This is a genomic window from Mycoplasma sp. 1781 (genome assembly GCF_053851675.1).
In genome coordinates this window covers 1-49,587 of the sequence record NZ_JBSQBC010000006.1, presented here as the reverse complement: position 1 = coordinate 49,587, position 49,587 = coordinate 1, and the positions used below count along the sequence as shown (strand labels likewise).

At 28.0% G+C, this 49,587-nt stretch carries 54 protein-coding genes and 2 tRNA genes; 22 read left to right on the top strand and 34 right to left on the bottom strand.

Annotated features, from left to right (window positions below; translation table 4 throughout):
* The 4 genes from ACWXVP_RS01700 to ACWXVP_RS01685 form a co-directional block, all read left to right on the top strand.
* Positions 1-314: hypothetical protein (locus ACWXVP_RS01700; RefSeq protein ID WP_456012783.1), on the top strand; the 314-nt coding region annotated here is incomplete at its 5' end.
* 447 nt (positions 315-761) lie between these two features.
* Positions 762-836: transfer RNA gene (locus ACWXVP_RS01695), tRNA-Cys, on the top strand.
* Between the two features lie 6 nt (positions 837-842).
* A tRNA-Arg gene (locus ACWXVP_RS01690) sits at positions 843-919 on the top strand.
* A gap of 120 nt (positions 920-1,039) precedes the next feature.
* Complete coding sequence (locus ACWXVP_RS01685; protein ID WP_455994123.1) at positions 1,040-1,837, top strand: dimethylarginine dimethylaminohydrolase family protein; 798 nt, start codon at positions 1,040-1,042, stop codon at positions 1,835-1,837.
* A 248-nt stretch (positions 1,838-2,085) separates the two neighbouring features.
* Here ACWXVP_RS01685 and rsmA read toward each other — a convergent pair whose 3' ends face one another.
* The 4 genes from rsmA to rpmB all read right to left on the bottom strand — a co-directional run bounded on the left by rsmA (position 2,086) and on the right by rpmB (position 4,600).
* A complete protein-coding gene (gene rsmA / locus ACWXVP_RS01680) occupies positions 2,086-2,856 on the bottom strand; it encodes a 16S rRNA (adenine(1518)-N(6)/adenine(1519)-N(6))-dimethyltransferase RsmA (protein ID WP_456012781.1) in 771 nt (256 codons plus the stop codon).
* A 3-nt stretch (positions 2,857-2,859) separates the two neighbouring features.
* Positions 2,860-3,624: a TatD family hydrolase gene (locus tag ACWXVP_RS01675; RefSeq protein WP_444704976.1), complete on the bottom strand. Its 765-nt coding sequence runs from the start codon at positions 3,622-3,624 to the stop codon at positions 2,860-2,862.
* Positions 3,625-3,630: 6 nt separating this feature from the next.
* Positions 3,631-4,329 carry a 5'-methylthioadenosine/S-adenosylhomocysteine nucleosidase family protein gene (locus tag ACWXVP_RS01670; protein ID WP_456012779.1) on the bottom strand — a complete coding sequence of 233 codons (699 nt, stop codon included), beginning with the start codon at positions 4,327-4,329 and terminating at the stop codon, positions 3,631-3,633.
* Between the two features lie 73 nt (positions 4,330-4,402).
* Positions 4,403-4,600, bottom strand: a complete 198-nt coding sequence (gene rpmB, locus ACWXVP_RS01665; protein WP_438340590.1) for a 50S ribosomal protein L28 — start codon at positions 4,598-4,600, stop codon at positions 4,403-4,405.
* Between the two features lie 253 nt (positions 4,601-4,853).
* Here rpmB and ACWXVP_RS01660 point away from each other — a divergent pair, with 253 nt between their 5' ends.
* Positions 4,854-5,627 (top strand): MAGa3780 family membrane protein, encoded by a 774-nt coding sequence (locus ACWXVP_RS01660; RefSeq protein WP_438340589.1) that lies wholly within the window; start codon positions 4,854-4,856, stop codon positions 5,625-5,627.
* Between the two features lie 68 nt (positions 5,628-5,695).
* On the opposite strand, the gene ACWXVP_RS01655 is transcribed toward ACWXVP_RS01660, so the two are convergent.
* Genes ACWXVP_RS01655 through dnaA form a run of 3 tightly spaced genes read right to left on the bottom strand, consistent with a single transcriptional unit; the run spans position 5,696 to position 8,394 of the window.
* Positions 5,696-5,914 carry an RNA-binding S4 domain-containing protein gene (locus ACWXVP_RS01655; RefSeq protein ID WP_438340588.1) on the bottom strand — a complete coding sequence of 73 codons (219 nt, stop codon included), beginning with the start codon at positions 5,912-5,914 and terminating at the stop codon, positions 5,696-5,698.
* Positions 5,914-7,011 carry a DNA polymerase III subunit beta gene (gene dnaN / locus ACWXVP_RS01650; protein ID WP_438340587.1) on the bottom strand — a complete coding sequence of 366 codons (1,098 nt, stop codon included), beginning with the start codon at positions 7,009-7,011 and terminating at the stop codon, positions 5,914-5,916. Before dnaN ends, ACWXVP_RS01655 begins: the two co-directional genes overlap by 1 nt.
* Positions 7,012-7,032: 21 nt before the next feature.
* A complete protein-coding gene (gene dnaA, locus ACWXVP_RS01645) occupies positions 7,033-8,394 on the bottom strand; it encodes a chromosomal replication initiator protein DnaA (RefSeq protein ID WP_438340586.1) in 1,362 nt (453 codons plus the stop codon).
* 328 nt (positions 8,395-8,722) lie between these two features.
* Between dnaA and rpmH the strand changes: the two genes are divergently transcribed.
* Genes rpmH through yidC form a run of 3 tightly spaced genes read left to right on the top strand, consistent with a single transcriptional unit; the run spans position 8,723 to position 11,268 of the window.
* Complete coding sequence (gene rpmH / locus ACWXVP_RS01640) at positions 8,723-8,869, top strand: 50S ribosomal protein L34 (protein WP_002881399.1); 147 nt, start codon at positions 8,723-8,725, stop codon at positions 8,867-8,869.
* 43 nt (positions 8,870-8,912) lie between these two features.
* Positions 8,913-9,245, top strand: coding sequence for a ribonuclease P protein component (rnpA, locus tag ACWXVP_RS01635; protein WP_438340585.1), 333 nt, complete (start codon positions 8,913-8,915; stop codon positions 9,243-9,245).
* Positions 9,229-11,268 carry a membrane protein insertase YidC gene (yidC, locus tag ACWXVP_RS01630; protein ID WP_456012777.1) on the top strand — a complete coding sequence of 680 codons (2,040 nt, stop codon included), beginning with the start codon at positions 9,229-9,231 and terminating at the stop codon, positions 11,266-11,268. Before rnpA ends, yidC begins: the two co-directional genes overlap by 17 nt.
* 53 nt (positions 11,269-11,321) lie before the next feature.
* Here yidC and ACWXVP_RS01625 read toward each other — a convergent pair whose 3' ends face one another.
* Entirely contained in the window at positions 11,322-11,732 is a 411-nt protein-coding gene (locus ACWXVP_RS01625) for a hypothetical protein (RefSeq protein ID WP_456012775.1), read from the bottom strand.
* Positions 11,733-11,845: 113 nt separating this feature from the next.
* Between ACWXVP_RS01625 and ACWXVP_RS01620 the strand changes: the two genes are divergently transcribed.
* Together ACWXVP_RS01620 and ACWXVP_RS01615 are read left to right on the top strand one after the other, a co-directional pair.
* Entirely contained in the window at positions 11,846-12,850 is a 1,005-nt protein-coding gene (locus tag ACWXVP_RS01620; protein WP_438340582.1) for a nicotinate phosphoribosyltransferase, read from the top strand.
* Positions 12,850-13,485 carry a hypothetical protein gene (locus ACWXVP_RS01615; protein ID WP_456012773.1) on the top strand — a complete coding sequence of 212 codons (636 nt, stop codon included), beginning with the start codon at positions 12,850-12,852 and terminating at the stop codon, positions 13,483-13,485. The genes ACWXVP_RS01620 and ACWXVP_RS01615 overlap by 1 nt, the downstream gene beginning before the upstream one ends.
* Before the next feature lie 145 nt (positions 13,486-13,630).
* On the opposite strand, the gene ACWXVP_RS01610 is transcribed toward ACWXVP_RS01615, so the two are convergent.
* From ACWXVP_RS01610 to mutM, 4 genes are all read right to left on the bottom strand, one after another.
* On the bottom strand, positions 13,631-14,626 hold the full coding sequence (locus ACWXVP_RS01610) for a DHH family phosphoesterase (protein ID WP_438340580.1): 996 nt from the start codon (positions 14,624-14,626) through the stop codon (positions 13,631-13,633).
* Positions 14,613-15,590 carry a DHH family phosphoesterase gene (locus ACWXVP_RS01605; RefSeq protein ID WP_456012771.1) on the bottom strand — a complete coding sequence of 326 codons (978 nt, stop codon included), beginning with the start codon at positions 15,588-15,590 and terminating at the stop codon, positions 14,613-14,615. Before ACWXVP_RS01605 ends, ACWXVP_RS01610 begins: the two co-directional genes overlap by 14 nt.
* A 259-nt stretch (positions 15,591-15,849) precedes the next feature.
* Complete coding sequence (locus ACWXVP_RS01600) at positions 15,850-16,092, bottom strand: Smr/MutS family protein (RefSeq protein ID WP_438340578.1); 243 nt, start codon at positions 16,090-16,092, stop codon at positions 15,850-15,852.
* Between the two features lie 3 nt (positions 16,093-16,095).
* On the bottom strand, positions 16,096-16,920 hold the full coding sequence (gene mutM / locus ACWXVP_RS01595) for a DNA-formamidopyrimidine glycosylase (protein WP_456012770.1): 825 nt from the start codon (positions 16,918-16,920) through the stop codon (positions 16,096-16,098).
* A 47-nt stretch (positions 16,921-16,967) separates the two neighbouring features.
* On the opposite strand from mutM, the gene ACWXVP_RS01590 reads away from it, so the two are divergent.
* The 5 genes from ACWXVP_RS01590 (at position 16,968) to ACWXVP_RS01570 (ending at position 21,042) form a co-directional block, all read left to right on the top strand.
* The gene (locus ACWXVP_RS01590; RefSeq protein ID WP_438340576.1) at positions 16,968-17,435 is read left to right on the top strand and encodes a Sua5/YciO/YrdC/YwlC family protein; all 468 of its coding nucleotides are present in this window, start codon (positions 16,968-16,970) and stop codon (positions 17,433-17,435) included.
* Positions 17,436-17,440: 5 nt separating this feature from the next.
* Positions 17,441-17,902, top strand: a complete 462-nt coding sequence (locus ACWXVP_RS01585; protein WP_438340575.1) for an RpiB/LacA/LacB family sugar-phosphate isomerase — start codon at positions 17,441-17,443, stop codon at positions 17,900-17,902.
* 176 nt (positions 17,903-18,078) lie between these two features.
* Positions 18,079-19,377: a hypothetical protein gene (locus tag ACWXVP_RS01580; protein WP_456012768.1), complete on the top strand. Its 1,299-nt coding sequence runs from the start codon at positions 18,079-18,081 to the stop codon at positions 19,375-19,377.
* Positions 19,370-20,617 carry a hypothetical protein gene (locus ACWXVP_RS01575; protein WP_456012766.1) on the top strand — a complete coding sequence of 416 codons (1,248 nt, stop codon included), beginning with the start codon at positions 19,370-19,372 and terminating at the stop codon, positions 20,615-20,617. The genes ACWXVP_RS01580 and ACWXVP_RS01575 overlap by 8 nt, the downstream gene beginning before the upstream one ends.
* A 176-nt stretch (positions 20,618-20,793) precedes the next feature.
* Entirely contained in the window at positions 20,794-21,042 is a 249-nt protein-coding gene (locus ACWXVP_RS01570) for a hypothetical protein (protein ID WP_456012764.1), read from the top strand.
* A gap of 178 nt (positions 21,043-21,220) precedes the next feature.
* On the opposite strand, the gene ACWXVP_RS01565 is transcribed toward ACWXVP_RS01570, so the two are convergent.
* The 4 genes from ACWXVP_RS01565 to infC form a co-directional block, all read right to left on the bottom strand.
* Positions 21,221-22,621: a hypothetical protein gene (locus tag ACWXVP_RS01565; RefSeq protein WP_456002450.1), complete on the bottom strand. Its 1,401-nt coding sequence runs from the start codon at positions 22,619-22,621 to the stop codon at positions 21,221-21,223.
* 103 nt (positions 22,622-22,724) lie between these two features.
* Positions 22,725-23,084, bottom strand: coding sequence for a 50S ribosomal protein L20 (gene rplT, locus ACWXVP_RS01560; RefSeq protein ID WP_444704966.1), 360 nt, complete (start codon positions 23,082-23,084; stop codon positions 22,725-22,727).
* Between the two features lie 33 nt (positions 23,085-23,117).
* Positions 23,118-23,297 carry a 50S ribosomal protein L35 gene (rpmI, locus tag ACWXVP_RS01555; RefSeq protein ID WP_438340570.1) on the bottom strand — a complete coding sequence of 60 codons (180 nt, stop codon included), beginning with the start codon at positions 23,295-23,297 and terminating at the stop codon, positions 23,118-23,120.
* A gap of 10 nt (positions 23,298-23,307) precedes the next feature.
* A complete protein-coding gene (gene infC / locus ACWXVP_RS01550; protein ID WP_438340916.1) occupies positions 23,308-23,922 on the bottom strand; it encodes a translation initiation factor IF-3 in 615 nt (204 codons plus the stop codon).
* A gap of 544 nt (positions 23,923-24,466) precedes the next feature.
* Here infC and ACWXVP_RS01545 point away from each other — a divergent pair.
* Positions 24,467-26,413, top strand: a complete 1,947-nt coding sequence (locus ACWXVP_RS01545; RefSeq protein WP_456012762.1) for a S41 family peptidase — start codon at positions 24,467-24,469, stop codon at positions 26,411-26,413.
* 76 nt (positions 26,414-26,489) lie between these two features.
* A complete protein-coding gene (locus ACWXVP_RS01540; protein WP_456012761.1) occupies positions 26,490-28,436 on the top strand; it encodes a S41 family peptidase in 1,947 nt (648 codons plus the stop codon).
* Positions 28,437-28,758: 322 nt separating this feature from the next.
* Here ACWXVP_RS01540 and ACWXVP_RS01535 read toward each other — a convergent pair whose 3' ends face one another.
* The 6 genes from ACWXVP_RS01535 to rsmD all read right to left on the bottom strand — a co-directional run bounded on the left by ACWXVP_RS01535 (position 28,759) and on the right by rsmD (position 33,324).
* Entirely contained in the window at positions 28,759-29,415 is a 657-nt protein-coding gene (locus tag ACWXVP_RS01535) for a ribulose-phosphate 3-epimerase (protein WP_444704963.1), read from the bottom strand.
* A gap of 12 nt (positions 29,416-29,427) precedes the next feature.
* Positions 29,428-30,276, bottom strand: a complete 849-nt coding sequence (gene rsgA, locus ACWXVP_RS01530; protein WP_438340566.1) for a ribosome small subunit-dependent GTPase A — start codon at positions 30,274-30,276, stop codon at positions 29,428-29,430.
* Between the two features lie 15 nt (positions 30,277-30,291).
* Positions 30,292-31,296, bottom strand: coding sequence for a serine/threonine-protein kinase (locus ACWXVP_RS01525; RefSeq protein WP_456012759.1), 1,005 nt, complete (start codon positions 31,294-31,296; stop codon positions 30,292-30,294).
* A gap of 2 nt (positions 31,297-31,298) precedes the next feature.
* Positions 31,299-32,051, bottom strand: coding sequence for a PP2C family protein-serine/threonine phosphatase (locus tag ACWXVP_RS01520; RefSeq protein ID WP_456001683.1), 753 nt, complete (start codon positions 32,049-32,051; stop codon positions 31,299-31,301).
* A 13-nt stretch (positions 32,052-32,064) separates the two neighbouring features.
* Entirely contained in the window at positions 32,065-32,688 is a 624-nt protein-coding gene (gene gmk, locus ACWXVP_RS01515; RefSeq protein ID WP_438340563.1) for a guanylate kinase, read from the bottom strand.
* A gap of 87 nt (positions 32,689-32,775) precedes the next feature.
* Complete coding sequence (gene rsmD / locus ACWXVP_RS01510) at positions 32,776-33,324, bottom strand: 16S rRNA (guanine(966)-N(2))-methyltransferase RsmD (protein WP_438340562.1); 549 nt, start codon at positions 33,322-33,324, stop codon at positions 32,776-32,778.
* A 96-nt stretch (positions 33,325-33,420) separates the two neighbouring features.
* Between rsmD and ACWXVP_RS01505 the strand changes: the two genes are divergently transcribed.
* The 5 genes from ACWXVP_RS01505 to ACWXVP_RS01485 all read left to right on the top strand — a co-directional run bounded on the left by ACWXVP_RS01505 (position 33,421) and on the right by ACWXVP_RS01485 (position 39,874).
* Positions 33,421-35,481 carry an MYPU_1760 family metalloprotease gene (locus ACWXVP_RS01505; protein ID WP_456012758.1) on the top strand — a complete coding sequence of 687 codons (2,061 nt, stop codon included), beginning with the start codon at positions 33,421-33,423 and terminating at the stop codon, positions 35,479-35,481.
* Positions 35,482-35,534: 53 nt separating this feature from the next.
* Positions 35,535-36,389: a formyltransferase family protein gene (locus tag ACWXVP_RS01500; protein ID WP_438340560.1), complete on the top strand. Its 855-nt coding sequence runs from the start codon at positions 35,535-35,537 to the stop codon at positions 36,387-36,389.
* Positions 36,355-37,023, top strand: coding sequence for a uracil-DNA glycosylase (locus tag ACWXVP_RS01495; RefSeq protein ID WP_456012756.1), 669 nt, complete (start codon positions 36,355-36,357; stop codon positions 37,021-37,023). The genes ACWXVP_RS01500 and ACWXVP_RS01495 overlap by 35 nt, the downstream gene beginning before the upstream one ends.
* A 77-nt stretch (positions 37,024-37,100) precedes the next feature.
* Entirely contained in the window at positions 37,101-38,480 is a 1,380-nt protein-coding gene (locus tag ACWXVP_RS01490) for a M17 family metallopeptidase (RefSeq protein ID WP_456012755.1), read from the top strand.
* A gap of 17 nt (positions 38,481-38,497) precedes the next feature.
* Positions 38,498-39,874, top strand: a complete 1,377-nt coding sequence (locus ACWXVP_RS01485) for a M17 family metallopeptidase (protein WP_444704956.1) — start codon at positions 38,498-38,500, stop codon at positions 39,872-39,874.
* Between the two features lie 144 nt (positions 39,875-40,018).
* Here ACWXVP_RS01485 and ACWXVP_RS01480 read toward each other — a convergent pair whose 3' ends face one another.
* The 12 genes from ACWXVP_RS01480 to ACWXVP_RS01425 form a co-directional block, all read right to left on the bottom strand.
* Positions 40,019-41,491 (bottom strand): IdeS/Mac family cysteine endopeptidase, encoded by a 1,473-nt coding sequence (locus ACWXVP_RS01480; RefSeq protein ID WP_456012753.1) that lies wholly within the window; start codon positions 41,489-41,491, stop codon positions 40,019-40,021.
* A gap of 191 nt (positions 41,492-41,682) precedes the next feature.
* A complete protein-coding gene (locus tag ACWXVP_RS01475; RefSeq protein ID WP_456012751.1) occupies positions 41,683-42,933 on the bottom strand; it encodes an IdeS/Mac family cysteine endopeptidase in 1,251 nt (416 codons plus the stop codon).
* 64 nt (positions 42,934-42,997) lie between these two features.
* Positions 42,998-43,312 (bottom strand): hypothetical protein, encoded by a 315-nt coding sequence (locus tag ACWXVP_RS01470; RefSeq protein WP_456012750.1) that lies wholly within the window; start codon positions 43,310-43,312, stop codon positions 42,998-43,000.
* Positions 43,284-44,147: a hypothetical protein gene (locus tag ACWXVP_RS01465; protein WP_456012748.1), complete on the bottom strand. Its 864-nt coding sequence runs from the start codon at positions 44,145-44,147 to the stop codon at positions 43,284-43,286. Before ACWXVP_RS01465 ends, ACWXVP_RS01470 begins: the two co-directional genes overlap by 29 nt.
* A gap of 243 nt (positions 44,148-44,390) precedes the next feature.
* The gene (locus tag ACWXVP_RS01460) at positions 44,391-45,545 is read right to left on the bottom strand and encodes a hypothetical protein (RefSeq protein WP_456012746.1); all 1,155 of its coding nucleotides are present in this window, start codon (positions 45,543-45,545) and stop codon (positions 44,391-44,393) included.
* Between the two features lie 221 nt (positions 45,546-45,766).
* On the bottom strand, positions 45,767-46,057 hold the full coding sequence (locus ACWXVP_RS01455; RefSeq protein ID WP_456012744.1) for a transposase: 291 nt from the start codon (positions 46,055-46,057) through the stop codon (positions 45,767-45,769).
* A 100-nt stretch (positions 46,058-46,157) separates the two neighbouring features.
* Entirely contained in the window at positions 46,158-46,286 is a 129-nt protein-coding gene (locus ACWXVP_RS01450; RefSeq protein ID WP_456012786.1) for a transposase, read from the bottom strand.
* A gap of 68 nt (positions 46,287-46,354) precedes the next feature.
* Positions 46,355-46,477, bottom strand: a complete 123-nt coding sequence (locus ACWXVP_RS01445) for a hypothetical protein (protein WP_456012743.1) — start codon at positions 46,475-46,477, stop codon at positions 46,355-46,357.
* Positions 46,449-46,664 (bottom strand): transposase, encoded by a 216-nt coding sequence (locus ACWXVP_RS01440; protein ID WP_456012785.1) that lies wholly within the window; start codon positions 46,662-46,664, stop codon positions 46,449-46,451. The genes ACWXVP_RS01445 and ACWXVP_RS01440 overlap by 29 nt, the downstream gene beginning before the upstream one ends.
* Positions 46,665-46,812: 148 nt before the next feature.
* Positions 46,813-46,974: a hypothetical protein gene (locus ACWXVP_RS01435; protein ID WP_456012742.1), complete on the bottom strand. Its 162-nt coding sequence runs from the start codon at positions 46,972-46,974 to the stop codon at positions 46,813-46,815.
* A gap of 187 nt (positions 46,975-47,161) precedes the next feature.
* The gene (locus tag ACWXVP_RS01430; protein ID WP_456012740.1) at positions 47,162-48,712 is read right to left on the bottom strand and encodes a hypothetical protein; all 1,551 of its coding nucleotides are present in this window, start codon (positions 48,710-48,712) and stop codon (positions 47,162-47,164) included.
* A 210-nt stretch (positions 48,713-48,922) separates the two neighbouring features.
* A partial coding sequence (locus ACWXVP_RS01425; RefSeq protein ID WP_456012738.1) for a hypothetical protein occupies positions 48,923-49,587 on the bottom strand: 665 nt, incomplete at its 5' end.

The following is a 49,587-nucleotide window of genomic DNA, read 5'->3' as shown; positions in this document are numbered from 1 at the left end:
CACATAATAGAATTCCAATATTTTTAAAAGATAGAAATATTAAAACAAACCAAGACGCTAATAAATATAGACACGAAATTATTGCAATGCTTAATGATATAAAAACAAGAAAATCAATTACCGATTCTGAAAAAAATGAATTTAGAAAACCAAACAGTGCAACTCTTGAAGCTTATTTTGATTTGCCAATTAAAAGACAAATTTTTAATGGAATTGTAATATTAAAAAATAAAAGTCACATCAAAAAATGATGCAACTTTTATGATCGGCGCAGATCAACAATACTATTTTCAAATAAACAACAAAAGATTTAAAGCTTTTGAATTAAATGAAAATGATATTCAAATGTATGAGAAAAAAGCATATAGTAAAAAGCTTCCTCTTGAAATATCGGTGGTTAAAAAAAATTGTGAAACATCAAGAAGCTAGATATTAGTGCAATCAAATGTTATCTAAAAAAAACAGAAATTTTAGAATCTTTTGTTAAAACTGGTCTTATTTCACAAAGAGAAATAGATTTAATGCGATCAATTAATGAAGATTTATAAAAAAATAAGAAGAGATATAAATAAAATTGTAATTTTATAATAAATTATTCTATTCCTAAAGTAGAGCTATTTTTTTATTAGAAATTATGCAAAATGTATAATTAAACAAATTCAAAATATCGGTGGCTCATTTTTCACGCTAATTAATGAATTTACAAATATTGTTAAAAAAAATAATAAAAAGTTTATAATTATAAAGCAATATATAGTGTTGCCACCATAGCCAAATGGCCAAGGCATAGGTCTGCAACACCTTGATTACCGGTTCGAATCCGGTTGGTGGCTCCATTTAATGCGCCCGTAGCTCAATTGGATAGAGTGTTTGGTTACGGCCCAAGAGGTTGCGGGTTCGACTCCTGCCGGGCGCGCCATTTCAATAAAATGACCAAAAAAACGCGAATGCGTTTTTTTATTTATTTCATTAGATAAAATTAAATTGTGAATAAAATACAATTAATTCACAACTACTTAATTTTAGGAGTACTTAAAAAATGAAAGATCAAATGAAAGATAAATTTAAAAATGTTATAGTTAAAACACCAGCTTCTTCAATGACAATGGGAATAACATCGGCTCCTGAATTAGGGAAGCCAATTTATAGTCTAGCTCTAATTCAACACGAAAAATATATTGATGCTTTAAAAAGCTGCGGCGTAAATGTTACCATTTGTCCAAAAAATGAAGATTTTCCTGACTCATGCTTTGTTGAAGATACAGCTGTAATTGTTACAGGAGAAATTGCAATATTATCTAATCCTGGTGCAGCATCACGTAATGGCGAAAAACATGAAATGCTGACATATCTAGAAAAATTCTTTGACAAAGACCACATTTTTAAAATCGAAGCCCCTGGAACGCTTGATGGTGGTGATGTTATGATGGTTAAAGATACTTATTATGTTGGTATGTCTGATAGAACAAACCGCGAAGGCATTCGACAATTTCATAATATTTTAGCTAGTGTAGGAAAAAAATGCATTCCAGTTCCTATGACAGAAATGCTACATCTAAAGACTGGCGTTAATTATCTAGAACATAATAATCTGTTAATTTCTGGGGAATTTATACACTACCCAACATTTAAAGAATTTAATCAAATTATTGTTGATAAAAGCGAAGCATATGCTGCTAATTGCATTTGAGTTAATGAGACAGTGATTGTACCAGAAGGATATCCACATACTCTAAAAGCAATTCAAGATTTAGGAATTTACAGGGTTATTACTTGTGATACATCTGAATATAAAAAATTAGATGGCGGACTAAGCTGCTTATCGTTAAGATTTTAAAACACTAAACTGGGTTCAAACCCAGTTTCTTAATGTTTTAAATATAAAATAAAGCAATAAAAATTATTGCTACATATATATCAAAACATAATTTATATGTTTAATAGGTACTTCTTTATATTAAATAAAGTGATCAAAATGTATTAAAATAAAAATAAAAGCATGCTTGTGGGTTGCATGCTAATATATTTTTTTTATGAAATATAATTTAATTATAAAGCATATATTTTTTTTATTAATAACTTTGATTAAAAATAATTTAAAAACTCAAAAAAGAGCTTTTTATAGTCATTTACACCAATATTTTCAGGTCTAGACATTGGATGAATATTCAATCTCTTTAATATTAATAAAACAGTGCTTTTATTATATTTTAATATCAAATTATTAACTAATGTTTTCCTCTTAAATTGAAAACATAATTTTAAAAAATCTAAAAAGGGCGATAATTCAAAATCTATATTATCAGCAAAATCAATTCTTACAACCATCGAATCAACTTTTGGACTGGGATTAAAATCAGAAGATTTTGCAACAATAACCTTTGAAACATTAGCAATACTTTGAAGCGCAACACTTAATTTAGAATAGGTTTTTGAATTAGGCTTTGCAATTAATCTATCCCCCACTTCTTTTTGCACCATTATAACAGCATGTTTAACATATTTATAATTATCAATTAATTTAAATATAATGGGAGATGTAATATTATAAGGAATATTACCGACAACGACTTTTTTAAATTTTGAGACCAAATCAGCATCTAAAAAATCTTTATTTAAAAACTTAATATTTTTTGGTACTTCCTTGTTAATTCATATATCATATAAATCTTTATCTAATTCATATGCTTCAAGACTTTTTACCTTATCAATCAACAAATTTGTAATCGCTCCAAAACCGGGCCCAATTTCAATAACGTTTTCATTTTCCACGTCAGCTGATTCAACGATTTTTTGTTGAATTTTTTTATTAATTAAAAAATTTTGCCCAAAACTTTTTTTAGCCCTTATTTGCATTTTCTATATACCAAAAACCTTTCTAACATTTAGTCTTACCTGCTTTACAAGTAACTCCTCATCTATACCCTTAAGATTGGCAATAAATTGGTATGTATATTTGACATATGGACTAATATTTGGTTTACCACGCATCGGTGTTGGCGCTAAATATGGTGTATCTGTTTCACACAAAATTCTATCAATAGGAATATTAATAACAGCTTCTTGTAAAGCTCTTGCATTTTTAAATGTTACTACGCCAGAAATTGAATAATATATATTTTTATAAGGCAATGTTTTCTTAACAAAATCAAGATCCCCACTAAAGGAATGAAAAATAATATTTATATCATTAAATTCAGAATTCTTAATTATTTCAAAAGCATCATCTAAGGCATCACGAACATGAAGCATTGCAGAAATGCCATGTTTTCTAGCTACATTTAATTGTGAAATAAAACTTTCCTTCTGAATTTCTTTACTTGGAGAATTATCATAATGATAATCAAGTCCAATTTCACCAATAGCAATAACATCATCATTGATGATAGACTCAATAAAATTGCCATCGCTACTTCCAACTGCTTCAGTAGGATGAATCCCAATAATTGGGTGTAAAAATTCTTTATCTTTTTTGCATAAATTAATAACTTCAACTGAATCGTTTTTCGAAGTTCCTACAATAAAAAGCTTTTCCATATCTTGCTTCTTTCAATCTAAAATAACACTATATGGTTCATCATAATATTCCTTAAAAGGATGAGTATGGACGTCTACGTATTTCATTTTATTTTATAACTCCTCCAATAATTGTTTAAAAATTAAAAATATTTTCTCTTTTCATACACTTTTTTTAGTAATATAAAAATTTTCATTTTTATGCAAGAAGTCTGACACTACCTTTATAACAGCAATTCCTATTCCTAATAAATTAGCGCAGTGTATTAAAGCACAAGCCTCCATATCTAAGATCCCAATATTTTCAAAATTATCCTTAATTTTTTCAATATCATTTTTAGAAAAAAACTTATCAGCAGACAATAAATCAGTGTTTTTTAGACCTAAAATGCTATTAACTTCCTTAGATAAAATGGAATTTGTCATAAACTTGTATTGATTATTAGGTAATTGTCCTAGCTTGTAATTCGGTAATTTAGTCAGATCAACATCAAAATAATATGAATTTTCAATGATAAAAGCATCGCCAACATTAACATCTAAAATGCAACCCGCCGGCCCAATATTAACAATCTTTTCAACCTGATAATCTTTTTCTTTTAACTTAGCAATGCTTTGTGTTAAGCTAAATGAGGAATTAACCTTACCAACACCGCAATACAATAATGCAAATTCTTTTTTTGAATAATTTGATAAGCACAAATGTAAGCTTGTATTCTCATTTTCAAATAAATTATCTTCCAAAAAGAAAATATTATTTAGAATGTCTATCTCACCTTTTTCAGCTACAACAAATAGGTTAATTTTTTTCATTTTATTTCCTTATAATATAGTAATTTATAATAAAAAATTCTTGGGAATTCCAAGAACTTATTATACGTATGAATTAAGCCACTAAACCGTATTTTTTTAAAGTTCTAGCATTTTTTGCTGTTACTCTAACAGTTTTCTTTGTGCCATTTTCAGTTAAAACAGTTACTTTTTGCAAGTTAAGGTCAAATGTTCTTTTTGAGGTATTCAAAGCATGTGATCTCTTGTTTCCACTCAATGGTTTTTGACCTGTTAATTGATCTCTTCCTGGCATTATTATCTCCTTAATTTTGTAAAACAGTATCTTTAATATTTTATATTAAATTAATTTTTTTTTTAATTTTTGTTCATATTCACATTTAGAAAATAAATTAAATAAACTAAATTACCTGTTTTTGCCATTTTTAGAGACGCTTATTTTACAATATTACTTTAACAACACTTTAAAGTTAATAATTATTTTTTTAAGTAATATGAAAATTTTATTTTATTATAATTTTACACAGTTAATTATGGAGGTATATTATATGCTAGAAGCAAAAAATAAACTTAGCAAAAACAATACTATTAACTTAATTTTTGGCATTTTTGTGGGATTAACATCACTAGGTTTTTTGATCCTTAATATTCTTTCATACAAAGAAAAGGACAATTTTGACAATGAAATACCAACTTTATATTTAGTTTTTAAACGTTTTTCATCATTATTTTATTTTACCTATTTATCAAACTTTTTATTAGCTGCAACCTTAATTTCAGTGGCACTAAAACCAGAAAATGAAAAAGCAAAACAAATGTTTTTTATCTCTGTTGTATTAATTACAGTTACTTTTTTAATTTATTGAACCTTAATTTCATATCGAAGGGAAACATGAGAAAACTGAGTTAATGCAATCAAATCCCTAACAACTCATGCAATTAATCCTACCCTTGGTTTTATTGGTTTGTTTCTAATTAAAAAACAAATAAAAATAACTTTTAAAACAATTTTAACAGCAATGCTAATTTTGTTTGGATACTTCATGTTTGCATTTATCTTGTACTTTGCAACATTTAATAAAATTAAGGAAAATCATGGTGTTATTATTTATACATTTCTAGATTTTAAAAATCCTTTCTTTTATAAAGGGAATAATAAAGGAATAATTATTGTTTTAGATATATTAATTTTTGCTTTAGGATTTGTTATTCCAATTGCTCTATGTGCTTTTTGAAAGGCAGTATATAGAATTAAATACATAAGCCGCAAAAATAAAAATCTTCAACAATCAAAATGCATAAATATTTCTGAAAATAAGTAGAAATTATTTAATTAAATTTTTAAAAACCAACTTCCGTTGGTTTTTAATTTTGGATACTTATTAGGATGTTATTCATTAATCGCTTCTCTTATTAAATAGATTTGATCATCAATTCAAACTGTGTCGCCTACTCTAATAGTAGCATTCCGGCCTTTAGGGATTCTATCGTTTATTTTTACTTTGTGAAATGACAAAAATATTTTAGCCATTCCGCCGGTGCGACAAAGGTTTATTTTTTTGAGAAATTGACCTAATTTAATTTCACTTCCGTAAATTTCAATTTTCATTAAAAACCTCTTTGCGGTGTAATTAAATGATAAAGTTTAGGATTTGATTGTGATGTTATAACAATTCGCATCTTATCAGCAGTGAATGATAACTTTATCTCATCATCAAAACTTTGAATAGCATCTTTTAAAAATTTTGAATTCAACGCTAATTTAAGCTCGCTATCATTATAGCTAAATTTTTGTGTTTTAATCTCGGCATTAGCTATCTCATCACGTGTGGATGATATTGTTAAAATATTGTCATTAATATGTAATCTAATCTTATTATAATTTTCTGAAATAATAACCGATGCCTTGTTTAATAAACTATTTAGCTCCTTTTTAGTAATAATCAATTCATAAGCAAATGATTTCGGAATAATTCTAGATACGTCAATATAAACTTGGTCAACGACTTTTGATTCGATCACTGTTCCGTCTAACTCAAATAATATTTTTTGATCTGAAATATTCAAAATAACATCACCACTATAATCAAAATTCAAAACATCTTTTAAATTCTTAGCAAGTATTGATATATTAAAATTAACATCATCAGCAATCTCAGCAATTTCTTCAGCATAACGGTATTTGTCGGTTGCAACTAATTTAAACTGGTTATTTTGAGCAGATATATTGATACAACATAAAATAATATTTGTTTCAAGTGTCGAAGCTGAAACAGAAACATTTTTTACCATATTTTTAAGTTTTTGTCAACTAATTTTAACTTGGTCACCATAAACAGAAAAATCAATAACTGGATATTCAAAAAGATTATATAAATTTATTGAAAAACGTTCGTTTTCAGTGATTAATTCAAGAGTATTTTCCTTTGATTTCAAAATAATATCGTTATCTAATTTTTTGACTATGTTTCTAAATAATGAAAGATCAACAAGAATTTTGCCAGGAAGAATAATTTCAGCATCAAGCGATACATTTATGTCGTGTTTAATGCTGATTGATCCGTTTGATCCAATTAATGTAATTTTATTTCCTTCAGCACTAAGTAATATGCCTTTTAATTCTGGCATAAAAGGATTGGCATCTATTGCTTTTGCCACCCTTTCGATAGCAGCATCTAATAAAAGTTTATTAATCTTTAATTCCATGAACTCTTACTCCTTAAATTGTTATATTACTTTTTTTAATGTATTTTGAATTTTTTCAATAGCAGTTTTTATAGCAGAATTACTTTGTAAATTAGCATCAACTCAGTTCAAAGAAGCAATAACAGTAGAGTGTGCTTGATCCCCGACAATCTTACCTATTTCCTTCAAAGTAAAATCAAAATTATGTTTCAATAAATAAATAACTATTTTTCGAGGCATCACAACTTCTTTAACTCTTGTTGGGCTAGATATTTTCTTTTTATCAATGCCATAGTATTTGCTTACTGTTTCAATAATTTTTTCAGGGGTTATTGTTTCAGCAGCTTTTGTGACATTTTTAAATATATTTTGAATTGTCCTTAAATCATATGTAAAGAAATCATCACCATCAGCAAATAATTTTATGCGACTTATTGCTCCTTCAAGCGCTCTAATTGATGAAGAAAAATTTCTTGCTATATATCTAAATGATTCCTCTTCTCATAAATCAGGGTTTACATCATTCTCTTTAAGTTTAAATTTTAAAATGCTAATAACATCCTCAACACTTAAATCATTAATTTCAGTTATTAGCCCGCCCTCAAATCTTGTCAGGAATCTTTGCTCAAAGCCGCCAAGTTGGTTCGGTTGCTTATCAGCACAAAAAATAATTTGATTTTTTTGTGTCTTCATTGTGTTAATAATATTAAATAAAACATTTAAGGTACTTTCTTTATTACCGTATTGTTGGACATCATCAAACATTAAACAATCATAAGAAGTCAGTTCGTCAACAATTTTATTAATTTGCTCTTGATTTCTTGATTTAAGTTGTTCCACTAACTTCCGGGTTAGATTGTCCGGATTGATGTATAAACATGTTTTATTTTTCTTCTTAAATTCATTGCCAATAGCATGTAATAAATGTGTCTTGCCTAACCCGCTACTCGAATAAATGAACAAGGGATTAAAACTATCGTTATATTCATTACAAATTTGTTTAACCGCCTTAAAAGTTATCTTGTTAAAGTTGCCAATAAAATAATTGCTAAACGTTAAATCATTTTTAACATTAGTTATCTTTTCAGAATTAATAAACTTATGAGCTTCCTCATTATCAATGATCTTTTTTATTTCATTTATAGATGAAATCAAAACAACTACTAATTTTTTTTCTAGTGTATTAATTACTGCTCGTTGAATAGTTTGAAGATATGTTTGTTTAACATAATCAATAATATATGTTGGTGCTAAAATATAAGCATTATTTTCATCGGTACTAATTAGTTGAAGACGAGAAAAAAAAGTTTCATAAACCATTTCATCGCTAGAGTTATTTTTAAGTTCATTTTGAAGTATTTTATTCTCTACATTTAGATTCAATTGAGCTTCTTGGTATTTCATATAAATATAAATTATATTTTAAATTGATGCAAAACTATTTTTTTTAATTAAACATAATGTATTTACATACATTTTATTAACAGTTCTATTATTATTTTTCTTTCTTAAATTAAGTTGAAAAAAATAATAAAATAAATTATCAACAAATAAAGATACTTAAATGAGTAGTTTGTTAAAAACTTTTATTAGAGGTTAGCTAAAAGACATAAAATAACACTAAAGTAAATTATTAATTAATAATTAATAAAATGCAAGGGGGATTTTTGCTTTTTTGGTAAAATAATATAAGTATTTTTACATAATAAATATTTTTGAAAAGGAGAGAAAAATGAAAAGAACATACCAACCTAAAAAACGTAAACATATTAAGGTGCATGGTTTTATGGCTAGAATGCAAACAAAAAATGGCCGTAAAGTTCTTGCAGCAAGACGTGCAAAGGGAAGACATAAATTAACTGTATCAGATGAAAAATAATTTGATGCTTTTTGTTTTAACTTTAAATTAATAATTTTGCATTATGAATAAAAAAAATACTGTTAAAAAAAATTGAGAATTTCAAAAAATTCTTAATGGACATAATCAAGTCATTTCACGAAATTTAATTGTTTATTTTACTAAGTCGCAATTTTTCAGATGCGGAATTTCAATTCCAAAGCAGTTTGCTAATGCTGTTGAAAGAAATCACTACCGCAATCAGATCAGATCGATTCTAAGAAAAATGGACATAAGTCAAATTAATTACGACACCGTTATAATAGCAAGAAAAAATTTTCTCCATCTCAATTGAGAGGAAAAAAACAAAGCTATTCACAAAATCTATGAAAGGATAACCGATGGCAAAAAGAAGTAGTTCTAAGCACTATGATTCTTTTCGGATTAACCAATCTCCTATTGATAAGCAACCAAAGGCTGTCTGAAAAAAAGTTTGAAAATGAATTAGGGTTGTTCTAATATTCATCATTATTTCTATCGGCCTAGTAGGTTGCGTGCAATCAATTGCAACAAAATCGGGAACTAAAGTTGGTTCAGGACAAGAAATATATACAAAGAACGACTATGTTTCACCAAACATCGCAACACTAAGATGGAATAAAGATCGCAATGAATTCTATGTTCCAAACATCAATACAGAAACCGGTATAGTTGCAAATACTTATCTTGGCCTAGAAGATCACGAACAGATTAATCAGTTAAGAAAACAAGATGCTCAAACCGGTGGACAATATGGTATATATGGTGGTACATCATTTGCATTGCAATTACAAAAGCCAAAAAATGACAATGCCGCTTTATCAAACAAGCCAGATGATTGACAAAATATCTCTAACATCGAAATAAAAAACGAAGATGGACATAGAGGTGTTATCTATGGTAATGGTTTAAACAACATTTATCTTAATTTTGGTAATAGTAAAGGTGAAGGAAAAACAAAAGCATATACCCCTGTAAGTAAATTAACCGATATTTACCTACCTAACTCAATTGTTTTTGAAACATATGAGAAAAAAGTTAAGGTTCCCGGTTCAAATGAAACAAGAACAGAATTTGTCACTGACTATTCACACGTTAAAGATTTAAACCTCTCAAGAGTTGAATTAACTGGTGTAAATGGTTCAAATGTTTATAACGTTTTTTTAGCGGATATATACACAACATTATTAGCAGAAACATTTAAGATTTGAGTAGACCAAGATAATAATAGATCTGATTTCGCCAAGGCAATCTCTAAAAAATCAGGAAAAAGTATTTCTCAATTAAGAGCGTTAGATAAATATAGTTTAATTAGCGAATGGAACGATTTCATTCTTAGTTATAAAAATTCAATAGGTCCCGCAAAGGGAATTAGCGAAGAAGAAGGTAAAGAATTAAATAAAATCTTTCTTTCGGTTTCATCTGTTATGAAAAACTATGCTTCATTAACCTCTCTAAATGAATCATTATTTAAGGTAAATGATAAAAAAATCGGTAGGGAAATCAGCGTATTTAACTTTTCCTCAATCAATGATGCAGGAAATTATGCTCCTGATGCCTGAAAATTTAAATTAATGGCCTCAGATGCATTTGTACCCAACAAGCCAATAACTACCTATAAAGAGCACTGGGAACAAGGTCCTTTTTATGGCTTCTTTGTGTATCCAGTTGCTCAGTTTATGAACTCCATAATTAGACCGTTAGGAACTACTGGATGAAGCGTGGTACTGGCGTTGGTTATCACAGTTATTTTTGTTAGAATTATCACTTTCTTCCTTACAACTAAAACAATATTTAGCGCAAGTAAGATGGAAGAATTAAACCAAAAGAAAGCAAAGATTGAAGCTAAATATGATGCTTACAAGGGCGATAAACAAATGAACCAACGTAAGCAAATGGAAATTAGTGAATTATACAAAAAAGAAAAAATTTCACCGCTCTCACAACTTGTCTCATCATTTATAACCCTCCCAATATTAATTGTTGTATTTAGAATAATTTCAACTTCTCCAGAAATTAAACAATCCACATTATATACAATACAGCTTTCAGCTACTTCAATTTATAGAATATTTAAAATTGGTGAGCTCCAATATTTACCGATTGTTGTTCTGTCAATTGCAGTTCAATTAATAGCTCAATTTATGCCTAAAATTCTTAAACTAAAGAAGAAGAAATCACTTCAAGCTGACGCCTATCAACGGGCTGCAATAAAAAAATCAAATAAAAAGGCATTTCTAATTCCAATTATATTTGCTTTTATAGGGATATTTTTTAGTGCTGGTTTGCAAATATACTGAATAATAGGTGGTATATTTACAATTCTTCAACACGTTGCTGTTCATTACATTCAAAAAACAAGATGATATAAAAATAAATTGCAACCTTTCCTATTCAAATAATTTAAATATAAAAATAGCGAGCTTTTTTTAAGAAAGCTCGTTATTTTTATAGTCTATTTTTTTAATTTGTTTCCATGCTTTTCTTTTTTTATTTTTTGATGCAAATCATACATTTTAATAGCAGAAACTATCATACAATATAACGACAAAAGGGGAATAATAAATATTGCAGATAATAAGAAATAAATATGTAGTCTTGCATTATTGTTTTTTTTAGCATATTTCAATCCTAAAATAGATGAACTAATAACGAAAACTATACTAAAAATAAATAAAATTATTATTACAATATAAACCGGATTAGACGTTCATTTTCCATAATTATTTTCATTGCCATTCAGGTATATAGCCAATAAAATGCTAATAAATGCACACAAAAAAACAATAAAACAAATGCTAGCTCATGACTGCATCTTATACAATTTGCCAACATAATTATTCTCAGATTTATCAATTTGTTCCATAACATAACTCCTAAAGTTATTCTACCTAATCACAATATAATATATAATTTTAATATTAATTTTTATTTTGCTAACCAAAAAATGTAATTCATTTTATAAATAAAGAAGGTATAATGAAACTAAAAGACTATATCTCGATATATTTTCTTAAGACCAAAAAAATTTCACAGAAATACCGCAAAAACGAAACAGTAACACTACAGTTTTTTCAACGTCACAATAATGTAAAATTATGTGGGATAAATGAGGTCATTAAATTGTTGTGTAAAAACACTGATACGTCTAAATACACAATAAGATATCTTGAAGAAGGGTCAATAATACATAATAGAGAAGTCGTACTTGAACTAGAAGGACATTACTATGATTTTGGCATTTGAGAAGGCATTATAGATGGCATTCTTGCCCGGCAAACTTCAATTGCCACAAATGCACACAATGTTATTAAGGCAGCTAATGGAAAAAATGTTGTAAGCATGGCTGATAGATCAGATCATTATATAAACCAGCTAAATGATGCGTATGCTCTTAAAGTTGGTGGAATATATAACCATTCTACTCTTGCATCATCCAATTACGACCTAAAGCATACGTTTGGCAGTATGCCGCATGCCTTAATTCAAATGTTTGAAGGAGATATTGTTAAGGCAATTAAGGCTTACCATAAAACATTTCCAAACGATGACCTTTATGCTCTTGTTGATTTTCATAATGATGTTATTTCAGACTCACTTGCCTGCTTAAAAGAATTTGGCAAAAAACTCAAGGCAGTAAGAATTGACACCTCGAAAGCATTAATTGACAAAATGTTTATTGAGGGAGAAGCAGAATATGGTGTTACCCAAAATCAAGTAAAGAGATTAAGAGAAGCTCTAGATAATAACAATGGAAAACATGTTAAAATAACTGTTTCATCAGGATTTAATGCTAAAAGAATTAAAGAATTTGAGGATGAAAATACACCGGTAGATACATACGGCGTTGGAGCATCATTATTGAAAGTATGAATAAATTTTAGTGCCGACGCAACTAAGTTAAATGATAAATATATCGCAAAAGAGGGAAGAGGATATCTAAAAAATAACAAACTTAAAACTTATAGAGGGGAAATTATTTAATGGAAGAAAATCACAAGAAAAAAATAAAAGATAATATCTTTAATTTTATTGGCTACTTAGTTATTTTTCTTTTTTTAGCAATAGGAATTATTTTGTTTTTAGTTGCATCTCATGTTTTTGGTTCTATAGGCAGGGGAGGAACTATAGCATCATATATCTTTGGCTCAATTTCACTTATTTTATTTATCATAATAATAATAAAAATATTTCTAATTATTGCTTCAGAAAACAAATACGCAAAAAACGCAATTGATGTCAATAAAATATTTGAGGGCGTAGAGCTAGATGAAGAAGAAAAAAACACCCACAACTTATTTTTAGAAGAATATCATAAAGAAATATCAAGTCTAAACATCTACTTTGGTGCCTTTGTTTTAATTGAACAAAAACATTATAAAAAAGACATTGATATAAATCATCCAAAAGTAAGAATGCTTATTGAACAAATGATTATTGATGGTATAAAAAAATATGGTTTTTTTGACCTATATCTTGTAATTGAGTTTTCAAAGACAATTAATAAAAAATTTATTTGAAAAGGCGACCATAAAAAGTATAAAATCTACTTTGAATATATAAGAAAAATATATCACATTGCCGATGATTACATTTATAACAAATATTTTATTAAATAAAATTAAAAATTTATAAACAACATTACTGACCATTATAATTGGTCAGTTTTTTTATAATTAATGCTATGTTAAAACAAAAAAAGACCCGAATCATATATAACGATTTGAGCCTTGGCTTTTTTTGTAAAATAAAGTAAATTATTGGTTAATTATTTTTATCATAATTTTCAGAAATGGTTATTTCATGTTCCAAATCGGCTACTATTTGGGGGATTAATGATGCGTCGCTAATTTGAGCACCCGACGCGCGATGATGACCACCACCACCCCACTTAACAGCTACGTTTCTTACGCAGGCACCATTCGATCTAAATTCACATCTAATTTGATTTTCCTTTTCTTGCGTAAAAAATACTCATGCCTTGTTATCATCAATTGAGGAAAGCAAAAAAGGTCGATTTGCTTTTAATGGGTCATAAATTCCAAGTTTCTTCTGATCCTTTAAGGTAAAGTAAAATGATACAACGCCATTTTTTATATTCATATTTTGTTGAACAAAAGCGTTTATTTTAATATCCTCTAATGTTTTTTTGGCCATATTTTCATGTAGTAAATCTTTATTAGCGTTATGAGATCATAATCAAGCAACTAAAAACATTGTCTTATCATCAGTTAGGTTAGTTGTAAGTCTAACTGAATCTGTATAAATTCCTAAATATAAATATGTTGCTGCTTGTGCATTAACTTTTCAATTTAATCCATATGCAATTTCGGCAACCTGTTGTGCCGCTGCAGGAGAGTACTTATCAACTCAAACCAACGAAGCATTTAAGTCGTCATCATTAGGATGATGATCAATTCTAATAACATCATCAAACAGATTATTATCTAAATATTCACGGCACTCTAATCTTTCTTTAAAATTAGCATCAACAATAATAGCTAACGAATTTTCAAGTTTCTTAAATTCCAATTTATCCATTGAAAAATCAAGGTATGAATAAATTCCTTTGGAATCACCGATAGTATAAACATTTTTATTAGGAAAATTTTCTTGAATTAAATGCTTCATACCAAATTGCGAACCTAAACAGTCGCCGTCAGGTCTTATATGATGAAAGATTACAATATTTTGGTATTTTTTAATTTTATCTTCAATTTTTTTAAATATTTCTAATCTTTCAGAACTAATTTTGATCATTTTTTAAAACCTCAGCCTTTAAGTCCTCAATTAGAGATTTCATTTCACGTCTAGAATGACATGTTGCTCCAGCAGCAACTTCATGGCCACCGCCAGGTTGGTATTTTTCACAAATGTGATTAATTCATATACCGTTTGATCTAACTCTAGCTCTAATATTGCCGTCGGGAAGATCGATAAATAATACTCAAATTTTGCAATCTCCGATGTTTGCTAAAATGCCAACATCATTAGCTTCATTATCATTTAAATTAAATTTTTCCTGAATCTTCTTAGTTACATGAAAATATAAAACCTTTCCATCACTCTTATAATTTAATAAAACATATGCAGAAAATCTAACTTTTCTTTCATCCCTTTTAGCAAGATCAAAATTAACATCCCATACTCTAAAATTATTGCCCTCATGTAAATAAGACATAACATCAAATGTTCTTTTTTGAACATATTCATATTGAAATCTTCCAGAATCTGTATTAATACCTAAATAAGTATATTTTGCTGCCTTATCAGTAACTTTTCAGTTGGACATCATCGCAATATAAGCAACTTGCTCAGCTGCTGCTGCAAATGTTGGATCTTCCCACGTATAGTCATATTCAATATCTGGATTAACAGGATGATGGTCAATTCTTAATAAATGAGTAAAGTTTTTATCAAGAATGTATTGCGCAAATTGAATCCTATTTGATGAGTTAGCATCAACAACAATGCCTAATGAGTTTTTGAAATTTTCTTTTGGTACATCCTCAAATTTATCAAAATCTCATTCAAAGAATGGAAATGTACCAATATTATCACCAAAAACAAACACTTTTTTTTCTGGGTAATTAGTTTTTATCAATTCTCTCAAACCAAACTGTGAACCCAAACAATCACCGTCAGGTCTTATATGATGAAATATGAAAATATTATCATGAGATTCAATTGCTTGTTTAGCAATTTCTCAAGTATTCTTTGCCATTTTTTCTCCTAGTAATTAAAAATTAATTATTTAAAAATTTAATTGATTATTTTATTTATTATTAAATTATAAAACATAATAAAAATAATCAACCATTTTATGATAACTAAATAATTATCAAGGTTTAGCCTAATTCAACTAGGTTGCCATGTTGATAAAAAAATAAATAAATTTAAAGCGTAAAAAAATCTAAATTCTAATATTACTATTTGAATCTAATATCTTTTTAGTCAACATTTATTCATACTATTTTATAAAATTAATTCTTTTTATATGCCCTAATAACTGAATGATTAGAATTCAAAAATTCATAATCATATTTTTCATCTTCTAATAGGTTTGAAATAGCAAATTGAAGGGTTTTGGTGCCATTGCCAACAATAATATCTACATATTCCATAAATTCATTTTGGTCTAAAGTAAATAAGGCGTTCAAAACATTAATAGATGCTTCATCACTAGTTAAACCGTGTAAATCAATCTCTAATGAATATAGATTCATATTTTAATACTCCTTTTGACAATTTGGACAAAGGTAAGTTCCGCGCCCATTGACCTTAATTTTTATAGTTTTATTTTGGCATTTTAGACATGACTTTATTCTATCGCTGTGAATCATTAAATAATCTTGATAAGAACCTATCTCGTTATTAAAACTTTCATAGGTATGAATAGTTGTTCCCCCTAGTTTGTAGCTCTTATCCATAATAACCTGGCCTTTTTCTAATATCTCTTTAAGTTTAGCTAATGGGATATTTTTTGATTTACTCAACGGGTGTATAGCGCATGCAAATAAAGCCTCATCAATATAAATATTCCCAAAACCTGCAACATATGATTGATCCAGCAACTTAGTTTTAATAGAGCTTTCACTACCCTTCAATTTATCAAAAAGTTCCTCAATGTTAGTATCTTTAGGTTCGAGTGCCACTTTTGATAAAGGTAATTTTTTTTCATAAGTTTCACTATCGCGCAAATAAAATGTACCAAACATTCGGCTATCAAGATAATGGAGCTCGCTATTATCTTCAAATACAAATTTAGCAACTAAATGTTTATGGTTCTCATGTGGTTTTTGATAATAACGATATTTTCCTTCCATTCTTAAATGAGATAGCAAAATTAAGTTGGTTTCGAATTGAAAAATAATATGCTTACCCTTATTTTTGACTCGAGTTATCTCATGCCCCCGTAAATTATTCTTATATGTTGAAGACGAACACTCCTTAAAAAGATGCGGTTTAATAATTTCTAGGCGCTTAATTTTTTTATACAAAATGACTTCATTTAGGTTTTTAACAACCACTTTTACTTCTGGTAATTCAGGCATATTACTATTATATACTTTTAGATAACATAATGTAATATAATAAAAGTATGACAAACAAATATAAAAAATTATTTATATCAACAACTGATACCGTTTTAGGGATCGGCGGCGCCGTTAACGATGAAACTAAAGATTTAATTTATGAAATAAAAGGCAGAGATAGAAATAAAAAACTAATTATTTTAGTATCCTCTATCCACCAGGCACGAATGTTTAAACAATGAAATCCGCAAGCTGAGCAATATGCTAAAAAATATTGACCAGGTGCAACAACGTTAATCGTTAATGACCAAGGTTTTAGAATGCCAAACCATCCCTTGCTACTTGAATATCTTGAAAAAAATGGGCCAGTATATATGTCGAGTTGCAATATATCAAATGGGCCAGTATGCAAAAATATTGAAAATGCAAAAATTCTTTTTCCTGAAATAACAAATGTTTATAACTTTGGAGAAATGAGTCAAAAGCCTAGCCAAATAATTAGAGTTGAAGACGGTTTAATTTTAAGGGAGTAAATTTTATGGATAAAATTGTAAAGATAACTAGTGATCACGCTGGACATGAAGCAAAGATTAAGCTCGCTAGCGAGCTAAAAAAAGAAGGATACAAAGTAGAACTTTTTGGTTCAACAAGTTCATTGTTGCCAGTCTCGTATACTGATGTTGGAATAGAATTTGCAAAGGAAACAAAAAGAGACCTTAATAAAGAGAATACAAAACTTATTGCTTTTTGCGGCTCAGGAATTGGAATATCTATGGCTTTAAATCGGTTTAAAGATATAAGATGTGCTAGAGTTACAAATGAAGAAGAAGCGAGATTATCAAAAGCCCATAATAATTCAAATATCTTGTGTATGGGAGGAAGATTATTAAAAGATAACGAAATTCTAAACATGTTTCATGCATGAGAAAATGCAGAATTTGAAGGCGGAAGACATCTTATTAGAATTAGTAAACTAGGCGAACTTGGCCAAGATGAATAATTTAAATGTATAAAATGCACAAATCAGGACTAAAAATAGCCCTGATTTTTAATCTTATTTTATCGACCAGGCAACATAAACTAACAAAAAATATTAATTTTTTTTAAAAAATAAAACGCATACTAAAAAAAGTATTACAATATTTTAATTTATCAAAATTTAAATGGGGTTTAAGAATGAAAAAAATAGAACTTAAAGAAAAAATAAATTATATTTCTAAATATGTTGATGATTTCAATGAATTGCATAGTACAGATATAAAAATTATTATCAAAGGGTCTGCTGTTTTAAAGCTAAATGAACTTATTAAACGCAATCCCAATGACATTGATATTTGTTTTTTTAACAATGAAAATTTAGAAACAAAAAGAGCATTTATTAGATATATTACAAAAATTGGAGACTTCAAGCTACTAAGAGAAGATGATAACCTTATAACAATTGAAAATTTTGAATTTGGAAAGGTTGAATTTATTCTTTTTGAATATCTTCATGTTGATTGATTAAACAAAATTGATAACAACCTTTACTTTGTAAATTCTGATTTTATGATTATTGGAAAAATCTTAATGCTTACATATGTTATGTCATCGTATTATCCACACAATGATAAGATGGAAAAAATCATTGCAACAATAAGCGATTTAAATCACCTTGATAATCTAACCTCATTTCTAGATAACTTCAAATTAAACAATTATAAAACCCTAATCATGAACCTTATCAATAATTCAACTCTTATTTTTATCTACTATAAATATAAGGAATTTTTATGATGGAAAAATGAATATGAAGACTTCGAAATTCAAGATCCCGACTTGTTGCAAACTTTTAATAAGATAAAGCATATATTCAAACAAATAAATAATGATAAAGAAATTAGTGACTATATAAACTTCAATAGCAAAATAATAGAAAGCTTTTATTTAAATTTTTTTACTGAATACCAAGAATTTGACGCAACAAAGGATTTTAGCAAATTAAAAAGCACAAATATAATTTTTAAGACAGATTACTCTTGTCAAGATAGCAATAGAAGTTCTTACTCAATAAATAACTTTAATTTTGTCGAACAAAATCAAAATAGTAAAATTAATTCTTTTATACTAAACTGGTTTATTAACAATTACCAAATTAAAAATAATAAAAAGGTAAATAATGAATATATTTTTAATTTAAAAATCTCTAATGATAGCAAGTGAGAAAATCAAGGCATTTTAGTAAATTCAGATAACCAAAATAACATTAAAACTAAAAAGATCTTGTCTATACTTAGCAAATATAGCATTCCCTATAAAATTTCCTTAAGCAAAGAATGAGCCGCAACCTGCAAGCAAGAAAATGAAATCGTTGATTTTATCATTAGCATTCCAGGGGATTTAGAAACTGATATAAATGTTAAAATCAACATCATAAACATTGTTCATATGATTCAAATAATTTATGTTTTATACAAGGAACTAAACAATGATTAATAAAACAAAATATGCCAGTTCTTTAATTATTTCAATGATTGGATCTGAGGCTTTTAAACTTGGAACAGCAATTTATATCTATAAGTTCACAAGTAGTTTTTGGCTTGTTTCCCTTTTATATTTACTAATTCAAATACCGGTCTTTATTTCATATCTACTAAATAAAAAAATTGCTTCAAAATTAAAACTAAAAAATATACTTATAGCAACTGACTTTATTAGCGTAGGTGTGCTAATGGTCATATTAATTAGCTCTTTTTTCTTCATAAAAAATAATTCACTCCAGGCTTTTTCAATATTTTTATTAATAACTAACATTATATTAAATATCATACACTCATTTAGATTCATAGCCCTTAAGTCAGTTTTATATTATTTATCAAATAACAATAAAGATATAAAAACTTACAACGTTTTAACGACTATCGCTACTGCGCTGGCTTTTCTATTGGCGTCAGTGTTTTCATTTGTATTATTTACTAAATTACCTTTCTGGTCATTAATTGTTATGAATATGATAACTTATTTAGCATCAGGGATTTTATACTTCATATTAAAGTTAAATAAGGAGCCATTGCAAACAACACCAACTATTAAAAATAATGTAGACAATTTACAACTTGAACACAACAAAAATTACAGCATATGAAAATGAGTTTACACTATTGCATGTAGTCTAATTGTTGGAATATTTCTTTTCCCACGAACAGCAGGAATGTCTCAATTTTTTAAAGCTATTTCATTTAATGCAGAAGAATGATCATTTATATTAAATATTATATTCGGATCTTTTGGCCTGATTGGAAGCCTAATTTCTTTAGTGATAAGAAATAAAGATATCAAACTAAGATGAATTTTATTAGCTATGAATATTGTAATTCTAATAGTTATTCCTATTTTATTTATATCAATTAGTAATTACATTAAAAACATAATTTATTTAGTAATAATAGGTATGCAACAACTATTTTTCTCACTATTTATTGCCATTTTTTACACAAATACATATTTGCTTTTTAAAGAAGACAAATTTAAAAAAAATACAATATGAACATTAATTTTTAAAGTTATTTCATCGTCTTTAATTATTTTATTATTAACTCTAATAACATATCAAATCAACTATTTTGTTACGTTTACCGTGTTTACAGCATTAATACTAGTTACAAGTATTGTAATTGCAGTTTCGGAAATATTTTTATCTAAACATAAAAAGAAAGAAATGTTAATTAAAAAGTAACAAGCAAACAAATAAAATTGGCACCCATAATTTTAAACGAGTTTGTCCTAACTTTAATAAAGCGGATGCTAATTTTCAAAACAAATATGGTCTTTATTTTGGCCAAATAAATCATCAAATTGCAACAAAAATGAGCCACCTAACATATATAGTAAAATGTTATAGGTGATTTTATTATGTGCGAAATAGAATTAAACTATTTTCAGTTAAATAGAAAACAAAAATTAGATGTTATAACTACATATTCTAATTTAACAAATAAGCAACTATCCTTAAAAGCAAAACGTTCAATATCAACCATAAAAAGATTAAAACAAAAATTAAGAAATACTAAATTATGCAAAAAAGAAGTTAACTTAGCACATGGCAATCAATATAGCCTTGAATCTAGCACTATTTTGTATGATGTAGTCGCAAAAAAATAAAATACATATAAAAAATATAGTTAAAAAATTAAAAAAAATCATAAATATATCTTAATTTAAAATGGATTTATGATTTTTTAATCTTAAAACTGAAAAACTCAAATAAAACACACTCCTTTCGGAATGTGTTTTATCTTTTTTTATCCAAACTCGGGATTATATCACCTTCTTGATATTATTAAGATTCAACTCTTGAAGTGTCAAATTTTCCAATAATATTATGGACTCTGGATACAGTCATCCATGCTGCAGGGTCTGCTAACAGGATTTCATTTTTAATAATATTTTGCTCTAAATAAAGTGCAAAAGTTTCAATTCTAACAGTTTCAGTATTTGTATAACCGGCAGTAAGCTTATCTATATTATAACCATGTCAATAATTAATAATTTTAAGACGGTCAATAATCTTGTCTGGGTTTTTTGTATATATTTCAATTCTAATCTTACGATATTTAGGAAAAATGAGATCAATAAATGAAATGTAAATAAAAACATATGCAAAAAAACTTAAAATTCTTAAAATTAGTGCTGCAATATTAAATGGTCTATCTGATGATACTCCTAATAACTCAACAATGCTAATTGTCACAATTGAGAATGCTCCAAAAATCAAGGCAACAATTGTTGAAATATGACCCACTGATTTTTGTTTAACTCTAGAAATATAATAAATTATAAAATCTCCGCCAGCAGTAGAAGCTGAATTTTTTCATGAAATACCACTTGCTGATCCAGCCATACAAGCACCAATAACGGCATAAACAATAATTGGCCATGTTGGATTGGCGTAGCCATTTTCAATAATATTTTTAAAATGATTTAATTGGTTAAATTGAGACTGGGTAATTTGATGTATATATCCTAACTCTTTGATTACGCCTGCCTCTAAAGAATTATTAATGCTTAATAAATATAGACCATCTTGAGATGTTGGATTTGTATTAATTCATTGAAACAAATGACGATATGAATTTTGATAAGTTCCATATGATTCCCAAGGAATTAATGATTTAAATTCATTTGTAAAACGGGAATCAACTGGAGAAATTCAATTAATATAATAAATCGAAATTTTATTAAAGAAATGCCCAATTGGCCCAATTAATAATATCGATTGAAACGCAACTTGCCATAATAATCAGTATGTCGTTAAAATCATAAATAATCGTGAATTTTTCTTTCAAAAAGCAATTATTAAGGGTAAATTCATAAAGAAATAAATAAAAGCAAAATATGGTGCAGTTGATGAAACTGTAAATGTAATTGCTTGAACTATAGCTGAAACCCCAGTTGCAACCGTTGCCGCCTTAGCTAAAAATGTTGCGATAGCTATATTGTATAAGATAGCTGAACAAAAAACAAAGAACATTTTCTTAGGAAACTTTTTCCATACATTAAAGAAATTAACTCCATAAGGATTTATTTCATAAGGTAATTTTGAAGGATTCTTTTTACTTTTTCGCTTTTTTTCCTCATTAGATAATGCTATATATTCTTCTGATTTAAGTTGTTTTTGTTTAGCTAAATCTATATTCTTTTGTTCTGGACTTTGGTTATTAATTTTGCACGTCTTTTTCATATGTCCTCAATATAATAGAAAATAATAACACTTTTTTAAAAAATAAAATGATTATGTATTAATATACATAAAAAATAAAACAGCTAACTAAAGCTGTTAAAAATTATTTTAATGATAGAGCTTTTTTGGCTGTTTCCACTATCGAAGTAAATGATTCAGGATAGTTAATTGCTAATTCTGAAAGCATTTTTCTATTGATATTTATATTTGCTTTATTTAATCCTTCGATTAGTCTTGAATATGTAATACCATTTGTTCTTGCTGCTGCGTTAATACGAGCAATTCATAATTTTCTGAATTCACGTTTAACTTGTTTTCTATCTCTAAATGCATATGTTCATGATTTAACAACAGCTTGCTTAGCAACTTTATAACCAATAGATTTGTGTCCTCAGTATCCCTTAGCAAGCTTTAATCATTTAACACGTCTTCTTCTTGTTACTACTCCGCCTCTTGTACGCATAATATTTTCCTTTCCAAATAATTTATTAAAAAATTAAATTAATTCTTTATATCTCTTAAAATCTGATGCTGATAAGGTTGATGATTTACGAGATTGACGTTTTTGCTTAGTTGTTTTGTTTTGAGCTAAGTGTGAACGATATGCATTTCCACGTTTAACTTTACCTGTTGCAGTTATTTTAATTCTCTTCTTTAAACCGCTCTTGGTTTTCATTTTTGGCATGTTATTCTCCTTGTGGTTGTGAAGGTTCGTTATTTTTTTTGTTAAAGGCTTCAACTTTCTTTTTATCTTTTTCGATATACATATCTAAAAAACGTTCATTTACTAAAGTTGGCTCTTTTGATACTTTTGCAATGTCCTCGACAAGCGCATAAAACTTATCTAAAATTTCGTGCCCCAAATCAGTTCTGCTACGCTCACGACCCCTAAATTTAACCGACACTTTTACACGATTTCCCTCCAAAATAAATTCACGCACTTTGCGTGCCTTTGTTTCAAGGTCATGTTGTCCAATTAAAGGGGTTAATCTTATTTCGCGGTTAATAGTTACTGACTGTTTTTCCTTAATTGCTTTTTGTTTTTTCTTCTTATCATATTTAAACTTACCATAGTCCATAATTCTAGTAATAGGTTTGTTATTTTCAATTGAGATAAGAACCAAATCCATCTTATATTCAGAAGCCTTTTCTAAAGCATCTTCTTTAGTTAAAACTCCTATTTTTTCATTATCAGGGCCTAAAACAAAAACTTTTTTATAAGGTATGTCATTATTTACAACGTGTTCTGATTTCGGTTTTTTACTTTGACTATTTGCAAAGTTTGAGTTATCTTGATATATAACTTCCTCCTTAAATAAATAAAAAGTGGGTTTAGACCACTTCTCATTAACTACAAAAATATTAAATAATCTTTATCTGTAGCGACCCAGCAAAAAATCACTTAGGTGAGAAATGAATCTACTTATTGCTATTAAAAGCACAATAATTTTAACATAAAATCATTTTAAGATTAATAACATTTTCAAAATGTCTTACAAAATAAATTATTTCCATGTTTTTATTAATCAAATAAGCAAAAACGGATGGTAATTCTCTTTGTAAGATTTAATAAAAGTTTCTAATTTCACAAAAAAAATGTTAATTTCAAATTAAAACTCAAAACAAAAATACAATCTAGTTTTTTTCTTTAAGGTAATTGCTAAATTTTATCATTTTTTAACATTTAAAACAGCAACTATAAAGCGCTATCTATTTAATTAATTATTTGAACCTAAAACTTTTCTATGTTTTTTAGTATAAATTTTGTGCTTTTAGCCAAAAGTAATAAAATTGTTTTTAGATAGTATAAAACTAGATAAAAAGATACAACATTGAAAGGAAAATATGAAAAAACAAGGAAAATATAAACTTCTAGCAAGTTTACCATTATCTATAGTTGGCATAGCACCTATTGCTATACTATCAGTAAGCTGTCAATCGGGGGAACAAGATAAACTAACCCAAGAACTTATAAAAAAAGAACAGCAACTTTCAAAGGAACAAGTTGAAAAAGATAAAGCTACCAATCAACTAAATTGAGCTAAAGAACAACTTCCAAAAAAAGATTTAGAAATAAAAAAATTAAAGGGTGAATTAGAAAAAGTAACTCCGCAAAATGATGATAAAAAAGTTTTCGAAACCAAAAAATATAACTTTAAAAACTATAATGCTGAATACACAGTAAAAGAAACAAATGAAGCTGAAGCATTTTTTATTAAAGATGACAAGTCTAAGACACCTTATATTGACTTAGATCAGTTTATATCGATTTTAGATGGTTTATTTGACCAAAATCAATTAAGTTCATATGTTGAAAAAGATAAAAATACAAAAACATATTTTACAAAAAATCCAGATGGAACAATATCAAATAAATTAATTATTGACTGAGCCAAAAACACCATTCAATTAACAAGCACTAATTTCTTTTATGAAATTTTTAAACCACAACAATTAACCGATGGTGAGCAATTCCTAAAAACCGAATATGAATTATCGCGCATCAAAGGTGATGAAGGCAAACTTATCAACTTTGACCTGGGCAAATACAATATGGATATCTTATATAGTAATGATAAAGTATTACTTCCATTTTCAATATTCAATACCTTATTCATGAGTACAACATCAAACAATATTTACTTTAATGGTAAAACATTTACAAATGTAAGTGATGGACTTGATGCATTTGAAACTGCAAGCAATGAGCTAAGAGAAAGAATAAGAAAGAATGATGATCTAAATGGTAATAAGGCTACAAAAGAAGAAAGAGAAGCAAACTTCAACCATTTATCATTTACAATGGACTACTTTTATGGCCTAAGAGAATATAAACAAATTAAATCTTTTGCAGACTATATTTCAAAAGAAGATAAAGAAAAATTATTATCAACTGACCCAGAAATATATAACAAAGCATATATAAATATCTTCCATAAACAATTAAATGATTTACACACAAGCCTAAATACTTTTTCGTATCGTGAAAAAGAATGAAATGCCGATATTTTTGACTCATTAACAAGAAATGACTTTGGACAAAAATTGTTGAATGAGCGAAAAGTAGCAACCGAGTTAAGTGGGCTATTTGAGAAAAAATTTGGTAAGAAGGTTAGCGAAGTTGAAACTAAGGATTTAATTAGATTCCACGGCAATACAGCCATTGTAACTCTTCTTGAATTCAAAGATGGAACAAAGGATGAAATATCGAAAGATGATGCATGAAAATATGATACATACTTTCTAATGCGTTATTTAATAAAACAAGTTAAGGAAAAGAAAAATATTAAAAATATTGTATTAGATCTATCTTTAAATGGTGGTGGTAGCGTTTCTGCTATGGTTAGAACTTTAGGCTTTATGACCGATAAACCTATTTTAAACCGCGAACAAGATATTCTAAATAGAACAAATAGTTTAAGCAAATCAGAAGTTGACACCGATGGTGATGGCAAATACGAAAATGATGCTTATGATAAATACAATTGAAACTTGTTAGTTGGTGTAACTACATTTAGCGCCGCAAACCAACTAGCAAGTATTGTTAAGGAAATGGGTATTGCTAAAATTATTGGTCAAAAATCTGGTGGTGGTATGTCAGCTATTATGTCAAACGTAATGCCAGATGGTACAACTATTACTATGAGTGGACCAAACAATGCTGTTTTTGGAATAGAAAACAAAGAAATAGAAAGTGGTGTTCCGACCGACATTACAATCGAATACAAAGACTTCTATAATGATGAGGCAATTGACAAGGCTTTAACAAGCGCTAACTCAAAACAAAATTAATAATAATTAATAACATCGGCCAAAAAATTCCGGTGTTTTCTTAAAATGAAGAAATTATTGTAAAGAAGGAAAAAATATGAAAAAATCAGGAAAAGCTAAACTTTTAGCAAGCTTACTTCCATTATCAGCTATTGGTCTAGCACCAATTGCTATACTAACTGCAAGCTGTCAATCTGGACAAATCGATAAATTAAATAAAGAAATTCAAGAAAAAGAACAAAAAATTCAAGAATTACAAAAAGAAAAAAATAATACTAACGATGAATTAAATAAAATCAAAGATCAACTAAATGAGAAAAACGAAATAATAAATGATATCGAAAGAGAAAACAATATCAAGCCTCAAAATGATGACAAGGTTAACATTAGTGCCACCCCTCACAGTTTCAAAAACTATAATCCTGAGTATACAGCAGTTGGCGAATCAAATGTTAATGTTTATGAAATTAAAGACGATAAATCAAAGACAGCTTATGTTGATATTGATCAATTTTTAAGTGCTCTAACTGGCTTAATTGGCCCAGAACAATTTAGTTCATATGTTGATAAACAAAAGAATAGAAAAACTTATTACACAAGCAATCCTGATGGAACTATTTCAAACAAGTTGGTAATTGATTGGAATAAAAATACAATTTTTGTAACTACAACGGACTTCTTTTATGAAATATTAAGACCACAAGAATTAACAGATGGTGGAGAATTCACTAAATATGAATATGAAAGAATTCCAGAAAGTGATAAAGGCGTTACTTTCGATCTAGGTAAATATCATATGGATATCCTTTACAAAGATGGTAAAGTTCTAGTGCCATTTTCAGTATTTAACACTCTATTTATGAGCTGAACATTCAACAATATCTACTACAATGGAAAAACATTCACTAATGTTTTTGCCGGACTTGACTCATTTGGTAAAACTGAAAAAGAAGCAAGAGAAAGAATTAGAAAAGATAACAATCTCCATGGCAACAAACCAACCAAGGAAGAAAGAGAAGCAAACTTTAACCATTTATCATTTACAATGGACTACTTTTATGGCTTAAGAGAATATAAACAAATTAAATCTTTTGCAGACTATATCAAAGAAGAAGATAAAGAAAAACTTCTATCGACTGATCCTAAAAAATGAAATGAAGCATACATCAGTATTTTCCATAAGCAATTAAATGAATTACATACAAGAATGAACTCATTCTCATACTATGAAACAACTAATTATCTAGACCCTCTAAAACTTGAATCAAAAGACTATGGTCAATATAGAATTGATTTCAATAAACAAAGAGCAGAATTGGTTAAAGGCTTTGAAGCATATTTCCAAAAGAAAATTGCAGACTTCCAACCTGAAGACTATGTAAAATTTGTTGGTAATACTGCTTTTGTTACCCTATTGCATTTTGAAGATGGAACTAAAGAACAAAACAAATCAAAAGATGCTTGAAAATATGATACATATTACTTAATGCGCAGTTTAATGAAACAAGTTAAAGAAAAGAAAAATATAAAAAACATTGTTCTAAACATTGCTATTAATGGTGGTGGTAGCGTTGGATCAATGGTTAAAACACTAGGTTTTATGACTGATAAACCAATTCTAAATCGTGAATTCGATATTTTAAATAGAGTAGGTAGTTTAAGTAAAGGCTTAGTTGATACTAATGGTGATGATAAATACGAAGGGGATGCATATACACAATACAATTGAAACATCCTAGTTGGTATAAATACATTTAGTGCTGCTAACCAATTGACAAGTATTGTTAAAGAAATGGGTATTGCTAAAATTATTGGTCAAAAAACTGGTGGCGGTATGTCGGCCATTATGCCTCTAGCTCTAAGCGATGGAACAACTATTACAATAAGTGGTCCAAATAATGCTACATTTGGCAAAGATAACAAAGAAATTGAAAGTGGTGTTCAACCAGACATCAAATTAGATTACAAAGATTTCTATAACTACGATAAAATCGATAAAATGTTAAGCGCTCAAAATCAAAAACAAGACGAAAATAAACAATAATCATCCTTTCATTGTTAAAAAACATCAGCAATTGATACTGATGGTAATGTAGTAAATTTTGTGTAAATTTATTTCTTGCTTACTTTTTGAGTAAGAGATTTGGGAATAGTAATCACACAAATCTAAATTTATTAGACAAAAATAACCAAATAACATAACTAAATCGGAGAGTTTAATCTTCTGAATGTTATTTGGTTATTTTAAATTATTATTACTCTTCTTCGAAAATTATTTGCAATTGATTATAAACAGGAACTGTAGATAATTTTGTGTAAATTAATCTCTGGCTTGCTTTTTTTAGTAAGTGATTTAAAAATAGCAATTAACTCAATAACAATTTAATTGTTTCCTTTGAAAAATTTTTAACCAAATAAGAACCAACAACCGCTAAGTCAACGCCACTTTCAAAACATTTTTTAATATTAAAGTCCTTAATACCACCATCAATTTCAATTATTATTTTCAAATTTTTTTGATCAATATATTTTCTAAGTTGTCTTACCTTTGCATAAGTAGATTCAATAAAACTCTGCCCACCCTTGCCAGGATAGACACTCATGGCTAATATTAAATCTAAATCCTTGAGAAATGGTATAACTTTGCTTACATCTGTATCGGGATTAAAGGCTAAGCCGAGTTTTATGTCTTCCTTTTTTGCTAATTTAATAAGTTTTTTGAGCTCTATTTCATTTTCAAAAGCTTCATAATGAAATGTTAAAATAGCTCTAAATTCCTTAAATTTATGATAATAAGAAAAAACATCTTTAACCATTAAGTGAATATCCATATTATGCTTTGGACACTGATCAAATATTTTTTTAATTTCTTCATATGTTAAGGCCGTATTGGGTACAAATTGGGCATCCATAACATCGTAATGAACATTACTAACACCTCATTTAATCAATGAATTAACATAGGAAATTAGTTGATCACTTTTTACATCTAATATCGAAGGGCTTATTTGTCTATTATCCATTTTTTTTCCACCTTAATATATTGGTTCTAACATACGCTTCATAAAGCTTTTATAATTTTCATATCTTTCTTCTTTAATAGTTCCACACTGAACGCGTCTTTTAACTTCACAATCCTCAATTCTTTCATGGTAGTGTCTACAACTTCTAAATTTGCAAAAAGGGGATGCTTCTCTAAAAGAATTAAAAGCAACAGGCATTTCATCAATTGTTAAATCAAACTCAATAGATGAAAACCCAGGAGTATCAATAATCTCGCCGCCATTAAAGTTAATTAAACTCACTTCTCTTGTTGTATGTTTACCGCGGTTTAGCGCCTTTGAAATGGCTTGTGTTTCAAAATTTGTGCTAGCTAAATAATTTATCAGCGTCGTTTTTCCGACACCGGTTTGGCCCACAAAAAAACTAGTCTTATGTTTAAAAATTTCTCGCAAGCCTTCAAAACTAGCTTCATTTTCATAATTTATTTCAAATACCTTATAACCTTGTTCCTTGTAAAAATCTATCCTTGAAGCAGATGTTAGATCTTTCTTGGTTAAAACAATTATTGGTTCTACATTCTTGCTTTCAATAATAATAAGGAACTTATCAACTAATTGAGAACTAAATTCTGGTTCAACTAATGACATAACGACAATCGCTTGGTCAACATTAGCAATTTTAGGCCTAATAAAGAAATTTCTTCGTCCTAAAATATGATGAATCAATCCTTCTTTTTCAAATTCAACATTATCGCCGACGATAGGTTTCATATCAAGCAATCTAAGTTTTCCTGAACCTCTCACTCTATAAATTTGTTTATCTCCAAACGACTTAACATCATAAAAACCTGCTAACGACTTAATAATTTTCCCTTTTTCCATTTAACACCTTCACTTCTACTTTTTATAATATTCAACTAAATATACAATTAAATAAATTAATAATCCAAGAATTATTGAGGAACCCAGTGTTATCAAAACAATGTTTAGCACCTTGTGTGATTTCTTTTTTTTCTTTTGTTCATGATTTTCAAGATCAAGCCGCTTTTCCATGCTTGCTTGCGGTGTTAAACAATGATCTAGATCACTAATTATGTCTAAGCAATTTAAATAGCGATTTTGAGGATTTTTAGCTGTACATTTTATTATAATATTTTCAACAGCTTGCGGAATAGTTTTCCCAACACCTTCTAAAGGTGGTATTGTACCGTTTATTTGAAGCAGTAAAATAGATTGGGCATCAATCCCTTGATAAACAGGATGTCCTGAAAGCATTTCATACAAAATCATACCAAAAGCATAGATATCGCTTTGAATTGAGGCTGGTTGACTTTTCAAGGGAATCTCAGGAGCTAAATATTGAACTGAGCCAACTGTTTTATTATCAGCTGTAACTCGCAAACTATCCTCGTTAATTGATATCCCAAAATCAATTAATTTAACTCTATTGGTATCATTTTCAATAATTATATTGCTTGGTTTTAAGTCTCGGTGGATAACATTGGATGAATGGATATCATACAATCCCCTGCATATCTCTCTCGCAATTCTTATTGCTTCATCAACAGGTATTTTTTTGTGTTTTGCAATTAATGCCTTGAGATTGGTTCCTTTGATTAATTCCATTGCATAATAAGATTCGTCTGCGCTTACATAGTAGCCAATCATCTTGATTACATTCGGCGATTTAATTGTTTTCAAAACGTTGCACTCGTTCTGAAAGCGGATTTGATTAACTTGTTTTTTTGTTATATCTGGAACAGTGAGTATTTTAACTGCCATTCTCTTTTGTGTCTTCTTATAACAAGCAGAATAAACCTCACCATACCCCCCTTTTCCTATTAAGACAAAGTCCTCAAAGTGTTTATTTACATTTTCGTATCTATCCAATCTCTTCAACATAATTAAAGCTCCAATATCAATGCTGTTAAATTATCTCTTGATTGATTTTTCTTCGCAATATCAATTAATTTTTGAGCTTTTTTATCAAGGTTAAGTTTTTTATCTAAAAGGATTTGCTCAATTGTTGGTTTATCAACAAAATCATGTATTCCGTCCGATGTCAATAAAATATATTTAATTTCTTCACTGCTCTTCAATAAAAAACTATCACATTTCATATTCTTATTAGGTCCCAAACAACTAACTAACTTATTGGCATCAGGTAATAATTTAACAATATCCATATCTATTTTTTTGATTTCTGCAAGTTCATGTAAAACGTTTTGATCAATAGTTATTTGATGTAATAAGCCATTATATGCATATGTACGAGAATCGCCAATATTAAATACATAAGTTTGTTTGTTTAAATTAAAAACTAGGGCAGCCGTTAAAGTTGTACCCATATCTTGATAATTTACAATATTTTTACTATTAACTATATCTTTAAGTGATTTTTTAATATAGCTTAGTGTGGTATTAAATCATTTATTTATATTTTTTCTATCATTAAATTGAATATTATCGTTAAAACTTTCTTGAAAATAGCTAACTAGTAATTCCACTGTTTTTTGTGAGCATAAGGCACCACCAAAATGACCCCCCATCCCATCGCATAATATAGCTAATGTTCAATTATTTAAAAAACTGATTGATGCACAATCCTGGTTCTCGTTACGATATTTTCCTTTATCAGTTTTAATAACATATTTCATTTTTCTACTTTTTTTAAGCCTTTCTACCGGGTTCTGCTTTTTGTTTTACATCAATAATGTGAGAAAAATTTTGCTTGATAATTTCCTTAACTTTATTAGCGGTTTCTTCAATTGAATTATTAATAACAACATGTTGAAAAATCGAAGAAAGAATTATTTCTTCTCTTGCTTTATCTAATCTTTTTAAAATAAGGTCATATGTTTCAGTATTTCTATTTTCAATTCTTCTTTCCAATTCTGTTAATGATGGAGGCATTAAGAATATTGAACATATTTCACCTTCTCTACCTTCTTTACGATACTTATTAATAATTTGCAAGGCACCATTAGTTTCGATTTCTAAAAATGGGATTTTTCCTGAGGCACAAATATTTGCCACTTCTGAATTTAGTGTTCCATAATAATTATCAAAATGCTTTGAATATTCTAAAACCTTATCTTCCTTAATAAATGTTTCAAATGTATCAATTGGAACAAAATAATAATGAATACCATCAACTTCACCTTCTCTTGGCTCGCGAGTGGTAATTGAAACCGATAATTTTAATTTTAAGTCCTTATTATCAAACAAATATTTTTCAATTGTGCCCTTCCCAACACCAGAAGGTCCGGTAAAAATAATTAATTTTTTCTCCATGCTTTCTCCTTCATCTTTTTTATTTTAGAATATTTAAAGTACTATTAGAATATTAATTATATTAATAATTAATTATATAAAAAATATTTACTTTATGTTTTCAATAAAGTAAATAAAAATTTTTCCATACTTCTTTTGTTTTACTACCTCATAATGATTATTTTTATATGTGAAATTATTCCAATCAGTTTCAATAATAATCTTTCCATTAGAATTTATCATATTATTTAAAGTTAATATATCAATGCATTTAACAAGCAATTCTTTTTCCCTAAAGGGTGGGTCCAAATAAACAAAGTCATATTTTTTATCCTTATTTTTGGACAAAAAAGATAATGCGTCAGTATTAATAATTAACAAATTGCTTTCTTTAAGACTATTTTTATTCTCAATAATTATTTTATATGCTTCGTAGTCTTTTTCGACACATGTGGCATTTTTTGCTCCACGAGATAAGGCTTCAAGACAAAATGAACCAGATCCAGAAAACAAATCTAGAAACTCTCGACCTTCAATATTAAATTGAATTGAAGAAAAAATGCCCTCTTTTGCTCTATCAGTTGTTGGCCTTGTTGTTTTAGAGGAAGGTTGTTTTAATAATCTTGAACGGTATTTTCCGGCTATAATTCTTAACATACTAATAATTATAATAACTTTAAAATAAGAGTAAAATATTTAATATTGATTTATTAAATGCCTTAAAAAAATATAATATTCAAAAACTGGAGGCTTATGTTAGAAGAAAAAAAGAAAAAACCTAGTGGAAAAAAATTTCTACTAGGTTTATCAATTTTTGCTATATCAGCAGGTTTTATTGCCACGGCTGGTTATTTTGGTTATAAAGCAGTTTTTGAGAAATTAGATGGTGGCGCTATTGATGAGGGGATTGTTCCGTTGCGAAATTCAGAAAATGATTTAAGCAAAACATCATTAAACGAAGATAATATCCCTTTTGAAATAAGAACAAGCGATGATGCCCTTATTTTTAATAGAAAAACAAGTAATTCATCAAGAGAACTTAATCCAAATTTTAAAGTGGGAAATTTAAGTTTTGTCGAAAAACCAATTGCTAGAAAACCAAACGGAGAACCTGTCTATTATCTAGGAAAAGAAGGAATGCTTTTACTAAATAAAATGTTTAAACAAAGGGCACTTTATGGTCCAGAAATAAACGCAATTAAAAGAATCAATATAAATGTGCCAAATGATGAATTGCAAGAAGATCGAACTAACGGGGCTTATTTTCCTGCAAATCGCGAAATGTACATCTTTGTAAATAAAATAGTTGAAAACAATCTAAAACTTTTGAATCAACCAGTAGAAAAAAGAATTGAAATTATTTTTGGTACTCTAATGCATGAATACACTCATCATATTGATAATATGTATAATAAATCAATAAAAAGGGGTGATGAACTTGCGAATAGTGATCTTATTGAATATGAGGGTGATCACAACTATTATCATATAGAAACAAATAATGCTAAATTTTTGAATGAATTTCGTAAAAATTTAAACTATGATAACACAAGAGATAATAAACTTTTATTAAGAAATAGTCAAGATTTTCTGCATGACCAAGACCAATTACCAGTTTACAAGTTTTATAGTGCCAATGAACTTTTTAGGATAGCAAACGTTAAAATAACACCTCTTGAGGCTAAAAAATATGAACCCCTTGATTCTAGAAGGTTTTATTTCAATAATAATAAATATCAAAATGTTTCTTTTATTGACCCAACTAATTTGCAATCAATAAGATATCTTTTCTCATTTACTGAGCTTGTACCAAGAGAAATAATTAAGCTTTCGCTAGGGCCAAATGCTTGGTTTTATAACTCTAATCGAAGCCAATTTGAAAACTATTTTTATTTTCGAAAAAACAATCGAACTGGCGAATTAATTTTTAATGCTGCTGGTGATGATATCCTAAAAAATATCGCTATCTTGAGAAAAAGCAATTTTTCAAATTCAAATGAATTAGCTACATTTGCATCCAATTGAGTTTTTAAAGACCAACTAAAAAACTTCCGTTCAAGTATTTATAATATTAGAACAAATGAATATGAGCGTCCATTTGCAAATGTTGGTAACTCGCACCATAAAGGTTTGTTCAAAGCTTATGTTGACCTAATGGGCTGAGGAGAACTTATAAGTTTTGCAAATTATAATATTCAAAATAACGATTCAAAGAATATTAATCTAGGCGGGTATTTTGAATTACCACAAAAAATTATTGAACAAAAGAAAAATAATCGTATCAAATCTAAACTAATTTTTGTAGACCTAAATGATAACAATAATACTCTGGAAATTGATTATAAATTGCAAAATTATAACCTTACAACGAAAAAGGTCTGAAATTCTATATACTATTTTGATATCAAAGATAACAAACAAAAAGATTACTATGATGAATCATGAGTATATCCAAAGTTATTTAAAGACAAATATCAATATGTTTCATATTTTGCTAAAAATATAGATAGGAATATTCTTAATAAGAAATTTAAAAATAAGAAGTTTGATGTTAAATTATGAGTTGACCTTGATAACAACGGCACATATGACCTGAATAAAAAGGATAATAAGGAAATTATTTCATTATTAAATGATAATGTATGAAATAATAGCGGCAAAAAATTCTATGCTAGATTTAAAAATAATAAGCGCCGCACCACAACATATCGAAATAACAGATCAAATTTTATAAACAATTTACAATATGAACTTTTTAGCATCAACCAAAATAATGAAACAAAAAAATATTACTATACAATTAAAAACTATTAAGCTAACTTTTGTTAGCTTTTATTTTTATTTAGGATATCAAGTATAATTTTTTTATGAAAAAAATTAGATTAGTTTTAGCTGGAACCGCCGAATTTTCAAAAACAATATTTAAGTCATTAATAAAAGATGAACGTTTTGAAGTCTCTTGTCTAATTAGCCAACCAAATAAAAAATTTGATAGAAACAAAAATGTATTACAAACCCCGATTGCGCAACTTGCTAATGAATTCAATATTAAACTATACCAACCAGAAAAAATCAAAGATATCTATGAAGAACTAAAAGCAATTGACTTTGACTTTTTTATCACAGCATCATTCGGGCAATTTATTCCAAACAGCATTTTAAAATTACCAAATAAACTACCCTTAAATGTTCATGGCAGTTTATTAGAGAAATACCGTGGAGCTTCGCCAATACAATATACACTTTTAAACAATGATAATAAAGCCGGAATCTCTTTGATTGAAATGATTGATAAAATGGATGCAGGTGATATCTTAAAAACATTAGAAATTGAAATATCAGAACAAGACAGCGCTATTGAACTATTTGATAGGCTAGGCTTAGAAACTTCGAAAGTAATTGGTAATTGGTTGCAACAAATTTACAATAATGATTTCACAAGAAAAATTCAAGATGAAAATCTAGTAACATTTGCTCCTAAAATTCAAAATGAGGAAGCTGAAATTTTTGAAACATTAACCTGTCAAGAAGCACTAAATAAAATAAGGGCATTCAATGATCAGCCAGGCGCTTTCATAATTATTAATAATAAAAGGTTAAAAATTTATCGCGCGACAAAAAACAAAATCCAAACACCGATAAAAATAAAGTTTTCAGATGGTTATTTATATCTAATTGAATACCAATATGAAGGCAAGAAAAAAGTTAAACATGAATTTTAATTTTAAAAATTTTCTTGCTAAGCAAAAAGAACAAGAATATTGAAAAAAGATTGAAATTATATTAAAAAATGAAGATCTAGTACCATCAAAAAATAATGTTTTTAACGCTTTTACAAATTTTGATTTTAGTAATATAAAACTCATTATTTTAGGGCAGGACCCTTATCCTACAAATGATAATGCCGACGGGCTTTGTTTTTCTTCAAAAAATAAAATAACGCCTGCGTCCTTGAAAAATATTTTTAAGGAAATCAAAAATTCCTATCCTCAAATTAAATTTAATAGCAATGATCTTACAAATTGAAAAAATCAAGGCGTCTTATTATTAAATGCAATATTAACAACACTCAAAAACAAAACACAAGCTCACAAAAATCAAGGTTGAGAAATATTTAACTTAAATCTTATAAGAGAAATTCTTTCATATTATGATGAGATTTTATTTCTAGCCATGGGAATCGACGCTCAAAACTTTATTAAAACTCTAAATATTAAGGAAGAATTTATATTTAAAACGGCACATCCTTCGCCTCTATCTTGTTGGCGGGGTTTCTTTAATAGTAATATATTTAAAAGAATAAATGAAAAACTTATATCGCTAGGAAAGAATGAAATTGATTGAAGTACAAAATAATATATTTAAACTAAAAATGATTATAATTTAAGAATACTATTATGTAAATAATATTTTTTTATTAATAAGGAGACTTTATGATATCGAATTGCGAAACAAAACGTAATGAAAATATGTTATTAAAAGTTGCTTATGAGGGACAAGAATTTTGTTCTTGCGTAGCAAAAACTCATTTGTTTATTAGCGAAAACTTTGATAAAAATATTGCTTATATTTATGTTTCAAAAGACATTAAGGATTACTACGGTTTTATAAAAGTGGTTGATCATATTATCAATGCAAAACGTAGAAGTTATCAGATTGATGTTTTATCATTTGCAAATCTTCCTTTTTTGACTGTTAAGGAAGTTTTAAGAGCGTTTATAACAAGAATGGAATTTCACGGAGCAAAATTATATTCTGCTAAACAAAAATGTGAAAATAAGAATGAAGAAGAAAAAAGCGAAATTAAACTAACACTTTTTCTTGAAGAAAATAGTTATGCTGAATATATTGAAAAATTAACGATAATTTCCAAAAATGTTTCAAAAACACGTAATCTGCAAATCACACCGCCTAACATAGCGACAAGTGAGTGAATCGCTGATGAAGTTAAAAAGGATTTCGAAGGAGTTGAAGGATTATCGATTAAGGTATTAAATAAGGCTGAAATTGAAGAACTAGGAATGGGTCTAATGTTAGCTGTTAATGCTGGTTCTTCATATGAGCCAAGAGTTGTTATTGCCGAATACAACGGAAATCCAAATAGCAAAGAAAAATTTGTCTATGTTGGTAAAGGCATAACCTTTGATACAGGTGGATATAACACCAAGGGTTACCATATGGATGGGATGAAATTTGATATGTCAGGTTCTGCCATCGTAGCCTACGCACTAAAATCAATTGCACAGCTAAAAATAAAGGCAAATGTAGCTGCAATCATGATGCTAACCGATAATGCTATTGATACCCATGGAACTCTACCTGAATCTGTTATTAAATCAATGAGTGGAAAGACTGTCGAAATTACTGATACAGATGCTGAAGGACGCTTAGTTTTAGCTGACGGAATTTACTATGGTGCCACAAAGCTAAATGCTTCTTTGATTGTTGATGTAGCAACTCTAACTGGCGCAATGTTAAGGGCACTAGGAAAAACATACTCAGGTATTTATTCTTCATGTGACAAAAGATGAGAAGAATTTGAGGAAGCAGCAGAGATAGCTCATGAAAAAGTTTGAAGACTTCCAATGCATGAAGAATTTCATAAAACCAATAAGTCATCACTAATTGCTGATTTAAATAATTACAATAATTCATCAAAGGCTGATTCCAATTCTGCTGCGATGTTTTTAAATGAATTTGCAAACAAAATTGATTTTATTCACTGTGATGTTGCCGGAACTGCTGATGCAAAAAATATGGGCTTGGGGATCCTAGTTTCAACATTAGTTGAACTAGCTGAAAAGCAAAAATAGAAAGGTAATTTAAAACTATGGAACTAATTAAAAAAATTGATGAAAAACGTAATGATTTTCTATTGTTGAAAGCAGTCTTTAAGGGTGATAAATTACCAAAAAATCTTGTCGAAAAGGATTTTACAATTACAGAATTTCTTAGCGAAAATGTTGCTTATGTTTACATGGGAGAAAGAGAAAAAATCAATTATAATAATATTTTTGATTTTGCTAAATCATTAGCTACAAATGCTGCAAGAAATTATCAAATCGATGTCGCTACATTTCCTGTTGATAACAAAATATGTATCTATGACACTGTTGATGCATTTACAAAAGGAATAAATTTTTCAGCAGCCAAACTTTATAATAAAAAAACCATCTATAAAAAAGAAAATCATAACAATCTTTCACTATATTTGCAAAATCCTACAAGCGATTTAATAGCCCACTTTAACAAGGCGGTGATTCTATCTGAAGCACTAAATTGGGCAAGAAATTTAGGCGTTACGCCCCCTAATGAACTAAACTCTGAACAACTAGCAATAATTGCACAAGAGGAACTAAGCCAATATCAAAATCTAAAGATAACAGTTTTAAACAAAAAACAAATTGAAAATCTAAACATGGGTCTGCTACTATCAGTTAATAGAGGTTCAATTTACGAGCCACGTGTTGTTATTATAGAATATAATGGTAATGAATTATCAAAAGAAAAAACCGTTTTGGTTGGTAAAGGTATTACATTCGACTCAGGTGGTTACAATATTAAAACCGGTCGCCATATGAATGGAATGAAATATGATATGGGCGGATCTGCTGTTGTAGCTGCTGTTATGAAAATAATTGCTCAAACTAAACCAAAAACTAATGTAGCAGCTATCATGTGCATTACCGATAATAGAGTTAATGGTGACGCCTCTCTTCCTGATTCAGTTTGAACTTCAATGAGTGGAAAGACTGTTGAGGTAAATAATACTGATGCCGAAGGTCGTTTAGTTATGGCTGATGGTTTATACTATGGTGCAACAAAACTAAAAGCTACAAGATTAATTGATGTTGCGACCTTAACTGGAGCAATGATTATGGCTTTAGGTGACACATACACCGGGGTATGATCAACAACTAAAAAGGGTTGAGAAGATACAAAAAATGCCGCAAAAATTCAACATGAATTAGTGTGAAGAATGCCACTTGATGATGAATATGCTGAATATATTAAAGGTTCAATTGTTGCGGATCTAAAAAATACAGATTTTACCGGAAATGCTGGTTCTTCTTCAGCTGCGATGTTTTTAAAAGAATTTACCAATGATATAGAATATATACACTTTGATATAGCCGGGACATGTGATATTAATGAAAAACCAATGTTTGCAATGGTTAAAACGATATCAGAACTAGTATCAAAATAACATAAATAAGGATATTATAAAAAAATTTTGTGTAAATTAATCTCTGGCTTACTTTTTAGTAAGTGATTTGAGAATAGTAATTACACAAAATTATCTACGATACCAAAATAATAAAAAAATTCAGATCCTTTTAATCTGAATTTTTTATGACTTATTTTTAGATTGATTATTAAAATAATCTTCCCAATAGTTAAGGCCTAACCCAAAACTATATATATCTAGTGCTTGCGTTATATTTTCTTTTCTTGCTCCAATATATACTTTCCCATCGGCAGCGTTAAAATCAACTCTATATCTTTTAATACCAAGACGTTTTCTAACGCCTTCCTGTTCAAATGCAAATCTCGGATCGTCTGAATCAGTTACATAAAGAGCCTTTATTATCCCATCTTTATCAAAATCAGCTCCTCAAACATTTATAATGTGATTAATTGAAACGCTACCATATGTATGAGATATACCAATAGCCTTATTAGCTTCAATTTCTCGTCTAAGTCTATCTGAGAGTGGCTTTGCGTAGGCGCCATAACCAAAATGTCAACGGTCCGTTAATAAGTGTTTACCAAAAACGTCCTTAAAGAACCCAAGAAATCCAGATTTACCTTTTTCATAATTAATTTCTTGGTTGCGTTGTTGCCTATTAGAATAACCATAACCATTTATATAAGTATCAAAAATTTTATCTGGCCAAACAGTGCGCCCGACATAAAGTTTCTTAAAAATTTCAAATAATTGACTATGTTCTGTTTTTGTTTTTATATTATCATTATTAGCCTCAAGAAACTTATTAATTTCGCGAAAATCTATTTCTTTATTTTTTCCTATTATTCCTTTTTGTGGATCATTTAAATACTTATTAATATAGTCCTTGTTTTGTATGCTTCAATAGTGAATAGCATTTGCTGCAACTACTGCAGCACAAAGTAAATTATCACCACGGTCAAAATCTTTATTGATATCAAATCATCCTTCTTCATTATCATTATGAGCATATCATCAACTGTCGATATCGTCGCTTGCGTTAATATGATGGAAAAATTTACTAAAATTAGGATTTACACCCTTTAAAAATAAAGTTTCAACTACACCTTCACTTTTTAGAAAATCACCTAACGGAGTATTCAATAGTTGTTGTGTTTTATCGTTTGGTGAAGGAATTTTTGGTAAATTTGGGACTTCTGACTTTGGGGCAGGAATTAATTCTAACTGCGGAATTTTCTTTGGTTCATCTGCTTTATTATTAATCGATGGTCCGAGTGGTATTTGTGGAATTATATTATTTTCTTTATTCTTTTTTATAGAGGGACCTAATTTAATTTGCGGAATAACATTAGTATTGTTGCCTTTATTTTTAATAGTTGGATCCGGGATAATTTGCGGATTTTTTTCTTCTTTTTTCTTTTTATGCGGAGGAGTTAAAGGTTTTGAATCATTGATTCTTTCCTCAACATTATTTTCATTAGGATTATGCATATGTGTATTATTATGTGGTGATTCAGAATCTGGTTTAGGGGATGGCTCCATAACATTTCTATTTTGACATGATAAAACAACAGACGACATAGATAAAGTCGGAATAATGCCTAAAGTTAATAAAAACAACTTCCTTTTGCTCAATATTGAATACCTCATTTAAAATTAGTTTAACAAAGCAAAAAACATAATAAACTAGCTGATGTTTGTTGCCCTATTCAATATAATTTATACCATAGTTTTTTTTTTTTTTTTGCATCTTTTGAAAAAAATTTACTCAAAAAGCATTTTGAAGCATAGAAAAAAATTCGGGTTTTTATTAATAACCCAAATTTTTATTGCTTATTTTTAGATAAATTCTTAAAGTATTGCTCTCAATATGCGGTTCCTAAACTAAAAGTGTAAATATCTAATGCCTCAGCTATATTTTCTTTTTTAGCACCGATAAAAACTTTCCCTTTTTGAGTATCAAAATTCACCTTGTATCTCTTAATACCAAGACGTTTTTTGATTCCATCTTGTTCAAAGAAGGCTTCCTGATCATCTGAGTCAGTTACATAAAGAGCCTTAACTATCCCGTCTTTATCAAAATCAGCTCCCCAAACATTAACAATATGATTAACAACAACTGAACCATAGGTATGAGAGATAGCAAGTGCCTTATTTGATATTATTTCATTTCTTAATCTTTCGCTTAGATTCTTTGCACTATGCGCATTTCTAAATGACCATCTATTTGATAAAATATTACTTTCAAACACATCTTTAAAAAATCCTTTTCAGTTAGCTTTAAGACTCCAATTATTTGGATTATTTAACTGTTGTGATTTCGGTCCGATGCGAAAGTACGGATAACCATTTATTAATTCATCAAATAATTTAAATGGTGTAACAAAGCCCTTCCCAGTTTTTTTATCAACATTACCACCATAATCTTTTTTAATTCATTCAAAAAGTACGCTATTTTCTCTTGTAGTTCGAATTCCATCATTTCCCATATGATTAACAAAGGTATTCAAGTTGCGAAAATCAATTGTAATATCCTGCAATGAGTTTTTAAATGAAATTACTCCCTTTCTAGGATCTAGTAAATATTTATCTAAATATTGCCTATTTTGTTTAATTCAATAATGTAAAGCATTAACCACTACAATAGCACCACATAAAAAGTTATCGCCACGAGTAAATTCCTTATTGATATCAAATCATCCTTCTTCATTATCATTATGAGCATACCATCAGCTATCAACACCATCTTTTTGATTAACATAGTGAATAAATTTTGCAAAATTAGGACTTACATCCTTTAAAAACAGAGTTTCCACAACCTCCTCGTTGTGTAAAAATTTGCCCAGTTCTGTTCCTTTGATTTGCTGTGTCCTATCATTACCCAATGTTTTTCGCGGTTTATAAGGCGGGGTTGGCTTTAGATCAGGTGGGACAGGAGTAGGTTTTGGTGCTGGTTCTGGTTCAGGTTGAGGTTTTGGTTTTATGTCATCTATTTTTTGACATGACAAAACAATTGCTGGTATAGAAATTACTGATATAATCTCAAAAGTAAATAATGTTGATTTTTTATGCTTCAATTTGGAAAAATCTCCTTGAAAATGATGATTTTCTTATGAACTATATTTTTACCATTAGTACTATTTACTGAATTAAAGATAATTGTTCTTCTTGTTGAAAAATATTGGCAAGTAAATCTTTTATTTGTTCTCTTAAAGTAGTAAGTTTAGTTTTTCTATTATTTAATTCTAAACTTAGCTCCATATCTTCGCTATTTTGACTGTTTTTTGTCATTATTTGTTCTAATTGGTCATCAATATTCATTATAACAGAATTAGCAAGCGATAAATCCTTAAAAAGCGCTATTCTTTTATCTATTTGTTTCTTATATTCTTCAAATGTCTTAATTAAATTATCAATATCAAAGGAATTATTTTGTTCCTCTTTCTTTAATTCCATAAGTTGCATGATTTGTGTATCTATATTTTTTTTCATCTTCAAGTTCCATTATTTCCTGACGAGATTCAGAATAATTTGGATCATAAGTTAAAAGTTTAATAACTTCTAATTTTCTTTTTTCATCATTCTTTTTTATTTCCTCAAATTCTTTTATCAACTCTTGAAAAACAGATTCATTTTCCTTATCGAATTCTTTTTCTTCATTAAGATTTTTAATTTGTTCATTCGCTTCACTAATTTCGTTATTTAATTCATCTAATTCCTGATTAATAACATTTTTTAGTTCTTGGCTCTTTTGATCAATTATTTTTTCATTTTCATTAATTTCCTTTTCTAATTTTTCTGCTTCAGGATTAGGCTTAATCATGTCTTTCACATCATCCTTATTTGCATTATTGGATTCATTATTGCCTTCATTATCATTGCCTTGTGAATTATCTTGATTAGATCCAGAATCATCTGATTCTTCGCTATCACTGGCATCGGGATTATTAGGATCAAAATCCTTATCGCTAGGATCATCACCATCATTTTCATCCGTTTTAGATTCATCTTCATGTATATCTGGTTTTTTTATTTCAGGGCTTGTTTCGGGACTATTTTCACTTGAATTATTACCCCCGATATTCGGCATTGTTCCCTCAGGAGTTTCAGGTTTTGGGCTATCGGTATTTTTTTCTAAACCTTTCGCATCGCTAATTTGCTTGTCTTTTTTATCAGTCATTTTTTCTAGCTTATTAGTCATGCCTTTACTGCACGACATTACAACTATTGTTGTGAAAAATGGAACAGACAAACTAGCTAGTGACAACAAAATTCTACTAGATCTTTTCATATTTTCCCCTTCTTAATTAATGTGCTTTTCAATATAATATATACCATAGTTTTTTTTTTTTTTTTTGCAAAGTGTATCTACTTTATTAAAATTGTTATTTATTTAAAAATATTAAAATTTAATTTTCTATTCATTTATTTCTGAAATGTAAAACTCTATTTTTATTAGATCTTAGTAATATTAAAAAAATATAAATAATAAAATAAGATGATTATTAAATCATCTTATTAAATCCAGTAACCATTATAAGTATTTTTCAAGTTGTAATTGTTCTTGAGAAATTTTATCAATTAATTCTTTAATTTCCTTTCTTAATTTATACAAAAGGTCCTTCTTTTTATTCAATTTTTCTAGTTTTTCTTTAGCTAAAGGATCGGATTTTTTCATCAATTCTGCTATTTGGTTATCAATATCCTCAATTATCAAATTAGACACCGATAGTTTCTTATACAAATCTATTCTCTTATTTATTTCGCTCTTATTTTCTTCGAAAATTTTAATTAATTCTTCCGCATTTTTCTTATCAATTATTTCTTCTTGCAAATCCATTTTAATTTGTTCAATTTGAGCAATCACATCAGTTCTTTCTTGCTCTAATTCTGCTAATTGATTAGGAAACTCAGATTTATCTGCCTTGTAGTTTAATAATTCTTCAACTTTTTGCTTTCTTTGTTGACTCTCTGTTTTTAAATCTTTATATTCTTTTTTTAGTTCTTCGTATTCCTGAGCATTATCAGGATCGTCAACCTTACTTTGAGTTAGATTCTCAATTTGTTCATCTGCATCTTCAATAGTTGCTTCTAAATCATTCAATTCTGATTTAGAAATAGCTTCAAGTTCGACGATTTTTTTATCGATTTCATCTTCGTTAACCTTAATTTCATTTTGTATTTCTTGTGCTTCTGGACTAATTTTTGGTGTTATATCATCTTTTTTAGTATCAGGTGTTTTGATTAAACCCTTTTCTTTAAGAGAATTAAAAAGTTCAGTCAAATCCTTTTCTTTGATTTGTTTTTCAATCTCTTGTAAACTTTTTTGTAATGATTCTATTTTAAACATTTCTTCTATTTCTTCATCTGTCAAGTTGCTTAACAACTCATCTTCTTTAGGGTCAGGTGTAACTTCTGGGAGAGATGGTGATACAAGAGTATCTTTAGTGTCCTCATCTTCTGTTCTACCTTCTGGAAGGGTTTTTCCTAAATGTTTAATTTCTGGTTTCTTTTCTTGTTCTTTGCCTTCTTCTTTCTTTTTAGGATCTTGCGGTTTCTTTTGATCATCTATTTTAGGATTGCTAGGTTTATTATCATTATTTGAACTGCAAGAGATAACAGTTGCAGCTGTTATAAAAGGTATTGAAATGCTTGCTAATGTTAATAAAATTTTGTTAGATTTTTTCATAAATTTCCCCTTAAAATGTTTATCAATTTACTAAATTACACCATAGTTTTTTTTTTTTTTTTTGTGAAATTTATCAACAAAATATCAAAAATTCTGTTTTTATAAATAAAAGTTATCCTTAGTTTTATCAATTAAGTCTGTTGGTTTAAGTCATTAATATAAAAAATAAGATGACTCTAAAATCGGAACTGTAGAAAATTTTGTGTAAATTAATTTCTGGCTTATTTTTTTATAAGTAATTTGAGAATAGCAATTACACAAATCAAAAATTTATTATACAAAACAAGCCCACAATTAGGAATAACTTTATTTCATTTTTCCAACTGATTTTGAATTGCAAAATAAACTATTTTTATTAAAGAGTCATCGGCAGGAAATGGAATTTTGTTTCTTGATATTTTTCTAATATTTCTATTTAAATTTTCGATGACGTTTGTTATATAAATTAGCCTTATAATTTCGGTTGGAAAGTTAAAATTCATCAATGTTTTTTCGTCAACTTTTAAGCGCATACTGATATTTAGAATCTCATTTTTCTTCAAAAATATCTAGTAATCTAGATGCTTCATCTATACTGTTGGATTTATAAATATTTTTTATGTCTTGGGCAAATTATTTTAAATCTTTATAGTTAACATGTTTTGTCGAATTTCTTATTTGATGAACTATGCACTTTTGAATTTGTTTTTTAGGAAAGACTACTTTAATTGCTGCTAAATTATTGCTTGTCATGAGATATATATCCCAAATCCCTCATAATTTAAGGTCATTTAGTACTTGAATTCAATATTTTGCACTTTCGAATTCTCCTATTCAGGATCCAAAACATCATTATATTCTTCCAAAGAGTATCTCATAACTATGTAAACTGACTTTTCAACAAGTTTATTTTCTTCTTTAACTTTAAATCTTATTCCATCAATAAAAACCATGGCATAAGTTTTTTTCTAAAGGTCTATTTCTTCACTCTGTTATGTGTGGAATTATCTTATTAGTTACTCTACTTACAAAACTTGGATCAACATCTATAGCATACATATCTTTTAATGTATCTGATATGTCCCTAGTTGATACACCTCTTGAATATAAGCTAATAATTTGGCTTTCAATTTCGGAAATATCGTATTGAAATTTAGAAACTACTTTTGGTACAAATCTTAAATTTCTATCTCTTGGAATTTAGTTCAATTTCTCCGAAATTAGATCTTACATTTTGGAATAACTACCATTTCGATAGTTGTCTTTTATAGTTCATTCGTGTTCATATTTATCTCATGCAAGAAAGTTTTTTAATTTTTTCTTGCATCATAATTTCTATAAGATCTTTTATATTTTTCTTAACAATTTCATAAACATTTTCTTTGGTTGTTGGTTTATATTTATCATGTAATTCTCTTGCGCTTAGCATTTTAATATCTTTTTTTGGCATATTAAAAAAATCTCCTGTGTAAATATTTTAAATTTAAATATTTGCCATTGGGAGATTTTTAAACAAAATTATCTATGGTACCTAATTTCTAATTTAGGGTTTTTATATTCTTTGAATATTTTTAGCTATTGCTCCATATTTGCAACGAAGGAATAAAAACCGTCAAAAAAGAATCAATTTTTTTTCTTTAGTTTTTTCAAACAAGGTAAAGAGTTTGCCCAGCCCTATTGTCAATTGTTATTTCAAACCCGTCTTTTTCTTTATTATCAAAATAAAATCTTCTTAATGTTTTAATATTTCCACCTTCTACAACGACTAAATATTCAACAAAATATAGTTCTGTTTTGTAAAATCTTTCTTTTTTATTATTTCTTTCAAATAATCGAGTTAGTACATTTACTTTATCAGTTTTATATGTAGCATAAAATGCCTCATTAAGTTTTTTAAATAATTCCTTATTTTTTCTACCTTGAGAATTTATTGCGTCTATAACTTGCGATTTTGTATATTTAGAAGAATCAAGTTTTGAAGTATTATGCATCAAAAGGTTTTGTGCTTGTCCTATTTTTAATTCATCAAGTGCATAAAACAATTGAGTTAAAGCGATATTGTAATTTTGCATACGATGAATATCCTTATTTGTTTGAAGGACATAGAAACCATCATTTAAATTTTCTAATCAATTTTTATATATGATTTTTTCTTCTAATTTTTTAATTGATTCTTTACGATATGTTTTTAATTTTTCAAAATCTCCAGTTTTGATAGCGTTATTTTTCTTTTTAATATCTTCCTTAGTAATAATTCTTGAATTTGAACCGAATAATACAAATTTATCTCCAAATTCTTTTAAATCTACATACCCGCCCAACAAAGGTTTTAGCATATTGAAATATCTATCAACATCTGCTTTGTCTTGCAATAGTTGTTTAATAGTTCTCTTTGTAGGATCAGCTGCTTTGTAATATTCACTTATGCTGTTTTTAAAACTTTCAACACTAAGATTGTTAGAAGTGAATAATGTTTCATCATAAACAAAAGATTTTGTTATATCATTTCATTTATTTTTAATATGTTCTTCAAAGGTATTTAAAATTTCTTTTTGTTGTTCTTTTTCAAATAAAGATAATGTTATACTGTTATTATTACCATTTAAAGACTCTTGTGTGTTATTTTTTAAGTCAGAAACAATGATTTCGGATAATTGTTTTAAATATTCTTGTTGTTTTTGCTTTTGTTTTTTGCCATCGATAATGATGTCTTTATTAAAAATAATCTTATCAGTATTTAATGGATTTTTATTTTCTTCTTCTAATGAAAAAGAAAATCTAATTCCTTCTCCCTCTTTTGAGGGGTCGTATTTTTGGTATAGATATTGATTATAATAATTATTAACTATCTTTTGGATTTGTTCATTTGAAGGCTCATTATAATCAAAAATAATATCTGGAGCAATGTTTTTGAAAGCATTCTCGTCTAACTTTATAGACGGTTTATGAGGTTTTTTATCATGATCTTGTTCTTTGCCTTCTTCTTTCTTTTTAGGATCTTCTGGTTTCTTTTCTTGTTCTTTGCCTTCTTCTTTCTTTTTAGGATCTTGTGGTTTCTTTTGATCATCTATTTTAGGATTACTAGGTTTTTCATCATTATTTGAACTGCATGAAATAACAGTTGCGGCTGTTATAAAAGGTATTGAAATGCTTGCTAATGTTAATAAAATTTTGTTAGATTTTTTCATAAATTTCCCCTTAAAATGTTTATCAATTTACTAAATTACACCATAGTTTTTTTTTTTTTTTTTGTGAAATTTATCAACAAAATATCAAAAAATTCTGTTTTTATAAATAAAAGTTATTCTTAGTTTTATCAATTAAGTCTACTGGTTTAAGCCATTAATATAAAAAATAAGATGACTACAAAATCATCTTATTAAATTTTTTTGTGCTACCTACAAATTTAGTTCAAGTTCTATTTCCTTTTGAAATACCTTTGCAATTAAATCTTCAATTTCTTCACTTAATTTATTCAAAGTTTTCATTTTATTATTTAATTGTGTTTTTAATTCTTCATCTTCAGGATCTTTAACAGTAGATTTTTCTAATTCCCCTATTTCCTTCTTGATATCTTCTGCTATGGCATTAGCTATTGAAAGGCGTTTATATATATTAATTCTTTTATCAATTTCTTGTTTATTTTTTTCAAAAAATTTAATTAAATCATTAATATTTTTACTATTGAAATCATTATCATTTAAATATTCCATAAGTTGCTTAATTTGAGTGTCCGCATCAGTTCTTTCTTGCTCTAATTCTGCTATTTGATTGGCAAACTCAGGTTTATCTGCCTTGTAGTTTAATAATTCTTCAACTTTTTGCTTTCTCTGTTGACTCTTTGTTTTTAAATCTTCATATTCTTTTTTTAGTTCTTCGTAATCCTTAGCATTATCAACATCGTCAACCTTACTTTGAGTTAAATTATCAATTTGTTCTTCTGCATCTTCAATAGCTGCTTTTAAATCATTCAATTCTGATTTAGAAATAGTTTCAAGTTCAACGGTTTTTTTATCGATTTCATCTTCGTTAACCTTAATTTCATTTTGTATTTCTTGTGCTT